The organism is Mycolicibacterium hodleri (genome assembly GCF_025822245.1).
GTDB lineage: Bacteria > Actinomycetota > Actinomycetes > Mycobacteriales > Mycobacteriaceae > Mycobacterium > Mycobacterium hodleri.
The window spans coordinates 113,711-170,687 of sequence record NZ_JACKTL010000033.1; the positions used below are offsets into that span (position 1 = coordinate 113,711).

General features: G+C 67.3%; 59 protein-coding genes (2 of these 59 cut by a window edge). 33 read left to right on the forward strand and 26 right to left on the reverse strand.

Annotated features, from left to right (window positions below):
- The 3 genes in view from H7J06_RS13030 to H7J06_RS13040 are tightly spaced (at most 52 nt apart) and all read right to left on the reverse strand, a layout consistent with a single transcriptional unit that may run on beyond the window.
- A protein-coding gene (locus H7J06_RS13030) for an FAD-binding oxidoreductase (RefSeq protein WP_264039306.1) crosses the window boundary here: on the reverse strand, positions 1-151 show its 5' portion. It extends 1,259 nt beyond the left edge of the window; only the first 151 of its 1,410 coding nucleotides appear in the window; its start codon is at positions 149-151; its stop codon lies off the left edge, out of view.
- Positions 152-203: 52 nt separating this feature from the next.
- Positions 204-1,475, reverse strand: a complete 1,272-nt coding sequence (locus tag H7J06_RS13035) for a threonine/serine exporter family protein (RefSeq protein ID WP_264039307.1) — start codon at positions 1,473-1,475, stop codon at positions 204-206.
- A gap of 36 nt (positions 1,476-1,511) precedes the next feature.
- Positions 1,512-3,935 carry a S15 peptidase family protein gene (locus H7J06_RS13040; RefSeq protein WP_264039308.1) on the reverse strand — a complete coding sequence of 808 codons (2,424 nt, stop codon included), beginning with the start codon at positions 3,933-3,935 and terminating at the stop codon, positions 1,512-1,514.
- A 279-nt stretch (positions 3,936-4,214) separates the two neighbouring features.
- Here H7J06_RS13040 and H7J06_RS13045 point away from each other — a divergent pair, with 279 nt between their 5' ends.
- Positions 4,215-5,066, forward strand: a complete 852-nt coding sequence (locus H7J06_RS13045) for an oxidoreductase (RefSeq protein ID WP_264039309.1) — start codon at positions 4,215-4,217, stop codon at positions 5,064-5,066.
- 74 nt (positions 5,067-5,140) lie between these two features.
- Positions 5,141-5,773, forward strand: a complete 633-nt coding sequence (locus H7J06_RS13050) for a DJ-1/PfpI family protein (protein ID WP_264039310.1) — start codon at positions 5,141-5,143, stop codon at positions 5,771-5,773.
- Positions 5,774-5,790: 17 nt separating this feature from the next.
- Here H7J06_RS13050 and H7J06_RS13055 read toward each other — a convergent pair whose 3' ends face one another.
- From H7J06_RS13055 to H7J06_RS13065, 3 genes are read right to left on the reverse strand one after another with little or no spacing between them, the layout of a single operon-like run.
- Positions 5,791-7,131, reverse strand: a complete 1,341-nt coding sequence (locus tag H7J06_RS13055; RefSeq protein ID WP_264039312.1) for an FAD-binding oxidoreductase — start codon at positions 7,129-7,131, stop codon at positions 5,791-5,793.
- A gap of 33 nt (positions 7,132-7,164) precedes the next feature.
- On the reverse strand, positions 7,165-7,548 hold the full coding sequence (locus H7J06_RS13060) for a DUF4267 domain-containing protein (protein ID WP_264039313.1): 384 nt from the start codon (positions 7,546-7,548) through the stop codon (positions 7,165-7,167).
- Positions 7,549-7,568: 20 nt separating this feature from the next.
- Positions 7,569-7,886, reverse strand: a complete 318-nt coding sequence (locus H7J06_RS13065; protein WP_264039314.1) for an NIPSNAP family protein — start codon at positions 7,884-7,886, stop codon at positions 7,569-7,571.
- A gap of 118 nt (positions 7,887-8,004) precedes the next feature.
- Between H7J06_RS13065 and H7J06_RS13070 the strand changes: the two genes are divergently transcribed.
- From H7J06_RS13070 to H7J06_RS13130, 13 genes are all read left to right on the forward strand, one after another.
- Entirely contained in the window at positions 8,005-8,568 is a 564-nt protein-coding gene (locus tag H7J06_RS13070) for a TetR/AcrR family transcriptional regulator (RefSeq protein WP_264039315.1), read from the forward strand.
- A gap of 73 nt (positions 8,569-8,641) precedes the next feature.
- Positions 8,642-9,451: a DUF1906 domain-containing protein gene (locus H7J06_RS13075; RefSeq protein ID WP_264039316.1), complete on the forward strand. Its 810-nt coding sequence runs from the start codon at positions 8,642-8,644 to the stop codon at positions 9,449-9,451.
- A gap of 72 nt (positions 9,452-9,523) precedes the next feature.
- Complete coding sequence (locus H7J06_RS13080) at positions 9,524-10,189, forward strand: helix-turn-helix domain-containing protein (protein WP_264039317.1); 666 nt, start codon at positions 9,524-9,526, stop codon at positions 10,187-10,189.
- The gene (locus H7J06_RS13085; RefSeq protein ID WP_264039318.1) at positions 10,186-10,734 is read left to right on the forward strand and encodes a HutD family protein; all 549 of its coding nucleotides are present in this window, start codon (positions 10,186-10,188) and stop codon (positions 10,732-10,734) included. Before H7J06_RS13080 ends, H7J06_RS13085 begins: the two co-directional genes overlap by 4 nt.
- A gap of 189 nt (positions 10,735-10,923) precedes the next feature.
- The gene (locus tag H7J06_RS13090; RefSeq protein ID WP_264039319.1) at positions 10,924-12,114 is read left to right on the forward strand and encodes an NAD(P)/FAD-dependent oxidoreductase; all 1,191 of its coding nucleotides are present in this window, start codon (positions 10,924-10,926) and stop codon (positions 12,112-12,114) included.
- Positions 12,111-13,502, forward strand: a complete 1,392-nt coding sequence (gene glnT, locus H7J06_RS13095) for a type III glutamate--ammonia ligase (RefSeq protein WP_264039320.1) — start codon at positions 12,111-12,113, stop codon at positions 13,500-13,502. The genes H7J06_RS13090 and glnT overlap by 4 nt, the downstream gene beginning before the upstream one ends.
- Positions 13,503-13,530: 28 nt before the next feature.
- A complete protein-coding gene (locus H7J06_RS13100) occupies positions 13,531-14,430 on the forward strand; it encodes a class II glutamine amidotransferase (protein ID WP_264039322.1) in 900 nt (299 codons plus the stop codon).
- On the forward strand, positions 14,415-15,125 hold the full coding sequence (locus tag H7J06_RS13105; RefSeq protein WP_264039323.1) for a GltB/FmdC/FwdC-like GXGXG domain-containing protein: 711 nt from the start codon (positions 14,415-14,417) through the stop codon (positions 15,123-15,125). Before H7J06_RS13100 ends, H7J06_RS13105 begins: the two co-directional genes overlap by 16 nt.
- Positions 15,126-15,137: 12 nt before the next feature.
- Positions 15,138-16,460 (forward strand): FMN-binding glutamate synthase family protein, encoded by a 1,323-nt coding sequence (locus tag H7J06_RS13110; RefSeq protein WP_264039324.1) that lies wholly within the window; start codon positions 15,138-15,140, stop codon positions 16,458-16,460.
- Positions 16,461-16,463: 3 nt separating this feature from the next.
- Positions 16,464-17,690, forward strand: a complete 1,227-nt coding sequence (locus H7J06_RS13115) for an allantoate amidohydrolase (RefSeq protein WP_264039325.1) — start codon at positions 16,464-16,466, stop codon at positions 17,688-17,690.
- 163 nt (positions 17,691-17,853) lie between these two features.
- Positions 17,854-18,411: a hypothetical protein gene (locus H7J06_RS13120; protein WP_264039326.1), complete on the forward strand. Its 558-nt coding sequence runs from the start codon at positions 17,854-17,856 to the stop codon at positions 18,409-18,411.
- Positions 18,412-18,495: 84 nt separating this feature from the next.
- A complete protein-coding gene (locus H7J06_RS13125; RefSeq protein WP_264039327.1) occupies positions 18,496-19,440 on the forward strand; it encodes an NADP-dependent oxidoreductase in 945 nt (314 codons plus the stop codon).
- 101 nt (positions 19,441-19,541) lie between these two features.
- Entirely contained in the window at positions 19,542-20,051 is a 510-nt protein-coding gene (locus H7J06_RS13130; protein WP_264039328.1) for a MarR family winged helix-turn-helix transcriptional regulator, read from the forward strand.
- On the opposite strand, the gene H7J06_RS13135 is transcribed toward H7J06_RS13130, so the two are convergent.
- Positions 20,035-20,487 (reverse strand): PTH2-like family protein, encoded by a 453-nt coding sequence (locus tag H7J06_RS13135; RefSeq protein WP_264039329.1) that lies wholly within the window; start codon positions 20,485-20,487, stop codon positions 20,035-20,037. The genes H7J06_RS13130 and H7J06_RS13135 overlap by 17 nt on opposite strands.
- A 79-nt stretch (positions 20,488-20,566) precedes the next feature.
- Here H7J06_RS13135 and H7J06_RS13140 point away from each other — a divergent pair, with 79 nt between their 5' ends.
- On the forward strand, positions 20,567-21,025 hold the full coding sequence (locus H7J06_RS13140; RefSeq protein WP_264039331.1) for an Lrp/AsnC family transcriptional regulator: 459 nt from the start codon (positions 20,567-20,569) through the stop codon (positions 21,023-21,025).
- 113 nt (positions 21,026-21,138) lie between these two features.
- Positions 21,139-22,050, forward strand: coding sequence for a serine hydrolase (locus H7J06_RS13145; protein WP_264039332.1), 912 nt, complete (start codon positions 21,139-21,141; stop codon positions 22,048-22,050).
- 34 nt (positions 22,051-22,084) lie between these two features.
- On the opposite strand, the gene H7J06_RS13150 is transcribed toward H7J06_RS13145, so the two are convergent.
- Both H7J06_RS13150 and H7J06_RS13155 read right to left on the reverse strand, forming a co-directional pair.
- Complete coding sequence (locus tag H7J06_RS13150) at positions 22,085-22,462, reverse strand: DUF732 domain-containing protein (protein ID WP_264039333.1); 378 nt, start codon at positions 22,460-22,462, stop codon at positions 22,085-22,087.
- 12 nt (positions 22,463-22,474) lie between these two features.
- A complete protein-coding gene (locus tag H7J06_RS13155; RefSeq protein ID WP_264039334.1) occupies positions 22,475-22,984 on the reverse strand; it encodes a hypothetical protein in 510 nt (169 codons plus the stop codon).
- Positions 22,985-23,334: 350 nt separating this feature from the next.
- On the opposite strand from H7J06_RS13155, the gene H7J06_RS13160 reads away from it, so the two are divergent.
- Positions 23,335-25,245 (forward strand): ArnT family glycosyltransferase, encoded by a 1,911-nt coding sequence (locus H7J06_RS13160; RefSeq protein WP_264039739.1) that lies wholly within the window; start codon positions 23,335-23,337, stop codon positions 25,243-25,245.
- Between the two features lie 53 nt (positions 25,246-25,298).
- Here H7J06_RS13160 and H7J06_RS13165 read toward each other — a convergent pair whose 3' ends face one another.
- From H7J06_RS13165 to H7J06_RS13210, 10 genes are all read right to left on the reverse strand, one after another.
- The gene (locus H7J06_RS13165) at positions 25,299-26,150 is read right to left on the reverse strand and encodes a response regulator transcription factor (RefSeq protein WP_264039335.1); all 852 of its coding nucleotides are present in this window, start codon (positions 26,148-26,150) and stop codon (positions 25,299-25,301) included.
- 86 nt (positions 26,151-26,236) lie between these two features.
- The gene (locus tag H7J06_RS13170; protein WP_264039336.1) at positions 26,237-27,682 is read right to left on the reverse strand and encodes a CotH kinase family protein; all 1,446 of its coding nucleotides are present in this window, start codon (positions 27,680-27,682) and stop codon (positions 26,237-26,239) included.
- Positions 27,682-28,359 (reverse strand): DUF4956 domain-containing protein, encoded by a 678-nt coding sequence (locus H7J06_RS13175; RefSeq protein WP_264039337.1) that lies wholly within the window; start codon positions 28,357-28,359, stop codon positions 27,682-27,684. The genes H7J06_RS13170 and H7J06_RS13175 overlap by 1 nt, the downstream gene beginning before the upstream one ends.
- A 47-nt stretch (positions 28,360-28,406) precedes the next feature.
- Positions 28,407-29,279, reverse strand: coding sequence for a polyphosphate polymerase domain-containing protein (locus H7J06_RS13180; RefSeq protein ID WP_264039339.1), 873 nt, complete (start codon positions 29,277-29,279; stop codon positions 28,407-28,409).
- Between the two features lie 102 nt (positions 29,280-29,381).
- A complete protein-coding gene (locus H7J06_RS13185) occupies positions 29,382-29,606 on the reverse strand; it encodes a hypothetical protein (protein WP_264039340.1) in 225 nt (74 codons plus the stop codon).
- Positions 29,603-30,187, reverse strand: a complete 585-nt coding sequence (locus tag H7J06_RS13190) for an MspA family porin (RefSeq protein WP_264039341.1) — start codon at positions 30,185-30,187, stop codon at positions 29,603-29,605. The genes H7J06_RS13185 and H7J06_RS13190 overlap by 4 nt, the downstream gene beginning before the upstream one ends.
- 145 nt (positions 30,188-30,332) lie before the next feature.
- Positions 30,333-31,931: a sensor histidine kinase gene (locus H7J06_RS13195; RefSeq protein WP_264039342.1), complete on the reverse strand. Its 1,599-nt coding sequence runs from the start codon at positions 31,929-31,931 to the stop codon at positions 30,333-30,335.
- On the reverse strand, positions 31,912-32,613 hold the full coding sequence (locus H7J06_RS13200; protein WP_264039741.1) for a response regulator transcription factor: 702 nt from the start codon (positions 32,611-32,613) through the stop codon (positions 31,912-31,914). Before H7J06_RS13200 ends, H7J06_RS13195 begins: the two co-directional genes overlap by 20 nt.
- A gap of 930 nt (positions 32,614-33,543) precedes the next feature.
- Positions 33,544-34,956, reverse strand: coding sequence for a glycoside hydrolase family 27 protein (locus H7J06_RS13205; RefSeq protein WP_264039343.1), 1,413 nt, complete (start codon positions 34,954-34,956; stop codon positions 33,544-33,546).
- Positions 34,953-35,828 carry a lysophospholipid acyltransferase family protein gene (locus H7J06_RS13210; RefSeq protein ID WP_264039344.1) on the reverse strand — a complete coding sequence of 292 codons (876 nt, stop codon included), beginning with the start codon at positions 35,826-35,828 and terminating at the stop codon, positions 34,953-34,955. The genes H7J06_RS13205 and H7J06_RS13210 overlap by 4 nt, the downstream gene beginning before the upstream one ends.
- A 132-nt stretch (positions 35,829-35,960) precedes the next feature.
- Between H7J06_RS13210 and H7J06_RS13215 the strand changes: the two genes are divergently transcribed.
- From H7J06_RS13215 to H7J06_RS13255, 9 genes are all read left to right on the forward strand, one after another.
- Entirely contained in the window at positions 35,961-36,527 is a 567-nt protein-coding gene (locus H7J06_RS13215; protein ID WP_264039345.1) for a TetR/AcrR family transcriptional regulator, read from the forward strand.
- A gap of 577 nt (positions 36,528-37,104) precedes the next feature.
- Positions 37,105-38,355, forward strand: a complete 1,251-nt coding sequence (locus H7J06_RS13220) for a bifunctional glycosyltransferase family 2/GtrA family protein (RefSeq protein WP_264039346.1) — start codon at positions 37,105-37,107, stop codon at positions 38,353-38,355.
- 61 nt (positions 38,356-38,416) lie between these two features.
- Positions 38,417-40,384: an ArnT family glycosyltransferase gene (locus tag H7J06_RS13225; protein WP_264039348.1), complete on the forward strand. Its 1,968-nt coding sequence runs from the start codon at positions 38,417-38,419 to the stop codon at positions 40,382-40,384.
- Between the two features lie 361 nt (positions 40,385-40,745).
- On the forward strand, positions 40,746-42,647 hold the full coding sequence (locus H7J06_RS13230; RefSeq protein ID WP_264039349.1) for a cellulase family glycosylhydrolase: 1,902 nt from the start codon (positions 40,746-40,748) through the stop codon (positions 42,645-42,647).
- Between the two features lie 132 nt (positions 42,648-42,779).
- Positions 42,780-44,240 (forward strand): APC family permease, encoded by a 1,461-nt coding sequence (locus H7J06_RS13235; RefSeq protein WP_264039350.1) that lies wholly within the window; start codon positions 42,780-42,782, stop codon positions 44,238-44,240.
- A 2-nt stretch (positions 44,241-44,242) separates the two neighbouring features.
- Positions 44,243-45,271 (forward strand): carbohydrate kinase family protein, encoded by a 1,029-nt coding sequence (locus H7J06_RS13240; protein ID WP_264039351.1) that lies wholly within the window; start codon positions 44,243-44,245, stop codon positions 45,269-45,271.
- Between the two features lie 31 nt (positions 45,272-45,302).
- On the forward strand, positions 45,303-46,559 hold the full coding sequence (locus H7J06_RS13245) for an aminotransferase class III-fold pyridoxal phosphate-dependent enzyme (RefSeq protein ID WP_264039352.1): 1,257 nt from the start codon (positions 45,303-45,305) through the stop codon (positions 46,557-46,559).
- Positions 46,556-47,194 carry a class II aldolase/adducin family protein gene (locus tag H7J06_RS13250; protein ID WP_264039353.1) on the forward strand — a complete coding sequence of 213 codons (639 nt, stop codon included), beginning with the start codon at positions 46,556-46,558 and terminating at the stop codon, positions 47,192-47,194. Before H7J06_RS13245 ends, H7J06_RS13250 begins: the two co-directional genes overlap by 4 nt.
- Positions 47,195-47,268: 74 nt before the next feature.
- Positions 47,269-47,892, forward strand: a complete 624-nt coding sequence (locus tag H7J06_RS13255) for a TetR/AcrR family transcriptional regulator (protein ID WP_264039354.1) — start codon at positions 47,269-47,271, stop codon at positions 47,890-47,892.
- Positions 47,893-47,906: 14 nt separating this feature from the next.
- Here the strand turns inward: H7J06_RS13255 and H7J06_RS13260 are convergent, their stop codons facing one another.
- On the reverse strand, positions 47,907-48,341 hold the full coding sequence (locus H7J06_RS13260) for a Rid family hydrolase (protein WP_264039356.1): 435 nt from the start codon (positions 48,339-48,341) through the stop codon (positions 47,907-47,909).
- Between the two features lie 98 nt (positions 48,342-48,439).
- Here H7J06_RS13260 and H7J06_RS13265 point away from each other — a divergent pair, with 98 nt between their 5' ends.
- The 3 genes from H7J06_RS13265 (at position 48,440) to H7J06_RS13275 (ending at position 50,073) form a co-directional block, all read left to right on the forward strand.
- Complete coding sequence (locus H7J06_RS13265; RefSeq protein WP_264039357.1) at positions 48,440-48,928, forward strand: MarR family winged helix-turn-helix transcriptional regulator; 489 nt, start codon at positions 48,440-48,442, stop codon at positions 48,926-48,928.
- A gap of 83 nt (positions 48,929-49,011) precedes the next feature.
- The gene (locus tag H7J06_RS13270) at positions 49,012-49,680 is read left to right on the forward strand and encodes an NADPH-dependent F420 reductase (RefSeq protein ID WP_264039358.1); all 669 of its coding nucleotides are present in this window, start codon (positions 49,012-49,014) and stop codon (positions 49,678-49,680) included.
- A 27-nt stretch (positions 49,681-49,707) separates the two neighbouring features.
- Positions 49,708-50,073, forward strand: a complete 366-nt coding sequence (locus H7J06_RS13275) for a hypothetical protein (protein ID WP_264039359.1) — start codon at positions 49,708-49,710, stop codon at positions 50,071-50,073.
- On the opposite strand, the gene H7J06_RS13280 is transcribed toward H7J06_RS13275, so the two are convergent.
- The 4 genes from H7J06_RS13280 to H7J06_RS13295 all read right to left on the reverse strand — a co-directional run bounded on the left by H7J06_RS13280 (position 50,074) and on the right by H7J06_RS13295 (position 53,242).
- Entirely contained in the window at positions 50,074-50,727 is a 654-nt protein-coding gene (locus H7J06_RS13280; protein WP_264039360.1) for a class I SAM-dependent methyltransferase, read from the reverse strand.
- Between the two features lie 23 nt (positions 50,728-50,750).
- Positions 50,751-51,824, reverse strand: a complete 1,074-nt coding sequence (locus tag H7J06_RS13285) for a coiled-coil domain-containing protein (protein WP_264039742.1) — start codon at positions 51,822-51,824, stop codon at positions 50,751-50,753.
- A gap of 118 nt (positions 51,825-51,942) precedes the next feature.
- The gene (locus H7J06_RS13290) at positions 51,943-52,719 is read right to left on the reverse strand and encodes an SDR family NAD(P)-dependent oxidoreductase (RefSeq protein WP_264039361.1); all 777 of its coding nucleotides are present in this window, start codon (positions 52,717-52,719) and stop codon (positions 51,943-51,945) included.
- A 46-nt stretch (positions 52,720-52,765) separates the two neighbouring features.
- Complete coding sequence (locus tag H7J06_RS13295) at positions 52,766-53,242, reverse strand: DUF1772 domain-containing protein (RefSeq protein ID WP_264039363.1); 477 nt, start codon at positions 53,240-53,242, stop codon at positions 52,766-52,768.
- A gap of 153 nt (positions 53,243-53,395) precedes the next feature.
- Here H7J06_RS13295 and H7J06_RS13300 point away from each other — a divergent pair, with 153 nt between their 5' ends.
- The gene (locus H7J06_RS13300; RefSeq protein WP_264039364.1) at positions 53,396-53,854 is read left to right on the forward strand and encodes a cupin domain-containing protein; all 459 of its coding nucleotides are present in this window, start codon (positions 53,396-53,398) and stop codon (positions 53,852-53,854) included.
- A gap of 204 nt (positions 53,855-54,058) precedes the next feature.
- Here H7J06_RS13300 and H7J06_RS13305 read toward each other — a convergent pair whose 3' ends face one another.
- Complete coding sequence (locus tag H7J06_RS13305; RefSeq protein ID WP_264039365.1) at positions 54,059-54,991, reverse strand: aldo/keto reductase; 933 nt, start codon at positions 54,989-54,991, stop codon at positions 54,059-54,061.
- A gap of 83 nt (positions 54,992-55,074) precedes the next feature.
- Here H7J06_RS13305 and H7J06_RS13310 point away from each other — a divergent pair, with 83 nt between their 5' ends.
- A complete protein-coding gene (locus H7J06_RS13310) occupies positions 55,075-55,629 on the forward strand; it encodes a TetR/AcrR family transcriptional regulator (protein ID WP_264039366.1) in 555 nt (184 codons plus the stop codon).
- Between the two features lie 51 nt (positions 55,630-55,680).
- On the opposite strand, the gene H7J06_RS13315 is transcribed toward H7J06_RS13310, so the two are convergent.
- Positions 55,681-56,289, reverse strand: coding sequence for a TetR/AcrR family transcriptional regulator (locus H7J06_RS13315; protein ID WP_264039367.1), 609 nt, complete (start codon positions 56,287-56,289; stop codon positions 55,681-55,683).
- A 71-nt stretch (positions 56,290-56,360) separates the two neighbouring features.
- Here H7J06_RS13315 and H7J06_RS13320 point away from each other — a divergent pair, with 71 nt between their 5' ends.
- A protein-coding gene (locus H7J06_RS13320; RefSeq protein WP_264039368.1) for an FAD-dependent monooxygenase crosses the window boundary here: on the forward strand, positions 56,361-56,977 show its 5' portion. 487 nt of this gene lie beyond the right edge of the window; only the first 617 of its 1,104 coding nucleotides appear in the window; the start codon lies at positions 56,361-56,363; its stop codon lies off the right edge, out of view.

A 56,977-nucleotide genomic window follows, 5' to 3' on the forward strand; every position in this document is an offset into this window, starting at 1 on the left:
GCTCGCCGGCCGGAGCGCCAGCCGCCTGATCGCGGCTGAGACTGCGAATCACGTCCGGGTCGGCGACGACCCGGCCTCGTGGCAACGCGGCCACGAGGTCACCGACAACGGTCTCGGCGGCGGTCAGGAGTGGCTGGGCCGGTGGCGTCATGCGGTGACCTCCAAAGCCTCGGGGCGCTACCCGAACGAGGTTAGTCCCGCGGTCAGCGCGGCAGGCTCCGGCCCGGTCGCCCGCGCCCGCGCAGCGGGTACCCGCGTCGCACCCGGTCGAGCGCACCGCCGAACGACCGCGCGGTCGCCGCACCGACCAGCAAGCCGACCGCGATAGCGCACACCACCGTCACCACCCCAAACGCGTTGGCTCCGCCACCGTTGGGATTGGTGACCAGCGTCGTGGTGGACAGCAGACCGAGGCTGCCGGGGACCAGCAGCCAGAAAGCCGGCAGGAAGACCACCAGCCGCGGCAGGTTCGGCCGCACCGCCTCGACGAGTGAGGCTCCCAGCGTGGCGGCGACCGCGCCGAGGAAGCTGCCCAACGGCGCACCGCCGACGTGCTGCCCGAAACTCTGCGCGGCGAAGGCCAACACCAAGACCACCGTGATCCACGGCAGCAGTCGCACCGGTGGGCTCTCCAGCACTCCGATCCCGACGCTGATGAGGATGAGCCCCAACGGCGCGGCCCACCAGCCGAGCGCGTCGACGCGGAGATTGGTCAACTCCTCCGCCGGCACGGTGACCACGTGGCTGGCCGCGACGATGCCCAGGGTGAACAGGAGCAGCTGCACCAACCCGAAGGTCAACCGGGACGCCCCGGCCACCATGTCCCCCGCAGCCAGCTCCGACATCGCGGTGACGATCAACGCCCCGGGCAGCAGCACCGCCAACGGCGGCAGAAGGGTCCGAAGCGGGCCGTCCAGCAGGTCGGCGTTGGCAGCCGCGAAGACTCCGCACGCCAGGAGGAAGGCCGCCAGCGTCGGGAGGAGCGTGGCGATCAGGCTGAATCTCTGCCCGAGCCGGAAGAGGACGACCACCACGACCGCCCCCACCGCGGCGAAGACGACGTTGGGACCACCGGGCTGCAGGATCAGGGCGATGCCGGTGGCGATCCCGATCCAGCCGAGGTTGGCCATCCACTGCGGATAGCGGGGCGGACGCTGGCGCAGCTCGAGCAGTTCCGTGGTGGCCCCGGTGACCGTGAGGGCGGACTGCGACAACCGATGACGGATGGACCGCACCTCGGCGGACTGGTCGAGACGAAGTCCGCCCTGGACCGACTCGAACGTGGCGGGCAGACCGCTGGCCAGGTTGAGGAAGACGCCGGTCGGCGAGGCCGCGATCTGGACGTCGGGGAAGCCCAGTGCGGTGCTCACCTCGGCGAGCTCGTCCTCCACGTCGCTGACCGGCTGCCCGGTCGCCACCATCGCGGCGCCGAGATATGCCAGCAGGGTGCGGACGGCGTCGTCGTCTTCGGACACGGAGTCACTCTGTCAGGTGAGGGCAGGCCTGACCGACTACGTCAGCACCGACGCCGGCGCCGCGGTCACCGCCACCGCGTCGGTGATGGTTGGCAACGACACCCGCAGGTTGGACACGGTCAGCGCGCCGAAGGCCCCGAAGTTCTCGTAGTTGGCCGTCGACGCGACGAGTTGCAGGGTGAGCGTCTGGCCCGGCTTCAGCGTCTGTGCAACCTGCTCCATCGGGATGCTGATGGTGTGCGTCTGGCCGTCGAGGGTCACCGGAATCGGCGTCGCCTGGTTCCCGAGGACTGCGCCGGTCGAATCGTCGACCAGTTGGGCGAAGACGTGCCTGCTGGTGCCGATCCCGGAGTAGGTCAGGCTCAGCTGCGGCGCCCCCACCACGTACGTCGTCGTCGCGGCGGCCGGGATGGACAAGTTGTAGGCGTTGAGCGCGGCGGTCGCTCCGATGGGCAGGACGCCGAGCAACGGGCCGGAACCGAAGAGCAGCGGCACCAGTGGCAGCACGCCGGGCTGGCCGCTGGCCGCGACGATCGGCACGCCTGGCGCCGACGGGTAGGTGTTCGACGTGTAGTACTGCCCGTGCTGGTCCACCCACTCGAACTTGGGTCCGGTCGACACGTCCTGACCCTTCACGTAGCGCGCCAACCAGTTCAACGTCGCGTCGGTGACCACCTGACCGTCGGTGGGGTCGAAGAGGTCGTTGGTGCAGAGACCGTGCCCGCCGCAGAAGTACAGCACCTTGGTCGGAACGCCCTGCGTCGCCAACGCCGCCGCGTTGTCCTGCGCCTCCTGCAGCGAGAACAAGGTGTCGACGGTGCCCTGAATGATCAGCGCCGGTGCGGTCACACCGCCGAGCAGGGCGGCGGGTCCGCGCTGGGCGAGCAGGGCCTGCTGAGCGTCGGTGAGCACCCCGGTCAGGTCGCCTTGGATGGCGGCGGGGTAGATCTCGGGGTTGGGGCGAGCACCGGTCAGCAGGAGCGCGGCGGTGAGCAGCGTGCCCCAGCCGCTCTTGAACGCGTCGCTCTTGTACAGCGAGGTGTTCAGGGTGTTCCAGGAAATGCTGGGCACGATCGCGTCGACCCGGTGGTCGGTGGCCGCGGTGACCCACTGGATGCCGCCGCCGTATGACGCTCCGACCATTCCCATTCGCGGATCGCCGGGTGAATCCAGTTGCGCCTCAGGCTGAGTCGCCAGCCAGCTGATGATGGCCGACACGTCCTTGGCCTCGTAGTCGGCGGAGTCCAGCTCGAGCACCCCGCCGGAGCGGTACTCGCCGCGCGGATCCCACGTGACCACGTTGTATCCGGCGTGGCGCAGCGTGCCGACGCCCACGGCACCGAGCGCGTCGGTCAGGGTTCCGTCCAACGGGGTGACCTCGAGGCTCGTCGACCCGGGCATCCCGAGCCCGGGGCCCTCCAGGATGGTCGGCGCGACGCCCTTGGCCGGCAACCCGGCCGCCGGCATGAAGTGCACGTAGATCTGGGTGCCGTCGAACGACGTGATCATCACGTCGCGTGACACCGGTGCGCCGGGGGCGCCGGGCTGCACCGGGTAGCCGATGAACGGATGGATGATGTCGCCGACGATCGGGATCATGTGGATGGCGGCGACGATCGGCGTCACGAACGCCGGCCCGATCACGGGGATCTGCTGCAGCCACGCCAGCGGTGCTGTCTGGATCACCGCAACCGGCGGTGCGTCCGCGGTCACGGCGGCGGCCAGTTTCGGGGTGGCGACGTGGGACGCGGAGGACGGCTCCACGGGCGTCGCCGGAACCAACGTCTCCTTGCGCGCCGCCGCGGCCACCGTCCACGAGACCGGCGAGTCCGGGGGCGCGGCCGGCGACCCGCCGGTATCGGAGGTGGTCAGGTCGACGACGGCGGCCGCCACCGCTGTGACGGCGTCGTGTGTGACCGCAGTCGGGGTCGAGGGCGGCGCGGGTGTGGCCGGCTCCGAGACCGTGGTCTTCGGTGCCTCGACCGGGTCGGCGCCCGGGCTGTCCTTGGCCGGTTGTGTGTCCTTGGCCGACTCCGTGTCCTTGGCCGACTCCGTCTTCTTGGTCGACTCCTCCTTGGCCGACTCCGTGGCCTTGGCCGGCGTCGCCGCAGTGCTCGACGAGGTCTCGGCATCGGGCTTCGCCGACGTCGCGGCGGAGCCATCGGGCGTCGGCCGGGAGCCGCGGTGCGGCTTGCTCGTGATCGTGACCGTCCCCGCGGGCTTTGCGGTCACGACCTTCGCCGGTGTGCTGTCGTGTTCCGAACTGACCGCCTGACCAGGCGACGAGTCCGACCCTGACTTCGGCGACATGCCCGACGACGACGTCGACGACGAATCCGCCGAGTTGGACTGCCCGGTCGTGTCTGCCGAGGCGACGCCGCAGCCCAAGCCGATGGCCGCGCCGATTCCCAATGCCGCGGCCAGGCCGCCAATCCGACCTACGTGTGCTGATGCCCCCATGCGCCGACTGAACCCCGATCGCGACCGATGCCAATGAGAAGTACGTGCCGCACGGGACGCTAGCCGTCTACGCCCGTTGGCGAAGCGGCTTCCACGAAGAAAGCCCCTCCATCTGAATTGGGCTCGTGGCGAACCGCTTTGCCCACCTCGGATCGACGGCCGACCTACAGCGCACCTCGCCCTTTTGGGCCATACCGCCTAACTTGACACTGCATCGAATACATTTGACACTATGTCAACAACTTTTGCAGCGCCCTCGACCGCCCTTGGAGGCAATTCGTGACGACGTTCTTCATCACCGGGGTGAGCAGCGGCCTGGGCCGCGCCATCGCGGCAGGAGCCCTCGATGCCGGTCACGACGTGGTGGGCACGGTGCGACGTCCCGAGGACGCCGCGGCGTTCGAATCCCTGTCGCCGGGACGCGCTCGGGCGCGACTACTCGACGTGACCGACGACGCCGCGGTCGAGCGCACCGTGGCCGACGTCGAGTCGACCGTGGGACCGATCGACGTCGTGATCGCGAATGCGGGCTACGGCGTCGAGGGCACCTTCGAGGAGACGCCACTGTCCGAGCTCCGGGCGCAGTTCGCCACCAACGTCTTCGGTGTCGCCGCGACGTTGCGGGCCGCGCTGCCCCACCTCCGGAAGCGGCGTGCCGGGCACCTGATGGCGGTGACGTCGATGGGAGGCCTCATGGCGGTTCCCGGGATGTCCGCTTACTGCGCAAGCAAATTCGCGGTGGAGGGCATGCTGGAGAGCATCCGCAAGGAGGTCGCGTCGTTCGGCATCCACGTCACGGCGATCGAACCCGGGTCGTTCCGCACCGATTGGGCCGGCCGCTCGATGACGCGCGCCGAGCGCACCATCGCCGACTACGACGAGCTGTTCGAACCCATTCGGGCCGCCCGCGTGAAGGCCAGCGGCAATCAGCTGGGGGATCCGGCCAAGGCCGCCGACGCCATCCTGGCGATCCTGGCGGAGAACGAACCACCCGCGCATCTGGTGCTGGGCTCGGACGCGCTGCGGCTGATCGGCGACGCGCGGGCAGCAGTTGACGCAGACATCCGCCAATGGGAATCAGTCTCTCGCAGCACAGATTTCGCCGACGGCGCCCAACTGTCCTCGACGTGACCGGACTTCGCTAGGCTGCAGACGGCACCAGTCAAGGCCGTCGCGTCGGACGGCGAACCCTACGAGGAGCCCCCATGCAGATTGCCATCGTGCTCTATCCCGGGTTCACCGCGCTCGACGTCGTCGGACCCTACGAGGTACTCGGTCGGCTTCCGGGCGCCGAGGTCGTCTTCGTCGCGGAGCACCCCGGCCTCGTGGTCAACGACCTCGGCAGTCTGTCGATCAGCGCCGTCGCCGGCCTAGACGCGGTCACCAAACCCGACATCGTCGTCATCGGCGGCGGACCAGGCCAGGTTCACCAGATGGAGGACGGCACGTTGCACGACTGGCTGCGTGCCGTCGACCAGACGACGACGTGGACCATGTCGGTCTGCACCGGTTCGCTCATCCTCGCCGCAGCGGGGCTGCTCAAGGGCCGCCGCGCGACCACCCATTGGCTTGCGCTGGAGCAGCTGAGGGAATTCGGCGCGACCCCGACGGCGGAACGCGTCGTCGTCGACGGCAAGTACCTCATCGGCGCCGGCGTCTCCGCGGGAATCGACGCCGCTCTCACGCTGGCCGGCCGCATCGCCGGCGACGACGTGGCCCAGGCAGTTCAACTGATCATCGAGTACGACCCTCGGCCTCCGTACTCGTCGGGCTCGGCCGCGACGGCGCCGGAGTCGGTGGTCCGCGACGTGAAGGAAATGCTCGGGGGTCGACGCTAGAAGCGTTCGAGCGGCCCTCACCTGCGCCTGGTGGAGGCGAGGATTCGCGAGGGCGCGATGCGCCGATCGGGGTCGACGGCGGCGGCAACGTCCGCGAGACGACTCAGGTCCGGCTGCGTCAGTCCGCCGGAGTCGGCGGCGCGCCCGTCGGCGAACGGCGCCGACGAGCGACCGGTGTCGGCCGGGCCGGCGACGTCGCGCAGATGGGCCAACCCCTCCTCGATGTCGTTACGCGTGCCGGGGTCGGTGGCGTTGCCCACCGCGTGTAGCAGCAGCGGGCCCGGTACCGCGGTCATCGCTCCGTCACGGGTGGCTGCGGTGTTGTCCAGGTTGCGCAGTTCGACCATCGCCAACGGCGAGTCGGTGCCGGCCGCGATGCTCAGCATGTCTCCCGCCAGGGCGACGCCGCCCTGCCCTAGCCACCTGCCCATGCCGAGTGCGGCAACGGGATTGGGCGGGTCGAGGTGGATCTGCGCGAGCCGCGCCGCGTCGGCGGGCGCCCAGCTGCTGTCCACCACGGGTTGCGGGGCCGCACGCAAGGCGTCCAGCAGTGGACCCGCCGCCTCCGCGCCCTCCGGCGATGCGAAGGACAGGTGCACGACCGGCACCCCGCGCAGCGCCGGCGGGAACGCGGGTGCATTCGGTGGCGTGTGCAGCACGCTGAGACTGGTCGACAGTGCGGCTCCGATCTGGGCCATGGCATCGGCCCACGCGTCGGCGACCGCTGCGAGCGCGTCGATGCCCCACAGCTGGTACCCGGCCCAGAGCTCCTGGGGCTCAACCAGTTCCACGGTGAGGGCGGTGGCCACGCCAACCCCGCCGCCACCGCGGTACGCCCACAGTGCTTCCCGGTCGACGACGTCGGCGGCATCCTCGGTCGCCCGCCTCGCCTGCCCGTTGCCGTCGACGTAGTCGACCGCCAGCAGCGCCGCACTCGCCATCCCGTGGGGGCGGGTCAGATATCCCACTCCACCACCGAACGTGTAGCCGGCGACGCCGACCGTGGGTGAGGACCCGGCCAGCCCCAGTAGCCCGTCGCGGTCGGCCACCGCGTTCACCGCCGACCACGTCGCGCCGGCACCCACGCGGGCCACTCGCTCGTCGACGTCCACCAAGTTCAGGCCGCACGTGTCCACCAGCAGTTGATCCGCGCCGATCGACGCTCCGGCGCCGTGGCCGCTGGCCTGAACCGCAACGAGCAGATCGCGCTGCGCGGCCCACCGGACGGCGTCGGCGACGTCGTCGGCGCTGCGGGGGTGCGCCACCATGGCTGGCCGCTGCACCACCGTGTTGTTGTGTGGAGTGGTGGCCGCCCGGTAGGCCGCACTGTCCGGAGGGGACACGAGGTCGTCTCGCATGTAGGTGCTTCCGTTCTGTTCGGGAGGTTCGAGTCAGGACACGAGGAGGAGCGCCGTGGTGACGAGCATGACCGCGGCGGTGGCGCCGTGGATGCCGTACGCGGTCGACTTGGCCCCTCCGCTACGGAGCACGATGACGGCGTCGCCGACTGGAATGATGGTTGCCGCCAGGATGATCCAGCCGACGAGGTGGGTGGCGCCCGCGATCATCAGGATGATCACGAACAGCCCAGAGGCGATGTCGCGGACGCCCTTGACGCTGAGGTACGCGCGGGCACCCGGTTGGGCGACGTCGACGGGCACGCCGTATCCGGCGGCCGCCACGCGCGGCGCGACGAGGAAGCGCGCGCCGAGAAAAATGATCGCGGCGGCGATGAGGCCGGCCAGTACGTAGCCGATGGTAACCGTGATTGTCATGGTGAACCTTCCTAGGGTGATCAGTGAACGGGTGAAAACGATGTCGGCTCAAGCAGAGTCGTCTGAACGTCGACGATGTCCTCGACGTCGAAGCCCGCCATGTCGGTGGCGAACTCCGGGCTGGCCATGATCTGCCGGGTGACGTCCTCGGGGTCGGCGCCCTGTGGATAGCCGACCAGCGCGACGAGCCGATCACTCTCGCCGCCGAATTCGGTCCACACCCCGTGCGTGGTCACCCCGAAACTGGCGAACGTGGCGAGGTGGCGAGCCCAGTGGATCGTCGCGTACCGGCGGAGGGCAGCGGGTGATCGCAGCGTGTAGGTCCTGAGCTGAAGCATCGTGGCCTCCTGGTGGGTGGTCCCCGAGGGCACGTCTCTCAGGTGTTAGCAACGCTAACGCTGCGTCGAGAATGTGTCAATAGCACCGCTAGCACTTCTAGCCGTGATAGTGTGAGCCGTGGCCATCGAGGATCGTCGAGAGCGGGAGCGAGCCGCTCGCCGACGCTTGATCGTCGCCACGGCTCGCCGGCTGGCCGAAGCCGAGGGCTGGGACGCCGTGACCACCCGCCGCCTGTCCGCCGAGATCGAATACAGCCAGCCAGTTCTGTACAAGCACTTCGCCGGCATGGAGCAGATCGCCGACGCCGTCGCACTCGACGGTTTCGGCGAACTCGGCGACGCTCTACGAGCGGCCAAGTCCGGCACCGGCGACGCGCTCGCAGTGGCGCGCGCCTATCTCGACTTCGCACGGGATCACTCGGCGGTATACGACGCAATGTTCTTGCGGGCGACCACGTTGCCGTTCGCCACCGACGACACTCCGTCGCAATTGGACGCCGCGTTCGCGGCGCTGAGCGAGGCCGTCGGCGATGCCGCGGGCGAGCGCGACGCCGACACGTTGACCGAGGTGTTCTGGGCCGCGTTGCACGGCCTGGTCATCCTCAGCCGCACGGGACGGCTGCGCCCCGGCCACGAGTCGGCGCGACTGGAACTACTGGTCGACCAGTTCACCCGAGCCTGACGGCGCGTTGGCGGTCCGACACGGCCGGCATTCGTTACAGCTTCATCATCCGTCACATTGATAACATCGCCCCATGCTGGACTCGCCGGGGGCTGCCGGTCCTCGGCCACCGCGTACGGTGTCCCGTCGGGACGCACTGCGCTACGCCACCGCGGCGTCGGCGCTGGCCGGGCTGGGTGCAGCCGCGGCGGGTGCCGGCGCACCCTCGGCGACGGCGGCCGCCCCCACGCTGATCGACTTCGCCATGCGCCAGATTCCCGCCCAGGACATCCGTGCCGCCGGGCACGCCGGGGTGATCAACTACGTCTCGACATCACGGCCCGGGTCGTCCTTCGGAGCAAAGCCGATCACCTTGCCCTACGCCAGGTCGCTGAATGCCGCCGGACTGGTAATCGTCAGCAATTACCAGTACGGCAAGCCGGGCGGGACTGCGCCGTCGGACTTCACGCGCGGATACGCCGGGGGGATCTCCGACGCTCGGACCGCCTGGCAACTGCATACCGCGGCAGGGGGCGGCCAGAGCGCACCCATCTTCTTCAGCGTCGACGACGACATCAACCGCGACACCTGGAACACGGTGGCGTTGCCGTGGTTTCGTGGCATCAACGCCGTGCTCGGGGTGCAGCGCACCGGCATCTACGCCGGCATCAATCCCTGCCAGTGGGCGGCGGCCGACGGCGTCATCGGGAACTCGCGATCTCCCGGCCACGTGTGGGCCTGGCAAACCCGGTCCTGGTCCGGTGGTCAGATCTACCCCGCCGCCGTTCTCTACCAGCGCATCGTGAGTACCGCGACGAACCCGGGTCCGGTGGTCGGCGGGCTGGAAGTCGACGTCAACGACGTCATGGCCCAGGATTGCGGCCAGTGGAACCTGCACCCCTGAGGCCGGCTCAGGCGCCTCGGTGACGAACCGCGCCGCGACGGCGCCCGAAGCCGTCCCTTATAGACTTTGCCGATGACGAGCACCGAATCGGTCGACGAGCACCGCGACACCGGGGACCCCGCCCCGGTGGCGCGTGAGGTTCCGCGTGACACACCGACCGGCGTGGACCTCGAGAAGGTCATCGCGAAAAGGGTTCGTGCGCTTCGCCGTTCGACCGGACTCTCGGTAGGCGACATGGCCACCAAGGTCGGCATCTCCAAGGCCATGCTGTCCAAGATCGAGAATGCCCAGACGTCGTGCAGCCTCAACACCCTCGCCCGGCTGGCCTCCGGTCTCGACGTTCCGGTCACGTCGTTGTTCCGTGGTGCCGACACCGAGCGCGAAGCCGTATTCGTGGAATCCGGCCACGGCGCGGTGATCGTCGGGCGCGGAACACGCGTCGGACATCACTACGAACTGCTGGGTGCCCTTCGGGGACAACACAAACGGCTCGAGCCGGTCCTGGTGACCCTGACCAACGCGAGCGAGGTCTTTCCACTCTTCCAGCACGCAGGCACCGAGATGCTGTACATGCTCGAGGGCGTGATGGTCTACGGACACGGCGAGTCCGAGTACACGCTGCGGCCGGGCGATTCCCTGTTGCTGGACGGCGAGGGGTTGCACGGCCCGCACGAGCTCGTCCGCCTACCCATCAGGTTCCTGGCCATCACGGCCTATCCCGACGACTCGGACTCTTGACCGACGGGAGCAGCCGAACGGTCCTCATCCGGCGATCGGATCGGCTGCGCATTCCCTGGAAGAACGGCGCCGGCGCCACGGAGGTGATCGCCACCGGCGAGGGACAGCCTCCGGCGTGGCGGATCAGCGTCGCCGACCTGAGCACCGGACGTACGACGTTCTCCTCGTTCCCGGGTCTGCACCGGGTGTTCACGGTCGTCGGGGACCACGGCGTCACTCTCTCCTGGGTCGGGCGCACCGTCGAGCTCGACCCCCTCGAGCCCTGCCCGTTCGACGGCGAGCTGGCGCCCGACTGCGTGGCGAGCGGGCCGACGAGCGCGTTCAACGTCATGGTCGACGCCTCCGCGGCGACCGTGCACGTCGAGCCGCTCCACCTCGCTCACTCCGCGGTGTTCACCGACCCCGACGCAACCACGGTCGTCTACGTCCACCGGGGCAGCCTCGCCTCCGGCGACCACGCCGCCGGCACCGGGGACTGTCTCGTCGGGAGTCCGTCGAGGTCACCGGGACCGCATCCATCCTGGTGGCCACGATCCACCCGCTGACGGGCAGCCGACACGGGTAATGCGGTTAAACCCGCAATAGCACCGAGAAACACCATCGATCGATTGAGGCGGGGATCGTCAAGATGCGCCTCGCGTCGTCTAATGCTAGATTACGGTGACTCCTACAAGGAAACAGACGGATGGGCGTAAACCGCTGTCTGGACCAGACGACACCACGAGGACCATCACGTGCCGGACACCACCAGCTTCCTGATCGTCGGGGGCGGTCTCGAGGGACTCGCCATCGCCTACTCGCTTGCCGAACGCGGTGAGACCGACGTCCTGGTACTCGAGCGCGACACCTTGTGCTCGGGCATGACCGCGAAGTCCAGCGGGGTGGTGCGCTGCCACTACGGGACACCCTCACTGGCGGCGATGTCGTGGTACGGAATCGACGTGTTCACCCGCGCCACCGAGCTGTTCGGCGACGACATGTCATTTCGCCAGTGCGGCTACGTGGTCGGCGTCGGAGAGAACAACGTCAAGCCCCTCGAGGCCACCATCGCGATGATGCAGGGACTGGGCATCGCCACCGACTTCATCGACCACGACACCATGGCCGACCTGTGGCCGGGGCTGCATCTCGAAGACTTCGCCCTCTTTGCCTACGAGCCGCTCGGTGGACGCGGCGAGGCGTACATGACGGGCATGGCCTTCGCCGCGACGGCACGCAAGATGGGCGTCACCATCCGCCAGGGGACGTTGGTCACCGAACTGCTGACCAATGACCACGGCTCGGTGTACGGCGTGACCGTGGCCGACGGATCGCAGATCCACGCCGACCACGTCATCCTCGCCAACGGACCGTGGGCACCCACCCTCGCCGCCGGTGTCGGAGTCGACCTGGACGTGAAGGCGCAACGGGCCCAACTGGTGCTGGTGGACCAGGGCGTCCCCACCCCCGAAGTGCCCGTGCTGTCGGATCTCGCCGGACTGCAGTACATCTGCCGCGAGCCCAACGGTGAACTGCTGGTAGGCAATTCCGACCATCAGGCCCCGGAATTCGTCGACCCGGACAAGTACGTGAACCGAGCCGACGAATCGGCGATCGAGAAGAACGTCGTCAAGCTCGGCCATCGGCTGCCCGACATGCCCGACCCGCGCATCACCAGCTCGTACGTCGGCGCCTACGACGTCACCCCCGACTACAACCCGATCATCGGGCCGTCGCCCGTGGACGGGTTGTTCCTCGCGACCGGATTCTCCGGTCACGGATTCAAGATCTCGCCAGCGGTGGGCAAGCTCGTCGCCGACCTGTTGGTCGACGGCGAGACCTCGTTGCCCAACGTCAACGCCGACGACTTCCGGTACTCGCGATTCGCCGAAGGCGACTTGCTGTTCAGCCTCCATCCCTACGAGGGCGCAGGAGAAATGCGATGACCCACACCGACGTCGACCTCGACGATATCGAGACACATTCCCCGACAACGGCATTGGAGCCACCAGCCGAGAAGCACGGCCGGGCGCCCACCCTGTCGGAGGTGGCGCGCGCCAGCGGCACCACCTTCATCCTGGCCCTCTTCGTGACCCTGTCCGGCAAGCCGTGCGCCAAGCTCGTCCCGATCCAGGCGGTCGAGCAACTCGAAACCGACGGCGTCGGGTTCGCCGGATACGCGGCGGGCCACATGGGCCAGGAACCCAAGGACTCCGACCTGGTGGCGATGGCCGACGTCACGTCCTTCACCCCGATCTCGTTCATCAAGCCGGGTCTGGCGATCGTGCACTGCGATCCGCACGTCGACGGCAGGCCATGGCCGTTCGCACCGAGAATCATCCTGCGAGAGCAGTTACGCAAGGCCGCGGAGCTGGGGTACTCGGTCAACGTCGGCGCCGAGATCGAGTACTTCTTGGTCAACCGCGTCAACGGGGAACTCGTCACCGCAGACCGCAGTGACACCAGCGCCACTCCCTGTTACGACGCGCGAGACGTCACCCGCATGTACGACCACCTCACCGAGATCTCCGCAGCGATGAACACACTCGGGTGGGGCAACTACGCCAACGACCACGAAGACGGCAACGGACAGTTCGAGCAGAACTTCGACTACGCCGACGCCATGACCACCGCCGACCGCGTCATCACGTTGAGGTATCTGCTGTCTGTCGTCGCCGAGAAGCGCGGCATGCAGGCAACCTTCATGCCGAAGCCCTTCACCACCCGCACCGGCAGCGGTCTGCACATGCATCTGTCCCTCTGGAACGACGCGGGCGCGGTCTTCCCGGATTCCGACGACGAGTTGGGGCTCGGTTTGTCCCGGACCGCCTACGCATTCGTGGCCGGGATCCTCGAGCACGCCTGCGCACTCCAGGGGTTGATCGCACCAACGGTAAACTCCTACAAGCGAACCGGTGCGACGGCGACGACAAGTGGGGCGACGTGGTCGCCGCGGTACGCCACCTACGGGGGCAACGACCGCACGCACTACCTCCGGGTACCGGACCACAATCGCGTCGAACTGCGCGGCGGTGACGGATCGGCGAACCCGTACCTCGCCGCCGCCGGCGCCATTGCCGCCGGACTCGACGGGGTACGCCGCGACCTGCATCCCGGCAAGCCCGGAACGGGCGACTCCCCCAGCGAGATGCTGCCCATGACGCTGTTGCACGCGATGGACGCCTTCGAGGCCGACTCGGTGTTGACCGAGGCCCTCGACGTCGCCGGCCCGGGTGTGGCCACGTACTTCGCCACATGCAAGCGTGCGGAGTTCTTCGACTGGCACAACACGGTTTCCTCCTGGGAGATCGACCGCTACCTCACCTCTTTCTGATCACCACAACTCTTCGAGGAGGCATTCCATGTGTGGAATCGTCGGTCTTCATCTGCGTGACGCCACGCTCCATCCCCAACTGGGGGCCCTGCTGTCCGGGATGCTGGACGCGATGTGCGACCGGGGCCCAGACTCGGCCGGCATGGCCGTCTACGGTGACCCGACGTGGTCACCGGAGGGTGAGGCCACCGTCTCGCTCCTCGACTCCCCCATTCCTGCAACCGAACTCGCCGAACAGCTCGGCCTCGCACTCTCCGCGCCGGTTACCGGTCACGACCTCGACCCGACCATCGTGGTCCACGCCCCCGTGGCGACCGACGTGCTGACCGCCGCGGTGCGTTCCACCGTGCCGACCGCCCGCATCATCGGATTCGGTGAGCACCTGACCGTCCTCAAGGGGATGGGCAACCCGACCGATTTGGCGAATCGCTTCGGCCTGCGCTCGGCCAGCGGATGGCAGGGCGTCGCCCACACCCGGATGGCCACCGAATCGGCCGTCACGGCGGGGGGTTCGCATCCGTTCGCCGTCGGCCCGGATCAGTGCCTGGTGCACAACGGGTCGTTCTCCAATCACATGTCGATCAAGCACGACCTCGAACGCGCCGGCGTCACCTTCGACAGCGAGAACGACACCGAGGTGGGTGCGCGGTACGTCGCCAAGCAGCTCGCCGAGGGCGTCGACCTGGAGAAGGCCCTTCTGATGCTCAACGAGACCTTCGACGGCTTCTACACCCTGCTGGTGTCCACCAGCGACTCCTTCGCGGTGGTCCGCGACGCCATCGCCTGCAAGCCGGCGATCATCGCCGAAACCGACCGCTGGGTGGCCATGGCGTCGGAGTACCGCGCCCTGGCGCAGCTCCCCGGCATCGACACCGCCCGCATCTTCGAACCCGAGCCAGAAGAGGTCTACGTATGGCACCGCCAGTGAGCACCACCACCCCGACGGCGAACGGAGTGATCGACCTCCGGACGTCGAGCACCCGCGAGGTCAACGAGTTGCTCAGCTCGCCGGGCGCGCCCACCCGGCTCACCATCACCCATCCCGAGGGCGCGCACGCGCTGGCATGTGGGCTCGACGCCGACCTCGACGTCACCATCGACGGTCACGTCGGCTACTACTGCGCCGGCATGAACCAGAAGGCCACCGTGACCGTCACCGGCAACGCCGGGGTAGGCGTCGCGGAGAACATGATGTCGGGACGGGTGCACGTCAAGGGCGACGCCTCGCAGTCGGCGGGCGCCACCGCACACGGTGGCATTCTGATCGTCGACGGCAATGCCGCTGCGCGCTGCGGCATTTCGATGAAGGGCGTCGACGTCGTCGTCGGTGGCAACGTCGGCCACATGAGTGCCTTCATGGGCCAGGCTGGCAGGCTCGTCGTCTGCGGAAACGCCGGTGAGGCACTGGGCGACTCGATCTACGAGGCGCGGCTGTACGTCCGTGGCACCGTGGCGTCGCTCGGCGCGGACTGCGTCAAGAAGGACATGCGCGAGGAACATCTCGCCGAGCTGGCGCAGCTGCTCGAGGCTGCCGGCATGACGCACGACCCCGGCGAGTTCACCCGCTACGGCTCCGCCCGCCAGCTCTACAACTTCCACGTCGACAACGCCAGCGCGTACTAGGAGAGCCAGGTCATGACGACACCCACACCCCCGACGCAGCTGCGCGAGTCCGCCACCTTCGACCGCGGCGTGATCGCCGAGATTCAGCGCGCCGCAGAGACCGGCATCTACGACATCCGCGGATGGGGCGCCAAGCGCGCGCTCCCGCACTTCGACGACCTCTTGTTCCTCGGCGCATCGGTGTCGCGCTATCCGCTAGAGGGCTACCGCGAGAAGTGTGACACCGACGTCGTGCTCGGCGACACGCATGCGAAATTCCCCTTGCACCTGGACATCCCGATCACCATCGCGGGGATGAGCTTCGGCGCGTTGTCCGGCCAGGCGAAGGAAGCCCTCGGCCGCGGGGCCAGCGAGGTCGGCACCTCCACCACCACCGGTGACGGCGGAATGACCGCCGAGGAGCGGGGTCAGTCCAAGAATCTGGTCTACCAGTACCTGCCGTCGCGCTACGGTATGAACCCGGTCGACCTTCGCAAGGCCGACGCCATCGAGATCGTCCTCGGACAGGGCGCCAAGCCCGGCGGTGGCGGAATGCTGCTGGGGCAGAAGATCACCGAGCGGGTGGCGGGGATGCGGACCCTGCCCATGGGAGTCGACCAGCGCAGCGCCTGCCGCCATCCCGACTGGACCGGCCCTGACGACCTCGCCATCAAGATCCTCGAGTTGCGCGAAATCACCAACTGGGAGAAGCCGATCTACGTCAAGGTCGGCGCCACCCGGACCTACTACGACGTCAAGCTCGCGGTGAAGGCCGGCGCCGACGTCGTCGTCGTCGACGGCATGCAGGGCGGCACCGCGGCCACCCAGGAGGTGTTCATCGAACACGTCGGCATTCCGACGCTGGCCGCCATCCCGCAGGCCGTGCAGGCCTTGCAGGACATGGGTGTGCACCGATCAGTGCAGTTGGTCGTCTCGGGCGGTATTCGCAGCGGCGCCGACGTCGCCAAGGCCATGGCGCTCGGTGCTGACGCCGTCGCCATCGGAACCGCGGCACTGATTGCGCTGGGCGACAACAGCCCTCGCTTTGCGAAGGAGTACGGCGAGCTTGGCTCGGCGCCTGGCTTCTACGACGACTTCCAGGCCGGCCGCGACCCGGCCGGCATCACCACCCAGGACCCAGAGCTCGCCAAGAACCTCGACCCCGTCGAAGGCGGGCGGCGCCTGGCCAACTACCTGCGCGTGCTGACGATGGAGGCACAGACGCTCGCACGAGCCTGCGGCAAATCGCACCTGCGCAACCTCGAACCCGAGGACTTGGTCGCCCTCACCGTCGAAGCGTCGGCGATGGCACGGGTGCCCCTCGCCGGCACCAACTGGATTCCCGGCCGGTACTGACGAGTGAGCTCCTTCGACGGCCTGTGGGGCGCCCTTCTCGACGTGGGCCTGCATCGGTCGACGCGCGGATATCGCCGATTTGCCTGGGGTGACGCTGATCTGACACTGCGTGAGTGGTTTCGGTCGAACGCCACGAGCCGCGGCATGGACGTCGAGGAGGACCGCAACGGCAACCTGTGGGCATGGTGGATGCCCGTCGGCTGGAGCGGCGACCCCACGGGTGCGTTCGTCACCGGTTCGCATTTGGACTCGGTGCCCGACGGTGGCGCGTTCGACGGACCGCTGGGTGTCGTGTCGGGCTTCGCTGCGGTCGACCTCCTTCGCGAGCGTGGTGTGAAACCGACGATTCCCGTTGCGGTGGCGGCTTTCTCGGACGAAGAGGGCGCGCGGTTCGGTGTCGCCTGCGTCGGGAGCCAGTTGAGCACCGGGGCGCTGACGCCGGATCGAGCCCTCGGGCTCCGGGACGCCGACGGGGTGACTCTGGCCGAGGCGATGACGAAGGCGGGTCGCGCACCGCAACACGTCGGCGCCGACACCACACTCACCGACAGGGTCGGGGTGTATGTGGAGTTGCACGTCGAGCAGGGTCGAGCCTTGGACCTCGTCGACCGACCGCTGGCCGTCGCGTCGTCGATCTGGCCACACGGACGGTGGGAGTTCACCTTCACCGGCGAGGCCAACCACGCCGGCGCGACGCGATTGGTGGACCGTCGAGACCCGATGCTGCCCTTCGCGTCGTCGGTGCACAGCGCCCGTTCGGCGGCGGCGCTGCACGACGCGGTCGCCACGTTCGGCAAGGTCCGGGTACTTCCCAACGGTGCCAACGCGATTCCGTCGACGGTCAAGGCCTGGCTCGACGCACGCGCCGCCGACGAGCAGACCCTGGCCGCACTCGTCGCACACGTCGAGTCCGAGGCCCGCAAGCACTGCGCGACCGACCGCGTCGACCTCGAGGTGCTCGTCGAATCCGTCACGCCCGTCGTCGACTTCCCGTCGGGGCCCCGGGAGCGGCTGGTGCGGTCCCTGGCTCACCTCGGGGACATCCCCACCTTGCCCACGGCAGCGGGTCACGACGCGGGCATCCTCTCGGCCAAGGTGCCGACGGCGATGATGTTCGTTCGCAACCCGACCGGAATCTCGCACTCTCCCGACGAACACGCCGAACCGGACGACTGCCACGTCGGCGTTCGTGCCCTCGCCGACGTCATGGCCGACTGGGTGGTCGGCTGACCCGCCGCACCGGCGGACGTCACCATCGCATTGGGGGTTGACACTACCGCCGCGGTCAGGACAGCGTCATTGCCGACTCATTCCTGCCTTGAGAAGCTGGCGTCGACGGCTGAGCGGCCCTCGCCAGCCCGACGACGACGGTCACCGACGGCAGGAGCACGACATGGGTACGGCAGTTCGCGACGATCTGGTTCTCTCACACGCGGTCGCGACCGCGGACGTGGAGGCGCCCTTCGATCACGTCGACGTCGCACAGTGGCTGAAAACGCTTCCGACACACGAATATCAGCGGTGCGCGCCGGGTGACCACAAGGCCGCCGGCTACACCGTCGACGACGACGGGACGCCGATGTCGATCAACGTCGAGATGATCGGTACGGGGCTGGTGATCCAGCAGTACCGCTTCGAGGTCGCCGAGCGCCACTACTGCAAGATGGTGTCGTCGTCAGACGTTCTGACCCCGTCCGGGTGGACCACCACCCAGGTCATCTGGGAGCTGCGGATGGAGCAGCTCGACGGGGATTGCTGCCGCTACACCAACACGGTGACGTCGCATCCCACCGAGCACTTCTTGGAATTCGTCGCCGAGCACGGCCAGACGTTCGATGAGGCGGCGGCGGCCCGGCAAGAGGCCTCGGGACGGCATTGCGAGGTGGAAACGCCCCGGTACGCGGAGAGCATCGCCCGATGGGCCTTCTCGCGCGCCGCCGAGTCCGCCTGACGCGCGGGGAATTGCTTCGACATCGAAGGAGTTACATCCTCCGTAACTGCTTCACATTCGAAGCACCTGACGACGGAGGACATCATGAAGGCTGTGCGATACCACCGCTACGGCGGCAGCGACGTGCTCGCATACGAGGACGCTCCCAGGCCGGTTCCCGGCCCAGGACAGGTCCTGGTCGAGGTGGCCGCCACCTCGTTCAACCCGGTCGACGCCGGCATCCGCGGCGGGTACCTCGCGGAGGTGTACACGATCAGCTTCCCCCACACCCCCGGGGTGGACGTGGCCGGAACCATCGCCGAGCTCGGCGAGGGCGTGGCGGGATGGAGCGTCGGCGACGCGGTCGTCGCCTTCCTGCCGCTGGATGCCGACGGAGCCGCCGCGGAGTACGCGATCGCCCCGGCCGACTCACTCGCTGCCGCACCGACGTCGGTTCCGCTGGCCGATGCCGCTGCGCTGCCGGAGGCCGGGTTGACGGCCTGGCAGTCCCTGTTCGAGATCGCCGGGCTCGTGACGGGTCAGTCGGTATTGGTCAACGGCGCCTCGGGTGCGGTGGGCGGCTACGCCGTCCAGTTGGCCAAGCAGGCGGGCGCCGTGGTCACCGCCACCGCCAAGCAGGGCGACTCCGACCGGCTGCGCGGCTACGGCGCCGACCGCATCGTGGACTACGTCGACTACACGCAGTCACCCCTCGCCGTCGACGGCGCACCCTTCGACGTGGTGCTCAACCTGATCCCCACCACCGACGAGCAGACGGAAGCACTCATCGGCCTCGTCGTCGACGGCGGCTTCCACGTCGGCACCATGGTCTTCGGGCCGAAAGATCCTGAGCGCGGGGTCCGTTCACAGCGGGTGTTCGTGCGCAGCGACGCCGCGCAATTGGCTGGGCTGGTGCGCCGCGTCGACGACGGGCAGCTGCGCGTCGAGGTCGTCCACCGTCGCCCGCTCGCCGACGCGGCGGCCGTGCATGCCGACTCCGACGCCGGCCGCCTGCACGGCAAGACCATCCTCGTCCCCGTCGACCGCTGACGCCCCCCTCGTCGCTCACCGGCCCGTGTGGCCGGTGAGCACGACGGTCGTGCCGCTGCGCAACGCCGGGAACTTCGACGTCGAAGCACTAAACTCGCCGCATGCCCGACTCCCTCAACCCCGCCCAGCTCCGGGCCTATTTCGCCCTGACGGAGGTGACCAGCCTGCTGCAGTACGCCGTGCGACAACAGCTGCAGGCCGAGGGCGGGCTGAGTTACGTGCAGTTCGAGATCCTGGCCAAGCTCGCGCACTCGGACCGCGCGCTGACGATGACCGAGCTGGCCGACGGCGTCGTGTACAGCCGCTCGGGACTGACCCATCAGGCCGGGCTGCTGGAGAAGGACGGCCTCATCTCCCGTTCGACGTCTCCCGACGATCAACGAGCAACCGTCGTCGACGTCACCGACGCGGGCCGCGCCAAGGTGGCCAAGGTGTTGCCGGGCCACATCGGCGTCGTGCGCGAACTGCTGTTCGACTCCCTCGAGGAACGCGACGTCGACGCCCTGGGGGACATGATGGTCACCGCCCGCGACCACTTGCGCTCTCGGCCGCCCCGGTCGGCGGCGCCACGCAGCCGCTCCCGCGCTCGCGTCCTCAGCGATGAAGCTTGAGTCCGTCGACGATCGCGTCGACGACCTTGCGTTCGGCCCGCACCGCCAGCCCGGCGACGTCCAACTCGGCGCGGCGGACCGCTGCCACCGCGGCGCGGTTCGCCTCGTCGTGACCGGTGTCGAACAGCGCCGTGGTGAAGATGGCGGGAGTCACCCCGCGGTCGACCGCCCGGTTGAGGGTACGGATCAGACGAGCCTTGTCTGCGCCGAACACCATCACGGGCTGACCGAACATCGGTGTGTAGCCGGTCCCGTCGGCATCCTCGTAGCCCAACCCGATCGACTCGACCGCGGTCGCCGCGATGCCGCTGGCCAAGAACGCCGTCACGTTGAGCTTCTGCCACGTCGGGAGAGCGTCGTCGAGGATGACCGCGATCTTGGTGTGCAAACGCGTAGTTTCGTACACGGTACCCGTGGACGTCGATAGTTCGCTCATGGCGACGACGATAGGTAAGTTGCGGGCCACGAACCAGAGTTGCCGAACTTAATTCGGTAACGGGTGCGACGATGGCGGCGTGGACGAATTGGATGCGGCGATCGTGGCCGCGCTGCAGGCAGATGGTCGGCGCAGCAACCGCGACCTCGCCGCGGAACTGGGCGTGTCCCCGTCGACCACGCTGGAGCGCGTCCGCGGATTGCGCCAGAGCGGCGTCTTGGCGGGGGTGCACTTCGTGGTCGACCCCGCGCGACTGGGGCGGCCCGTGCAGGCAATGATCACCGTCCGACTGCGCCCCCAGTCCCGCGAGGTGGTACTGGGTTTCCGGAACTTCGTGACCACGTTGCCGGAGACCATCCAGGTGTTCGTCACCACCGGCGCGGAGGACGTGCTCGTCCACGTCGCGGTGCCGTCGACCCAGGCGCTGCGCGACTTCGTGCTCGACTCGCTGACGAAACGGCGGGAAGTCGCCGGCGTGCGGACGGAGGTGGTCTTCGACCACGAACGAAAGCACGTCATCCCCCCAGCGAGCGGCTAGCTCCCACAACGCCTTCGGTGAGCGGAGTCCGAAGTCGGCGTCGGCCGATTAGGGTGGGGTGACCGGTGGTTGCAGCGTTGCCTCCATGGTCACGATCTTCTCGGAGGGGACACATGCGTCAACGGCTGGCAACACGAGCGATGACGCGAACGGCGATCGTCTGCCTGGCGGTACTGCTCGTCAACGGGTGTGAGGCACAGGTGTGGGGTTCACCGCCGGCCACGCAGGTCACGCCGGAGGCACCCCCTCCGGCGGCGCCAGAGACCCCGTCCGTCGAAGCGGTGGCGCCGCTCGAGGGACTGGACGTCCGCATCCGTCAGGCCACCGCCGACGCGACGTCGTCCGGGGCCGACATCGAGACCGTCGTAATGGATCGTGACACCGGCCAAGTCTTCTCCAACGGAAACAACGCACCCTTCCCCATCGCGTCGGTGGTGAAGCTGTTCATCGCCGACGACCTTTTACTCCAAGTGGCGGAGGGCAAGACGCAACTGTCGGATGCCGACCGTAAGTCACTCGACGTCATGCTGCGCTCCTCCGACGACACTGCGGCCCAGAACTTCTGGGACCGCGACGGTCGAAATGCCATCATCGGACGCGTCGTCGCCCGGTACGGATTGACCAGCACGACGGCGCCGTACAACGGCCATTGGGACGTCACGCAAAGCACCGCAGCCGATCTCGTCCGCTACTACTCCAAGCTCCTGGACGGTACCGGCGGGCTGCCACCCGAACAGGCCGCCATCATCCTGAGCGACCTCGCGCAATCGACGCCAACGGGAACCGACGGCTATCCGCAGCGGTTCGGCATCCCCGAAGGGCTCTACGCCGAGACGGTTGCGGTCAAGCAGGGCTGGTTCTGTTGCTGGAGTGGCTCGAACCAGCTGCACGTGTCCACCGGTGCGATCGGCCCCGACCGCCGCTACCTGATGGCCATCAGCTCCCTGGACCCCACCAGCGCCGCCGCCGCCCGCGCGAACATCACTCAGGCCGTCAAGACGATGTTCCCGGGCGGAAAGATCTAGCCCGCAACTGGATTCGATCGTCGGGCGGCGAGCTCTAGGATCCTGCCCCGAGCAGGTTCAGCCAGTCGTCGCCCGGCAGGGTCGACATCATCGTCGGGCAGTAGATGGAGACGGAGAGCCCGGTCAAGATCCTGGACATCCGTGGGGAGGTGCCGTCTCGGGCGGCGAGTGCGGAGGCGATCGACGCCATGGTCTCACCGGGTTGCTGGATCGCCGCGCAGATCGAGGTCCCCAGGGAGGGTGAGGCGGACGCCCCGGTGGTCGACGCTCCGGCGGTACCGACGGTGTTGAGGACGGGGTCCGTCCCGGTGTCGGCGTGCGCCGACGTCGGCGCGGCCGCCGACATCGCGACGGCCGCGAGTGCGATGAGGAAGCCCATCGTCAGCTTGCGATCTCCAGTGAAACAGGACATTTCGACCCTCGCTCAGGTGCCGGGCGTGGCAAGGGCGCCGGGCAAGGCACCGGTGACGGATGACAGCGAGTTGGCGCCTGGCGTCGCCATTCCCAGCATGCTCGCGGCGTTACTCAGAACCGTGAAGTCACCATTTGCCAAGGATGTCATGAAGTTTGGGCACTGGGTCTGGATCGCCAGCCCTGCTACCCCGCCGGCGAGCTGCGATCCCAGCCCGCCGTGGCCGCTCGCGGTCGTCGCCGTGCTGACGACCTGGCTGCCCGGTTGTACCAGCATGGGGCACAACGACGTGGCGAACTGCGCGATGAGCTGGCTAATCGCTCCGTTGTTGCCGATTCCGAAGTCGCCGAGCAGCGACGCGTCCCCCGCATCGGCGCTCGCCGGCGCAGGAATCGCGACGGCCACCCCGATCGTGGCCGTCGCCGATACGACGAGTCGTACCGCGATGGCGGACCATCGTCGGCGATTTCGGGGGGTCGCCACTCCGATTGGAAGGGCGAGTGTCAGGGTCTCGGTAGTCATGGGTGCGCCGTTCCGATCGTCCAATGGGGTGCGCCGCGGGTGAAGAATTGGTGGCACGCGGATAACGTTCTGCCACTCTGGTCACGTTTGAAACACGAATCGGTCACCGTCTGAAACCTATGGGTGTTGCATGAACCAAACGTCGGACTCGGGACGGTATGAGCCGGGCCTCGCCGCTCGAGCATCCACAGCCAGCACAAATATTCGGCCTAGAGGATGCACATGTGCACGTTGCATGATCCTTTGGCACCAAGGCTCCAACCGTCGCCCGAGCGAAGCACCCGACCACGAAGGACGCGATGACCACCGCAGCACCCGCTACGGAGAACTATGACGATGCCGTCGGCACGATGGTCGGCGTTCCGACATCACCCCCGCGTTGGACCAGGCCTGCGTTGGCCGTGCTGTTGATCGGCACCGCGACGTTCTGGACGATCGGACTCAGCCAAAATGGCTGGGGCAACACGTTCTACGCGGCAGCCGTCCAGGCGGGCACGCAAAGCTGGAAGGCATTCCTGTTCGGATCGTCCGATGCGGCGAACACGATCACGGTGGACAAACCGCCCGCGTCACTGTGGGTGATGGAAGTCAGCGCGCGGCTGTTCGGCGTCAACTCCTGGGCGATTCTGCTCCCTCAGGTAGTGCTCGGCGTCGCGTCGGTGGCAATCGTATATGCCGCCGTGCGTAGGACTTTCGGACCAGCGGCGGGCTTGATCGCCGGCGCGCTGCTCGCGCTGACGCCGGTCGCCACGTTGATGTTCCGCTACGACAACCCCGACGCGCTGCTCGTCTTCGTGATGGTGGCCGCGGTGTGGGCACTGCTGCGTGGGATCGAGAGCGGTCGCACCCGATGGGTCGTCCTGTGCGGCGCCCTCATCGGCGTCGGCTTTCTCACCAAACAGCTGCAGGTCGTGCTGATCATGCCGGGGCTCGCGGTCGCGTATCTGCTCGCCGCGCCGCCGCGGTTTCGAACACGGCTGCTCCAACTGTTGGCCGGGTTGGCGGCGTCGGTGGTGGCCGCCGGTTGGTGGGTGGCACTGGTCGAACTGTGGCCACGGGGCGATCGCCCCTACATCGGCGGTTCCTCCAACGACAGCTTCCTGCAGCTGACGCTCGGCTACAACGGTCTGGGCCGCATCCTCGGTGGCGGAGCTGGCGGCGGGGGCGGACTACCAATTCCCCCAGCTGGCGGCGGACCGGGGGGTCCCGGCGGACCGGGCGGTCCCGGCGGCCCACCAATGTTCGGCTCCGCCGGCATCACCCGTATGTTCGACACCGCGTCCGCCACCCAGGTCTCCTGGCTCCTGCCCGCCGCCCTGGTGCTCCTCGTCGCCGGTCTGGTGCTGTGCGGCCGCGCCGCGCGCACTGATCCCACCCGGGCGTCCTACCTCGCTTGGGGCGGCTGGCTCCTGGTCACCGGCCTGGTGTTCAGCAACATGGCGGGGATCTTCCACGACTACTACACCGTGGCCCTTGCGCCCGGCGTGGCAGCCGTGGTGGGCATCGGCTCGGTGCACCTGTGGCATCATCGTGACAAGCTTTGGGTGACAGCGCTCCTGGCCGTCGTGGCGGCCATGACGACCGGCTGGGCATGGGTGTTGTTAGGCAGGTCACCCGACTTCGTCCCCGCCCTGCGCTGGATCGTCGTGGCACTCGGAGCGGTGGCGACGGTCGGCCTCGTAGTCGCCGCCGTCCGGCCCGGGCCGACCCCTGCGATGGGCAACCTGAAGGCGTGGGCGACAGTCGTGGCCGTGACCGCCGCTCTCGCCGGTCCGGTGGCGTACTGCATCCAAACAGTGGGCACTGCGCACACCGGTCCCATCATCGTGGCGGGCCCGTCGACGAACGGGGGATTGCCCGAGCCCCCTGGCGGCGGTGGCCACCTGCCCGGGCAGGACAAGCCGTCCGAGCAGGTGACTGAATTGCTCTCCGCCGACGCCGAGAAGTACACCTGGGTTGCCGCGGCGATCGGGTCGATGGAGGCATCGGGATATCAGCTGGCGACCGGCGACTCGGTGATGCCCATTGGTGGCTTCGCCGGTGCGGACCCGGCGCCGACGTTGCGGCAATTCCAGGAGTACGTCGGCGATGAGCGCATCCATTACTTCCTGGAGTCACCCCACCCGGGAATGCCCGACTTCCGCACGGAGTCGGGTGCGGAATCGGAATCTGCGCAGATAGGTGACTGGGTCAAGCAGCATTACACCTCGACGACGGTGGACGGCGTCATGCTGTACGACCTGACGGTCGCCGCACGCTGACATTCAGTTGGTCGGGGGTTCACCCGTCCGCCCACCCGAGCCGTCGTCCTGCCTCACGAGTCCCATCGTTGCCCGGCAACGCCGTTGACACCTTCTGGGATGCCGACCGACGGGACCACGACCGAGGACGGCGCGATCGGGGTGATGTCTCCGCGTGACGGCTTCAGGATGTACCCGGTCCGGCGCAGGGTGTGAATCATCGGGTCCCGGCCGTCGTCGACTCGTCGGCGTAGGTAGGACACGTAGAGCCGTACCTGCGAGGATTGTCCCGTGTAGTCGTAGTGCCAGACCCGGCCGAGGATCTCCCGGATGCCAAGAGCCCGGCAGGGGTTGCGGACGAAGAACCGCATGAGCGCAAATTCGGTCGGCGTCAACACGATTCGGTCACCACCACGCCACACGCGCTGATGTTCCTCGTCGAGGACGAGGTCACCGACTGACGCCACGGGACGAACGGACTCGTGGTCTACGCCATTGTTGCGCAGCGTCCTCCGGACCCGCGACATCGCGTCCTCGATGCTGAATGGCTTGACCAACCAGTCACGGGGGTCCGTGTCCACCGTGGGCCGCGAGGACTTCTGGTGCAGAAGAATCGTCAGCATCGTCGGATGAGACTCGCGCAGTCGATCGAGCAGCAGCCGGCCGTCCATGTCGGGCACCCGAAGATCGAGGATCGCCAGATCGGGCCTAGAGCACCGCGCCGCCGACAGGGCGGAGGCACCGTCACATGCGGTAGTCGTGTGAATCCCGCTCGCGTTGAGTGCAATCGACAACATCTCCGCCACGACGCGTTCGGCGTCGACGACGAGCACTCTGGGTTGTCGACCGTCGAGGTGGTTTCGTGACACGACCTCCAGCGCACTGCCCGCCGACTGACGCCATGCGCCAGCATCGCAGGAGGTCATGGGAAACAGGATCGTCGGTCGCCGTGGGGCAACGCTGTCAATGTCGTATCCGTTGCATGTGAGTGCACCCCGAGCTGGGTCGGCCGTCATCCCGACCTCGCCGCGTCGAGGTTTTCCATGCGCTGTGTGATCCACGTGCCGAGGGTTCTGGCTGCCGCCGAGAGTTGTTCCTCGTCAAGGCCATCGGTGATGGGGACCCTGGATGCGATGTCGTCGAGCAGGGCTTTCGCCCTTCCGTCTGCGTACATCTGGTCATACAGCTCCCAGTACGCCCCGTGATAGGTCGGCGCCCATGTGGCTGAGTCCAGGAAGCGGGTCTTGAGCGGGTTGCCGAAGTTCGGCGCCCCGCCGGGGGCACCGGGCATCTCGGCGTCCGGTGGAGGTCCCATCTGAACGTCCTCGTCCGGCTTCGTCGCCGCGCCACCGGTCATCGCCAGGTTCAGATCCCAGGAGACGACGGAGATCTTCTTCGTCGACAGGTCGTACCACAGGTAGTAATTCTGTCCTGGTCCGCCCATGTCATCGCCGTTGGCCAGCAGGTTCTGGGTTGCTAGATATCGCGCAAGTGAGGTGGTGTCCACCCAGTCCGAGACGTGGGCGTCGAACTCCTCGTCATTGGCACCATCCAGCCACGCCAGGAAGTTGATGATCGGCTGCAGGTTGCCGTCGTCGATGGCGTTGATCTGTGTGAATTGACCAGCGTACTTCGATTGGTCGGCTCCCCGGTACTCCATGCGGGAGTTGGCATCCGCCTTGTACAGGTACCCGTCGCCGTCGAACGACGAGTTTGCGTACATCTCGTCGGGGTGTTCGAGCAGGAGCCGCGTCGTCGTCCTGCCGTTGATCGTGTAGGTCGCGTATGCATAGCGCTGACTGGGTTGTCCGGTGTCCGCCGTCAGGGACAGCGCCAGCGCCTCGTTGAGCACCGGCGTTCCCGGTCGCACCGACAACTCGGTGAGTCCCTGATAGCCACGGCCCTCGGCGTTTTCGTCGAGACTGATCAACAACGGCAATGTCGTGGGGTCCTCGGCCGACGCCGTGGACATCCCCGTCATGGCACCCGGTGGACCCCCGGCACCGCCGGACTCGGGTGCACCAGGGGGACGCCGGCCGTCACCGCGCAGCCCCATCAGGGTCGAGTTCCCCTTGAGACGCACCGCCGCGTCACTGATCTGCGTGCCGTCGATGACCAGGTCCGCGGTCACCCACTTCTTGTCACCGTCCTTCTCGTACGCCGAGATCATCCGCTTGTACTGGGCATCGGAGACGTCGATGACGAGAGTGTGCGGCACGGTGCCGTCGAAGAGGTCGACCGTCCCAGCGATGTTGTCGGTGATCTCGGACTGCATGATCGTCACGTCGCTGGTGATGTACGGCCGGATGCGGTACGAGCCCACCGCAGCCGTCAGTGCGATGGCCACGACGGCGAGCACCGCCAGCACCCTCCAGTGCTGCCGCAGTCGTACGGGCACTCGGTGGGCATGCCGCCTTTTCGGTGGCTCGTGGCTCACGGGCAGGTTGGGGTCGTGCATCAGATGTCGGTCTGGTCGTATCCGGTCAGCACTGTCACTCGCTGGCCGGTGTTGACGGCGCTGAGCGCGGCGATCAGCTCGCCGCTCTCGTGTCCCTTCTTCAACTGAGTGGTGTAGTAGAGCTCGTTGAGCGCGCCCGAACGTGCAGACTCCGTCGACACCAGCTCGAATTCCGAGCAGAACTCGATGAGCACGTCCTCGACACGTGCCGCGTACTCGGGTTCCGGCGGCACCTGCACCTTGACCACCTGGCGTTGAACGTCGAGCTTGAACCAGTTGAATCGGTACATGATCAACAGCACCAGGCAGATGACCACAGTGGCGGCGACGGCCAGCACATAGAAGCGGGTGCCGGTGGTCATGCCGACCGCCATGGCCAGGAAGATGAAACCGACGTCGCGAGTCTCCTTGATGGCGTTGCGGAATCGGATGACCGAAAGGGCGCCGACGAGGGCGAACGCGCGGGCGATGTTCGATCCCACGACGAGCATGATCACGGAGATCACCATGCACACCATGACCAAGGTCTGCACGTAGGACTGGCTGTAGGAGACGTTCTTGTGCGTGTATCGGTAGACCCATCCGATGGTCGACGCCAGTAAGAAGGACAGCATCAACGACGCCGTCACGTCGAATACGGTGAACGTTCCGCTGAGGTCTTGCAGGTCGATGGTCATTGGCGACCGTCCCTTCGATGTGTGCAAAGTGTCTTGGTGGTCATGTATTACGTTGTCGTGAAATCGTTTTCGTCGGTCAGCGTCATGAGTTCCGGTGCTCCGTCGCGTGACCGAGGGGCCATGCCGAACGCTTGTACCGACTGGCAGTACTTGGAGACCCGGATCACCGACATGTCGGTGCGGGCCGCAAGATCGGTCACCCAGTAGGGCACTCGTTCGTTGGCCTTGATCTCGACCACGGCCAGCTTGGGCGGGATGATGAATCGATTCGTGGCGCCGGAGGCGAAGTGGAAGTCTCGATCACGGCCGTGCACCTGATGATCGATCGTCACCCGCAAACCCACGTCGGCATCGCGGCCTACGAACGCCTCGCGCAGATATCCCGTCGTCACGATGGGGCGCAGGTCGAGGTTGCCGACCAGCGTGGTCACCTCGTCGACGAAACCCTTCTGAGACGGATGGCACTCCAATGGTTCTCGCGCATCCAACCATCGATGTGCTTGTACGTACGGCAATTCGATTCGACGTTTTTGCGTCACGCGGTTCACGCGTTGTTTGATCTCGACCTGGACGGGGGTCTGCTCGCCGCAGTCCGCCGGCTGTCCGTAAAGGCGCATGCGCAATTTGCGACGAAACCGCAGGCCCTCGATCTTCTCCCAGTAGAACCGGAGGTCCGCCGTGTCGTAGTACAACGAGGTCACCGGGTATCCACCCCGCGGCGAGAACGGATCCGATGCCATCCGCGCCACGAGTTCGGCACGCAAGTCGGCGACCCTGAACTCGTCGAGGAAGTACTTGATCTCGTATCGGTTGAACGAGTGCAGGCGGCTTGCCGTTTGTTGGTAGCCGGTCGGCTCCGTTGGCACGTCGTCGTGCGGGCGGTCTGGCGGTGAGGCCCTCCGGGCCAGCCACCTCTTCATATCCTTCAATGCTGCAATACCTTTCATCGGAGTTCACGTGTTGTTCAGTGACGAAACCAGGTGCGACTGTGGAAGTCGTATGAGACGGGTAACCGATCGGTATCAGGGCACCGGGACGGCGGGCGGCGCTTCCTCGACGGGTCGGTTCGTGGATACCGTCAGCGGTGGCCAGGAAAGCTCTGTCGGCGGCCATGATTCGATCGAACTGCTGCCGGGGCCGTCATCGTCGTCGTCATCGTCATCGTCGGCATGGGCCACCCAGGCGGCGCCGATCGCGATGGCGGTGGCTGCCAGTAGGGCGGCGACCGTTCGCCATGCCGCCCTCACAACGGGAGCACCTCGCCATAAACGTTCAGGGCGTCGTCCGAGGTGTCCGAGCTGGTGACCGCGGAGGCAAAGAGTCGCGCAGTGACCGCACCGCCACACTGGTCGACTTGCACGTGAGCGTCGAGAATCGAGATGGTGGCGACGGATCCCTTCAGGGTCTTCGCTCCAAACCCGACGGCCTTGATGCCGCCCGACTTGAGCGTCGTACCAATGTTGGGACCCACGCCCACTTCGTTGTCGTCGGTGTCGAACAGGTCGGTGTCGAGGCTGAACCCTAGATCCAGCCCGTCGTCGAGGTTGACCTGGCACCCGAGCTGTGCGCCCACCACCAGCTGGCCAGTGTTGATCGGGTGCTCGCCGACGCCGTCGACGGTGAGCGTGACCCTGCCGCTGAGGTAGCCCTCCTTCGACAAGAGTGCGTTGGCCATGTTCGGCACCGCGTCGTATCGCGCGTCGGTCAGGGACAGCGTCACCTGCCAGCCGTCGATCGTCGTCACCTGGCGCACGACGTCCGGCACCTTGACGGCTTCGGCGTGAGCCGCCGCGGTCGAATTGGCCAGCATGGCGACGATCACCGCCACAACGCCAGATACCTTGCAAATGAACAACTTACTCAACACCCCATGCTTGGCGAGTTCACGCGTCGGCTGTCGTCGCCAACACATTCGGTCCCGCGCAGCATGCCCGGCCAACATGGGCCGTTGCTGTGCAAAGAGTATCGAGGCGCTATCGCTCGCCGGCTGCGGCGACAGGCACGAAGCCCACGTGTGAACGAGCCGCCACGACGTCGGTGGCCGAACCCGACTCGGGCAGCGTCACGGTGAAACAGGTGCCGCTCGCACTGCTGTCGACCCCGATGGCGCCGTGGTGTGCGATCACCACGGCCCGGGTGATTGCGAGGCCGAGTCCGGTGCTGCCGGCGGCCCGGGATCTGGATCCGTCGCCCCTCGCGAAGCGCTCGAAAACGTTGGGCAGGAGGTCTTCTGGGATTCCCGGCCCGTCGTCGAGGATGGCGAGTGTGACCGTGCGGTCGACGTTCGCCGCCACCGAGGTAATGATCTTGGTGCCCGCCGGTGTGTGTACCCGCGCGTTGGACAGAAGGTTGGCCATGGCCTGGAAGAGTCGCGAGCGATCCCCGATCACGCTGACCGTGTCAGGCGGAATGTCCAAGACCCATCGGTGGTCCGGTCCCGCGATGTGGGCGTCGTGTACGGCGTTGATCAACAGGTCCGAGAGGTCGACCCGCTCGCACTCTACGGGCCTGCCGGTGTCGAGTCTTGCCAGCAACAACATGTCTTCGACGAGTTCGTTCATGCGTCGAGACTCGTCGCGAACCCTGCGGAGCGCGTGTGCGAGGTCCGATCGGTTGCGGAGGTTTCCTTGCTCGTCGGTGTCGCCGACGAGGCGCTCCGCGAACTCGGTATACCCCTGGATCGAGGCCAGCGGGGTCCGCAATTCGTGACTCGCGTCTGCCACGAATTGGCGGACCCGCGTCTCGCTGGTGTGCCGCGCCGTAAGGCCCTCTGCCACCCGGTCGACCATCGTGTTGAAGGCCGTGCCGAGCCGTCCTATTTCGGTGTGTGCCGTGGCGGGATCCACGGGCTCCAGGGGTGTCGGTAGGCGTACCTCCCCGCGATCCAACTGCAGACGGGCGACGCGCTGCGCGGCCAACGACATGCGGGACAGAGGATCCAACTGGCGGCGGATGATCACCATCACCGCGGCGACGGTCGCAAGAAGCGCCACCAGCGACGACACGGCGATGATCCATGCCGCCGACGCCAGTGTCGCTTCCACGTCGGCCATGGGGAGCCCGGAGACCACCACCACGTTGGTCTCATCGATTGGAATCGCGGTCAGGCGGTAGTCGCCGACACCGTCGAGCGCGACGCTGACCATGCCCTTCGTCGGTACCTGAGCGAGTTGGTCGACCGCCGTCGAACTCAGCGCGATCCGATTGCCGGTGGGCGTGATGACCGCCGCCTCGGCCACGGTGCCAGCCGACCTCACCGCCCCGACCGTGCCAGACGACTGCCCCGGCCCGTCGAGGAACAACGGGCCAGGTCCCGAGAAGCGGACGAACGGCAGTTTGCCCATCTCGTAGAACATCGTGGACCGTGACTGCGCCTCGAGCACCTGCGCGTCCAGTTGACCCATGAGGTAGCTCCTCATCGCCAGCAGGGTTCCCGCGCCCACTGCGACGCACAGGCACACGCCGAGACCCGTCACGACCGTGACGAGGCGGATGCGCAGGGGCCAGGTGCGCGGGGTGAACAGTCGGACGACCCGCGCGCGATCGGGGGTGCTACTGAGGTTTGATGACATATCCGACGCCTCGGACGGTGTGGATCATCGGGGTCCGATCCGCGTCGACCTTCTTGCGCAGATACGAGATGTAGAGTTCCACGACGTTCGAACGACCGTCGAAGTCGTATTCCCACACGTGGTGCAAGATTTGGGCCTTGGTGAGAACACGTCGCGGGTTGTGCATGAGCACCCGCAACACCGAGAACTCCGTGGCGGTGAGGTAGAGCTGCTCGCCGGCGCGGGTCACCTCGTGGCTGTCCTCGTCCAAGACCAGGTCGCCGACGACCAGTTGACTGGACCCGTCGACCACACCACGTCCGGACCGCTTCACCAAGGCTCGGAGCCGAAGGATCATTTCCTCCACGCTGAAGGGCTTGGTCACGTAGTCGTCTCCCCCGGCGGCCAGTCCGGCAATGCGATCCTCCATCGAATCCTTCGCCGTGAGGAGCAGCACGGGCAGCTCTGGCCGGATGCGGTGCAGTTCGTGCAACACGTCCAGCCCGCTCATGTCGGGCAGCATGAGATCCAAGACCACCACGTCCGGGCACCCGGCGGCGGCGTGGCGGATTGCCGCCGCGCCGTCGGCCGCCGTGGCCACGTTCCACCCTTCGTATCGCAGGACCATCGACACCAGATCGCTGAGCGCCGGTTCGTCGTCGACGACCAGCACTTGGATCGGGGAACCGTCGGGGTGGGTGATGCGGTCGGCGCCAGCCAATGCAGGCGATCGATGGACTACGTCACCGGTGTTGTGCACCTAGCAATTCTGTAGCAGCTCTCTAGCGATGCCCTGTGCAGAGTCTATGCACCAGCTATGCCTATCCGCGGCCGCCGGACTCCCCGGTCGGACCGCCGGGCGCGCGATTCGCCCGGCCGGACGGTACATCTCGGTGACGTCATCTGCCCGAACACATTTCGTTACCTGGCCGAACGGCCGCTCGACACAGCCCAAGCACAGAACCTTGCTACGACACCCATAACCCTTCCTGGGGTACCTCGATCCCATGACCGGCAGATCCGTGGCACCGTCGAATGCGTTGGCGCGCCATGACGCCGACAATGCCTACGACAGAAGGGAATTCATGACCTTGTCATCACGCTTCCGAAGGCACCGTCGGGTGACCGCTGCGGTGCTGTGCGCCGGATCGGTCGCTCTGGGGCCACTCTTCGCGACGGGGATCGCCGACGCGACGCCGCCACCGCCGCCGTGCGCTGCTCCACCGGGACAGCCGTGCCCCCCACCGCCACCTCCCCCGCCGCCCCCTCCGCGGTAGCCCACGACCGTACGACTGAAAGGACACTCCCCGAATGACGATGACCTTCAAGAACTCCCACCGAGCGGCACTCGGCTCGGCGGTAGTCGCGCTCGCCCTGATGGGCTCGTCGGCGGGCTTGGCCGCTGGCGTCGCGTCAGCGGCACCCCCGCCCCCGCCCTGTATGCCGGGAACGCCATGCGGCCCGGGTGGCCCAGGTCCAGGCCCAGGGATCGGCGGACCCGGTCCAGGACCGGGTCTACCGCCGGCTCCGCCTCCACCGGGGCCGGGACCCAGCGTGCCCTGCGTGCCGCTGTTGCCCTGCTGATTCCCGCCCTGCACGGTTAGGTGGCCTGGGGCGCGTTTCGCGCCCCAGGTCACGCCACGTCAGCCCTACTCACGAACACGCGTACCAGCCGAACCGCGTGGGACGGCAACGATTTGGCGACGATGGCACCGACGGTCGTAGTGCTGCCACCCGACCACAGGTCGCGTAAGGCGTAGCAGGGAGCCGACGGCAGACCTGCCGCGGCGGCCGTGGTCGTGACATCCGCCGGAGCGCTCGACGGATTGAACAGGGCCACGGCCACCGTGGAATCGGCGAGCCGCTTGGCCCAGACCCTCCCGTCGCGGCCGACCTGACGAGCCTTGGCCATCATCGGATCCTGGTCGACGGCGATGACCTCGCGGTTGGTGAGAATCTCGCGCGTGACCGGTGACATCGTGCGCAGATCGTTGCCCGCCAACAGCGGCGCGCCCAGCATCGCCCACAGCGAGAAGTGGCTGCGCTGCTCGTCGTCGGTCAAGCTGGGCCCTGCGTCGGCGATCTGCTTCACGGTTTGTTCCGGCATGGCCAACATCGGTTCGACCATGGCGCGTTGGGCGGCGGTCAGCGTCTGTGTCCGTTCGCTGTGGCGCAACAGTTCTCGGAAGTGGAGGAAGAACTGACTCCACGTCACGCCGACCACCAGCATGTCCGGGTCACTGCGATAGTCGCCTTTGGCAGTGGCGGCGGCTGCGGTGGCGAACTGTTCGGGTACGCCGTTGAACACCGCCAGCGCCAGTGGGTCCACTCCGTCCGGAACTGGAAAGGACAAGTGCCACAACGGAACGAGATCGCCAGACGTACGTACCATGTCGGCAATGCCGGACCAGTCGAAGCGCACGCCCGCGGTGGGGTCCCGAGAGCTGTTTGGGTTGATGCTGTACACGATGCGCCTGCCACTGTGCCGCAGCGCCGACCCCATCGTGCCGAAGACCTCGACCTGCTGGTCGTGACTGGCATCCGTACCGCACCAGTCGTACTTGAGGAAGTCCACGCCCCACGCTGCGAACGTGGCCGCGTCTTGGGCTTCGTGTCCGAGGCTGGCGGTGCCGACACCCTGACCGCAGGTCTGGTTGAAGGGACTCGAGTACAGGCCGAACCGCAATCCCCGTGCGTGCACGTAGTCGACCAGTGGTTTGAGCCCGAAGGGGAAGCGCAGCGGGTCGGGGACCAATTCACCGTCCGAATTACGTTCGTGCGCAGACCATCCCGCGTCCACGTTGACGTATTCGTATCCGACGCCCTTCATACCGCTGGACACCATTGCGTCGGCGGTCTCCCTGATCGACTTGTCGTCGACCTCGATTCCCGAGTTCCACGAGTTCCACCCCATCGGGGGCGGCAGCTCAGCTGGGGCGGCAATCGTGACACCGGTCGGATCCGAGCAGCCGCACACGACGGCGGCCACCCCTACCGTGCAGAGCACGCGACGCAACATCGTGACCTCCCGACGATCGACGTTCACGACGTCGCGGATGGCGGCCGTAATGCGTGGCGCCAAGCCAGCGGGTTGAGGTGCCGGAAGGGGTCTTCGGAACGAACGTCCTGCAACTCGCGCAGGACGTTCTCCAACGCCGTCTGCGTACGTGCCTTGACGGTAGCCACCCAGTCGTCGTCCGTCACCCCGGCTGGCTGCCCGGTGTCGATCGGTTGGCCGAAGCGCAGATACATCCGCTGCGGGCTGGGGATCGGGGTTGGACCGACTCCGCGCATCAAAGGCATTGCCATGTCCGTCCTTCCGGTCATCGTCTGGCTCAGCTTCTCGGTGAGTCGACCCAGCACGCTGTCTCGCTCCACGATGCTGCGGTAGATGTCGTCGCCGCCCACGTGGCCGACAGGGACGATCGGGTAGTCGTTGGCAATCGCCACCCGCGCAAAGCCAGCTCGGCCCTCCCACTTGAGCTGGTATTCCTCGCCCCTGAACTTTCCCAGCTCGCGTCCGCCCCCGGGAAACACGAGCACCGTCTCGTTGTTCTCCATGAGTTTGGTGGCATTCTCGGGTGTTCCGACGACCCCGCCACAGGCGGCCAACACGTCGCCGATGGGCCCGGGCATGGACCCCATGCCCCGTTCGGTCAGCGGCCGTACCCGGGTACCGGTGATGCGCCGGACCGACAGGCAGGTCAGCCACGCCTCGGCCATCCCGGTCTGGGTGTGGTTGCCCACCAGGATGAATCGCCCGTCGCGAGGCAGGTTTTCGGTGCCGTCAACGTACGGGCGTGCGAGGTCGACAGCCGGCCACATGCCGTCGGCGGTGGCTTCGACGAGTCGGCGGAGCGCCCGAACGCGTCTGGGCTGCTCGATGATCTGTTCGGTTTTGGCTGCGGCGTTCGTCATGTGGGCGTTCCTTCGTCGGCTGGCAAGGGGCCACCGTGAGACATCCGCGCGACCGACGGCCTGCGATGTCTGCGACGGGGTCACTGCCGCCAAAGTACCAAACGAACCGTTTCGTTTGGTTATGATCTTCCTGTGAGAAGCTCCGCTGAACTGCGCGACGTGATCCTCGACGCCGCACGCACCGAGTTCGCCCGATACGGCCTGGCCGGCGCGCGGATCGACCGAATCGCCAGTGCCGCGCACGCCAGCAAGGAGCGGCTCTATGCGCACTTCGGCGACAAAGAAACGCTGTTCCGGCAGGTGGTCGTCGCCGACAGCGCGAAGTTCTTCAGCGCGGTCGCCGTCCGAGCGGATGCCGTCGCCGAATTCGCCGGCGACCTCTACGACCTGGCACTCGACAACCCGGAGTCGTTTCGGATGATCACCTGGGCACGACTGGAGGGCATCGCGCTCGAAGAGCCCCAGCTCGACGGTCGAAGCGTGCGCGAACGCGACACCGCCGCCATCGTGGCCGCCCAGCAGGCCGGCCACGTCGACCCGCGATGGGACCCTTCGGAACTGCTGACATTGATGTTCGGCATCGGAATGGCTCGGGCAACGTGGCCGCGAGACGAGGCTGGCAGTGCCGACGCCCATGCGCCGAGCCGTGCCGCAGCAGTCGAGGCCGCCGCCCGAATTCTGGCGCCGCGACCGGGTTAGTCGACGGGGCGCGCAAACCTGGTTTACGCGCCCCGTCGGTCCGCGAAGACGTTTAGAAGCCGGGGCCAGGCAGGAACGGCGCGCCCAAGCCGAACCCGGGACCGGGTCCCATCATTGGAGCCGGCGGCGGGGGCGGACCCCCACATGGCAGGAACGGCAGGCACAGTCCGGGTCCGGGTGGCCGTGGTGGTGGGAAGGGGAACGCGTTGGCGGTCCCGGCGCCCAATCCGACGGCAGCGAACGCCATACCGCCGCACACGGCGACCGTACCGGCAGCCATGCGGACCTGAGTTCTACGAATCACTACGAATCTCCTTCGTCGACGTACGTCACGGGCAGTGCGGACTTCGACGCTACGGCCGCGGCGTGGGCGGGCCGTGTCGACACCGTGGGAATCAGATGTGAGCCGACACCACGACCGTATAGGTTTGAAACATGTACCAGCTCAGAGTGATTCGTATAGATCCTTGATCTAGGGCTGGGGCGGGAGCCCACCATCGCCGGAGTCGGCGATCCTCATAGCAGTCGCAAAGGTTCGCCCCACGGTTCCCCCATGGGGGTACCCGACGATGGGGGCATGACTCAGCAGAGCGTGATGGACGTAGTGGCTCCCTCTACGGCGTTGGCCCGGCCGAACGCCGTCGCCGAGGCCCGAGACCGCGGGGTGCCTGTCGTCGACGTGGTGGTTCCGGTGTACAACGAGCAAGCTGCCCTCGACGCCTCCATCCGGCGCCTGCACCGCTATCTAGCGGATACCCTGCCGTTCACCGCACGAATTACCATCGCGGACAACGCGAGCATCGACGAAACACCGCGCATCGCCGCCGAACTCGCCGCCGAACTCGACGGTGTGCGGGTGGTTCGGTTGGAGCAGAAGGGCCGTGGGCGCGCCCTGCACACCGTGTGGTCCTCCTCGGACGCGCCGGTGCTTGCCTACATGGACGTCGACCTGTCCACCGACCTGGCCGCGCTGCAGCCCCTGCTGGCGCCACTGATCTCAGGGCATTCGGATCTCGCGATCGGCACCCGACTGGCCCGCAGCTCGCGCGTCGTCCGCGGCGCCAAGCGGGAGGTTATCTCGAGGTGCTACAACCTGATCCTGCGCTCGACGCTGTCCGCGAAGTTCTCCGATGCACAATGCGGATTCAAGGCGGTCCGCGCCGACGTGGCCGCCCGACTGCTGCCCCACGTCGAGGACACCGGCTGGTTCTTCGACACCGAGCTGCTGGTGTTGGCCGAGCGATCCGGTCTCCGCATCCACGAGGTGCCGGTGGACTGGGTCGACGACCCAGACAGTCGCGTCGACGTCGTCGCAACCGCCACGGCGGATCTGAAGGGCATCGCGCGCATGCTGAAGGGATTGGCAAGCGGGGCGATCCCCGTTCGGGAGATCACCGCACAGCTCGGTTCGGGCCGGGCTGCCGCTCCACGCAGTCTGATGCGCCAGGGCGTCCGCTTTGCCACCATCGGAGTGGCGTCGACGCTGGCGTACCTGGTGATCTTCTCACTGCTGCACGCCACGACTGGCGCCCAGGCCGCAAATCTGATCGCACTACTGATCACCGCCATCGGCAACACCGCAGCCAATCGCCGCTTCACCTTCGGCGTGCGGGGCAGCAGTGGCCTGCTGCGCCACCATGTCGAGGGGTTCGCCGTCTTTGCCCTTGCGTTGGCACTCACCAGCGGCTCGCTTCTCGGGATTCACAGCCTGGTGTCCCCCACGCCACACTGGCTGGAACTCGGAGTGCTGATCGCTGCGAACCTCACCGCGACCGCACTTCGCTTCACGCTGATGCGCGGCTGGGTGTTCCACCCCAACCGCGGCTGATCAACCCACCACGATCTGAGACCACCCTGGACCAGCGATCACGCTGGGCGAGAGGATCACGATGCCCGTACTAACGGACACCACGCAGCAACCCGCACAGACCAATCATCCTGAGCAGACTCCGGATCCGCGCTGGGCGCGACCCGCGCTGGCGGTCCTGCTCGTGGCCACCGCGACGTTCTGGTGCATCGGGCTGAGCCGGAACGGATGGGCGAACGCCTTTTACGCCGCCGCCGTCCAGGCTGGTACCAAGAGCTGGAAGGCCTTCCTCTTCGGCTCCTCCGATGCCGCCAACGCCATCACGGTCGACAAACCGCCGGCCTCACTGTGGCCGATGGAGATCTCCGCTCGCATCTTCGGAGTCAACTCCTGGTCGATCCAGCTGCCGCAGGTCCTGCTCGGCGTGGCGTCCGTCGCGCTGCTCTACGTCATCGTCAAGAAGCAGTTCGGACCCGCGGCGGGACTGATCGCGGGCGTCACCCTGGCGCTGACACCGGTGGCCACCTTGATGTTCCGCTACGACAATCCCGACGCGCTGCTGGTCTTCCTGATGGTCGCCTCGGTGTGGGCGGTGCTGCACGCCGTATCCGACGGCCGCACCCGGTGGCTGGTGTTGTGCGGCGTCCTGCTCGGCATGGGCTTTCTGACCAAGCAACTCCAGGTTCTCCTCGTCGTGCCGGGACTGGCGCTGACCTACCTGGTCGCCGGCCCTCCCCGGCTACGCGTCCGGCTCGCACAACTCGTCGCCGGCCTTGGTGCCATGCTCGCCGCAGCGGGCTGGTGGGTGCTGCTGGTCGAACTGTGGCCCACCGACAGCCGCCCCTACATTGGCGGGTCGGAGAACAACAGCTTCCTCGACCTGACCTTTGGTTACAACGGGCTCGGCCGGCTAGTGGGCGGAGAGGGCAATTCGCCAGGCGGTGGCTCCATGCCCGCCATGCCCGGTGGGGGTGCCAGTCCGTTCGGTCACGCCGGCATCGCCCGGATGTTCACCGGCGAGTCGGGAGCTCAGATCTCCTGGCTGTTGCCCGCCGCCCTCATCGCACTGGTCGTCGGCCTCGTCGTCACCCGACGCCTCCCCCGCACCGACCGGGACCGCGCACAGTATCTGGCGTGGGGTGGCTGGTTGATCGGCACGGCGGGTGTATTCAGCGCAATGTCGGGGTTGTTCCACGATTACTACACCGTCGCACTGGCACCGGCAGTGGCCGCGCTCGTCGGAATCGGTGCGGCGGACCTGTGGCGCCGCCGCGGAAACACCTGGGCGGTCGTCGTCCTCGCCGGGACCACTGCGGTGACGGGTGGATGGGCCTGGGTCTTGCTCAGTCGCACACCGGACTTCGTCGGCTGGCTGCGCTGGGTCGTGCTGGCGACGGCAGCCGGCGCCGCCGCGGCCTTGGCGATCACCGCGTCGCCATCCCTGCAGCGCCCGCGGATTCGGCGCGTCGCCGCCGCCGTGGCGATCGCCATGGCTCTCGTCGGTCCATTGTCGTACTCGATCCAGACGGTCAGTACCGCCCACACCGGTGGCGTCGTGACGGCGGGCCCCCAGATCCCCGGTACGGGCATGGCAGCGATGGGTTCGCCCCGCGGCTCCGACTCGGGGCATGCGGCCACGGCGCCGCGCCAATCCGACAAGGACGTCTCGGCTGCGATGGTCGCCACGCTCTCAGTCGACGGCGGGAGCTACACCTGGATCGCCGCCACACCGGGTTCCACCGAAGCCGGCTACTACCAACTGGCGACCGATCTGCCGGTGATGGCACTCGGCGGGTTCGGATCCTCTGACCCCGCTCCCACACTGAAGCAGTTCCAGGACTATGTCGCCGACGGCCGCGTGCACTACTACGTCGAGTCGACGGGCCTCGGTCTACCCAAGGGCGAGAACGATTCCGGCACGCCGCTCGTCCCACCCGGAGCGAACGGCTCGACGGAGGCCGAGCACATCAAGGACTGGGTCGAGAAGAACTTCACTCCGATCACCGTCGACGGCGTCACGCTCTACGACCTGACCGCACCGCCGGAGTGAACACCCGCCGGGCAGCCGAGTTTGCTGGCATTCCACATACCCGCACGGCGGCAATCGGATCGCGAAACTCGCATGCTCGTCGATCTGCCTCAAGCTGCCGATTCACGATCACAAGTGGCTGTGGATCGTCGGAGCGGTATTCGTAGCCATATTCCGCCAATTCGGTCCCCAACACCGAATTGTCACCTCAACGCCGATCATCTCAGGCATCCTTCACGGACGCCGCCAAGGGGTCGACGACACAGCAAACCGATAGACAATCCATAACGAATCCACGCCGTCGTGTTTGCTGAACCGTGCGTTAATTATCGGACTGCCATTGCTCAATGGCGCGATGCGGTTCGGACACGGGGGAGCAAGAATGACAGGTTCGATTGGCGGGTGGAGTGGCAGGGTCGCCACCCGGGGGATCATCGCCGCAGTTCCCACCGCGATGGTCCTCGCGTATTCCGGCAACCTCTTCGTTCAGATACCGCCCCGCTCGGCGAGTTACTCCTACGTCGAGACCGCAGAGATCGTCGACGCGCCGTCGACCGTTGGGATCGCCGACTCGAACCTGTACGGCATGACCGATGCCGAAATCTCGACGGAACTCGACCGTTTGCAGTCGTTGGGGGTGACCAGCATTCGAGTATTCGTCCCCTGGGGTCTCGTCGAGTACGCCGACGACACCTACAACTGGTCCTACCTCGACGGCATCATCAACGCCGCCGAGGAACGCGACATGGGCGTCATGATGGAGGTCAACGCGACGCCGAGCTGGGCGGCCGCTGATCCTGAATCCGCCAACTACCCAGCGGGTTCGGCCACTCCCGACGTGGAGAAGTTCACCGACTTCATGGGGACGTTGGCCACCCGGTACGGCGACACCGTGTCGGCGTATGAGATTTGGAACGAACCCAACTACGCCAGCTTCTCCAACCCGATTGACCCGGCCGCGTACGCGGAACTTCTCAAATCGGTGTATCCGGTGCTCAAGGAGATTGACCCCACTGCCACGGTCGTCGCGGGAGCCCTTGGCACGGTGCAGGACTCCTCGGTGACGATGAGCGCGGTCACGTTCGTCCAGCAGATGCTCGAGGCGGGCGCCGGCGACTACTTCGACGCGATTTCGGTTCATCCCTACCAAGACACATTGCCGTTCTCGGACGGATACGACTGCAATTGCGGTGGGCAACTGACCCCGTTGCAGGAGATCGACGCGATCAAGGCACTCATCGGAACCGACAAGACCGTGTGGATCACCGAGTACGGCCTGTCCACCGTGAACGGTGCAGACGACGAAGCCAAACAGGCCCAGTACATTCAAGACCTGCTCGACTACTGGCAGACCTACTCTCAAGCCGGGCCGATCTTCATCTACACGGGCAGTGACACCGCCACCGGCAGTTCGGACCCAGAGGCGAACTACGGTTTGTTCTACGAGAACGGGGATCTGAAGCAGGCGGCCGAGATGCTTGCCGCGTGGATCGCCGAGCACACGACCGTCACCACGCCGACGGACCCGGGATCGACGACTCAGCCCACGCTGCAAGAAACCCTCCAGAGCATCGTGAACGCGGTCTCCGAGACCATCCGTCAGGCAGTGCAAAGCATTTCGGTATTTGCCCAAGCCATCGTCACGGCAATCACCAACGTGGTGACCAATTTGACGAACGCCCTTGCCTCGATTGGCGGCGCCGCGACGGTATCCGCCGCGGAGGTCACGACGTCGACGACAACCGCCACGGCGACCGCCACGGAAACGAGTGCCAGCACCAAAGCGGAAACCCCGGAACCACGAGCGGAGTCTGCCACGTCGTCGACCAAGGATGACGCCGCGCAGACTGCGGTCGCGGTCACGGCAGCCACGGCCGACGCCGTCGCCTCCTCGAGCAAGGTGGTGGACGCTGCCGTCGACTCGTCGACGACCGTCACCCCGGCAGCATCCGGTACCGCGGCTTCTGCACCCGTCGACGCGGAGGCCACGCCCAAGGCGCCCACGCAGGGTTCTGTTTCCGAGACGGGCACCACCCGCACCGACGACTCACCGCGCTCGGCGACCTCGGCCGGGCCGAAGACCAGCGAGGCCGCCACGGACCACCCGGCCAGGCGTCGCCCGCCGACGCATCCCACCAGACCGACTGTCGACCAGTCGGAGGTTGCGAAGACCATACAGTCGAAGACCGACGTCGCCACACGGTGGAAGGACCGGCACCTGGCGGGGGTCACGTCGCCCTCCTCGTCGTCGTCGGACGGCGGAGCTTCGGGTGGCGGCGACTAACCTCGCCCCGGTTTCCATCGCGTTAAACAATCCTCCAGGGGTTGTTTTATTTCGGACGCCCGCATACTTTCGTCTAAAGTACGCACCCGGACCGGGCAGCACCAGCCCTCGACATCTCCTGGAGATACGTCAATGTCATCACGCACACCGGATGTCGCCGTTGGTGAACCGACACCGCAATCCAATTCCGGCCCCACACAATTCAAGGCCAATCTCGGAACCGGAAGGGTTGCACTCCTCGTCATCGCGTGCGCCGCACCGCTGGGGTCGGTCATCGGAAACACACCCATCGGGTTTACCCTCGGCAACGGTGCGGGCCTTCCCATCGTCTTCCTGGTGGCCGGACTGGTGCTCGGTTGCTTCGCGGTGGGATACGTCGCCATCAACCGGGCCGTCCCCGGCGGCGGCGGCTTCGCGCGGTACGTCCACGCCGGTTTTGGACCCGGCGCCGGCCTCGGCGCAGCGTATGCCACCACCCTGGCCTACGGCGCGGGAACCATCGGAATTACCGCTGCTGCAGGCTATTTCGCCGACGTCATCGCTCAAGCACACGGGCTCGACCTGCCCTGGTGGATCTACTCCGTCATCGCACTGCTGATCGTCGGCACACTCGGCCGCCATGCCGCGGACCTGAGCGCGACCGTACTGCTGGTCATGATCGTCGCCGAGTTCGCCATGCTCGTCGTCCTCGACATCCTGATCCTCGCGCACAACGGCCTGTCGGCGTTGCCGCTGGACATCTTCACGCCGGGTCACGTGTTCTCGGGCAGCATCGGCCCGGCTCTGATGATTGCCTTCACGTCGTTCATCGGCATCGAATCCGCCGTCATCTACGCCAACGAGGCGCGCAATCCGGGGAAGACCGTGCCCAGGGCGATCTACCTGTGCGTCGGTGCCATCTCGGTGTTCTACTTCTTCACCATCTGGCTCATCGTGGGTTCGGTCGGTGTGAACCAGATCGTGCCGAGAGCCCAAGAGGCGCAGGGTGATCTGCTGTTCGTGCTCTCCGGCGAGCAGGGCGGGAGCCTGCTCACGGCACTCATGCAGATCTTCTTCCTCACCAGTGTGCTGGCGTCGCTGGTGGCGCTGCACAACGCGACGACGCGCTACCTCCAGACGATGGGCACGCAACACACGATGCCACGGTTCCTTGGTGCCCTTCACCCGCGCTACCAGGGACCCGCGCGCGCCAGTGAGGCCCTGTCGATCTTGACGGCAATCGTCGTCGTCGTCTTCGTCGTGGTCGGCGCCGACCCCTACCTCGGTGTCTACACGAGCCTCGGCGGGTTGTTCACCGTCGGCATCGTCGCGATGCAAGGCGCGGTAGCCGTCACGGTGGTGGTCTTCTTCCGTCGACGCCGGGACAAGCGCGTGTGGAAGACGTTGGTGGGTCCGTCCATTGGCGCGCTCGGCCTGTTGACGGCCACCGGTTTGATCATCGCCAACTACTCGCTGCTCACCGGCACCGAGGACACGATTCCGAACCTTCTGCCCTGGCTGATTCCGCTCGCCTTCGTCGTCGGATTCGTCGTCCATCGCCTCCGCCGCGACGTCGTCGTGGACTTCGATCCGGTGTCGGCGGCTCGGGAGTGACGGTGTCGTTCGGCGCACGGTTGGCGACCGTCGCGGTACTCGGGCCGCACATCGTGGACGTCCTCGGGCGGCCGGTGATCGAGATACCCGCTGGCCAGGGCAGCACGAGGCTGGACGAGATCCGCATTACGGTCGCCGGTACCGGCGGCGGCGCGGCCGTGGACCTGGCGAAGCTTGGGTGCTCGGTCGCCTCGTTCGCCGCCGTGGGCGACGACCTGCTGGGACGACTCCTGGACTCGCAGTTGCAAACCCATGGCGTGGACACCACGGGTCTGGTGTGGCGTCGCGACGCGGTGACTTCGGCGACCATCCTGCCGATCCGGCCCAACGGTGACCGCCCGGCCCTGCACGTTCCGGGTGCCACGCCCACCCTGCGGGCCTCCGACCTCGACGGTGCGGCGCTGCTTGCCGCCGATGCGGTTCTCTTCGGCGGCCCCGAAACGATGCCGCACCTCCTCGAACCGGACGGCGTCGCCCTCGTCGAGGCGGTGCACGACGCGGGCAAGCCGGTCTTCGTCGACCTCCTGCATCCGGCAACGGCCACGACGCTCGCCCTACTCACTCCCCTCCTGCCGCTGATCGACTGGTTCCTGCCCAACGAGGAGCAACTGCGTGGCCTGACCGGGATCGACGACCTCGTCGACGCGGCTGGGGCGCTGCTCGCCCGCGGGGTGGGTGCCGTGGCCGTCACGGTCGGCGATCAGGGTGCTCTGGTGCTACGCCCCGCCGTCGAACCCGTGAGAGTGCCGGCGCTGCCGACGACCGTCGTCGACACCACCGGCTGCGGTGACTCGTTCAACGCAGGCCTGATCACCGGGCTGCTGAGTGGCTGCACCGCCGAGGACGCAGCGCTCCTCGGGTGCGCCTGTGGCGCGTTGGTCGCGTCCGGGCTCGGCTCAGACGCCGGAATCACCGATCTCGCCGGAGTCCTCGCGTTGATCAACGCGTCGCATCCCGATACCGCCGACCGCATCGGCCGCACCGTCGACGATCACGTCACGCGCCGCACGAACGACGTCGTGGACGCCTGACGCCCGCGCATCACTCGAGAAGGAGAACATCATGACCACTGACTTGGGCGTGACCACCGACCGACGCCAGCGCAGCGTCGATGCCGAATTGCGCAGGCGCGCAGCAGCAGTCGTGCCAAACGGCATGTACGGCCATCTCAACATGGCTGCACTACCGGCGATTCCGCAGTTCGTCGCCCGCGCGCGCGGCGCACGTCTGTGGGACGTCGACGACAACGAGTACGTGGACCTCATGTGCAGCTGGGGCCCGGTCATCCTTGGCCATCACGACCCGGTCGTCGAGGAAGCCGCCGAGCGGCAGCGTCGGCTGGGCGACTGCCTCAACGGACCCGCCCCGGTCATGGTCGAGCTCGCCGAGGCCATGGTGGAGACGATCAGCGGTGCTGACTGGGCGATGTTCGCCAAGAACGGGACGGATGCAACCACCATGTGTTGCACCATCGCTCGCGCCGAGACCAAGCGGCCGCTGATCCTCGTCGCCACCGGGGCCTACCACGGAGCCGCCCCCTGGTGCACTCCGTTCCCGGCCGGCGTCACCGCCGCCGACCGCGCGAACCTCCTGCAGTACGACTACAACGACATCGCCTCGGTCCGCGCCGCGGTTGGAGAGCACGCCGACGACGTCGCCGCCATCATCGCCAGCCCCTTTCGGCACGACGCCGGGTTCGACCAGGAACTCGTCGACCCGACCTTTGCGCGCGAGCTCCGGGCGTACTGCGACGAGATCGGTGCGGCGTTGATCTTGGACGACGTGCGCGCCGGCTTCCGCCTGCACCACGGCGGAAGTTGGGAGCCGTTCGGCGTGGAGCCCGATTTGACGCCCTGGAGCAAGTCCATCGCCAACGGCCACGCCCTGGCGGCCGTCACCGGGACCGACCGCTACCGCGAGGCAGCCGGCAGCATCTTCGTGACCGGTTCGTTCTGGATGGGTGCCGTGGCGATGGCCGCGGGTCAGGCGACCATTCAGGAGCTCGGCCGACGCGACGCCGTGACCCGGATGCGTGACCTCGGCCGGCAGCTGCGCACGGGGGTGGCCGAGAGCGCCGCTGCGTGGGGATTCGACATCCGCTACACCGGGCCCGATCAGATGCCAAATCTGTTGTTCGCCAACGATACCGACTACGAGTTGGCGGTCGCGTTCAGTGCCGAGGCGCAAGCCCGTGGGGTCTACGTGCATCCGAAGCACAATTGGTTCGTCTCGGCCGCGATGACGTCAGACGATCTCGACATGGCGCTCACCGGGCTCGACGGTGCGTTCGCCGCGCTGCGCACCCGGTACCCGCGGTGACCCCGCTGGAGTCGCTTCGCGGCGACGTCGCGGCCAGCTGTCGCGAGCTGGCCGGGCATGGTCTGGCGTTGGCGGGAGCCGGGAACGTCAGCGTGCGCAGTGATCGGCACGTGCTCATCACCCGCGCCGGCTTGCGCTTCGAAGCCGCTGCGCCCGAGGACATCACGATTCTCAGCCTGGACGGCGACGTTCTCGACGGTGCACGGCCGTCGTCGGAGACGCGTCTGCACCTGGGCATCTACGAACGGTCGTCGGCGCAGGCGGTCGTGCACACCCACGGGAGGAGTTCGGTGGCGGTGGGTCTCGTGTGTGATCGGATGCCCTTGGTGCACTACAACCTCCTGCGATTGGGCGGTCGCATTCCCACCGTGCCGTACCACCTCTTCGGGTCTGACGAACTTGCCGGGGCAGTGGGTGCCGCCATCGCCGAGGGGTTCGGCACGGTGCTGATGCGCAACCACGGAGCGGTGAGCAGCGCGCGTTCCGTCGAGGAGGCCGTCGAGCACGCCGCCTTGCTGGAATGGCTGTGCGACGTATATCTGGCGGCGCGCACCCTCGGCACACCCGAGTTGCTCACCGACGACGACCTCGTCGCCGTGGCAGCACAATCCGCCCGCTTGTCCTACGGGCACTAGCGCAGTGCGTCCTCCGTCTAGTGGTGTCGACCGGGGCTTAGACTCGGTGCGCAGCAGCTACTCGAGGGGACCCGATGCCGAAGATCGTCGATCACGACGAACGTCGTGAAGAGATCTTGAGTGCCGCCATCCGCGTCATCGACAGCGTGGGGCTCGACAACACGACCACCCGAGCCATCGCCCTCGAGTCGGGATATTCCAACGGCGTCCTGAGCCACTACTTCCAGGACAAGGACGACATCCTGCGGTCGATCCTCGTCACCACCCACCGCCAGTTCATGGATCGGGTCGCGAACGGCATGCGCGGGAAGGACGAGTTCGGTCGGCTGTGGGCGATGCTGATGCACAACCTTCCGCTCGACGGCGAGCGCCACCTCGAGACGCTGATGGAGATCACCTTCTGGCCGCGGGCGCTCTCCAACCCTGCGCTGCGGCAGTTTCAAGCCGTGGCGGCCAGCGAATTGCTCACGCAGCTTCGTGGCCTGATCGCCGACGTGCGGGCGGCGGGCGGCCTCGACAGCGATCTGACCGACGCCGACATCGCCGAGTTGCTCATCGCCGTGATCGACGGACTGTCGGTGCACGCCGAGCTGTTCCCCACGCGGCTGCCGTCGGCTCGCCAAAAGAGGTTGATGCGCGCGCAGTTGACCTCGATCGGGTTTCGCGTCGACGAGAAGGCTACGGCCGCTTCGAAGTAGCGCGTCTCCGCGGTTCAGTCCGACTGACCGACCAGGGCGGTCACGCGGATCTCGACGCGCATGCCCGGAGCGCCAAGGGCGGCGACGCCGATCTGGGTCCAAATCGGCGCCCGGTCACCCATCCGCTTGCGGAACTGCTCGACCATCACTCGGGTGTGATCGTCACCGATCGTGTCCTCAGCGGTTGGAATGTGGTAGCTGTCGACGGCGATGACGTCGGTCCAGCTCGCGCCGACGGTGGCCAGCGTGCGCTCGACGTTCTCGAACGCCTGCACGATCTCCTCGTCGAGGGATTCGGGGAAGCTGACGGGAAAGCTGAGTTCGCGACCCCAGCCGCCTTGCCCGGAGATCTCGACTCGGTCGCCCACGCGGACCGCCTGCCGGTAGTGCAGCAGCTCGAGCATCGTGTCGCCGTACCCGGGAGTGCTGGTGAAGATGGCGCTACTCATGGTGAACCGTCCTTGTTCCTTGACTTCATGGATGAAGTCAAACTAGCACGGACTCACTTCATGCGTGAAGTGACTGCTTGGGTCGTTACGATGTCGGCATGGCGGCGGGCAGATCGGGAAACGGGGCGACCGGCCCTGAGTGGCTCGACCCGGACGAGAAGGACGCCTGGACCGGGCTGGTCTCACTCATCCTGCTGCTGCCCAGCCGACTCGAGGCGCCGTTGCAAGAGGCGGCCGGGCTGACCCTCTTCGAGTACCTCACGCTGAGTCACATGTCCGAGGCTCCAGAACGCCGCATCCGGATGAGCGAACTGGCCTACCTCGCCAACGGGTCCCTCTCGCGGCTCTCCAACGTGGTGAAGCGCTTCGAACAGCGGGGCTGGGTCGCCCGCGCGCCCGATCCCGACGACGGACGCTATACCGTCGCCTCGCTGACCGAGGCCGGGTACGCGGTGGTCGTGGCCGCGGCCCCGGTGCACGTACGCGCCGTTCGCGAGGTCTTCCTGGACCACGTGAGCGCCTCCGACGGACGGGCACTGGCCCGGGTCGCCGCCAAACTCCGCGTGCGTCCGTCCGACCTGGCCTGAGCCGCCGATCGGCCCGTCGCGGAATGGACACCGCAGACCCACTGTTGCCTCCAGAAGGTCCGGCACCACCACACGGAGGCAGCATGAAGATTGGCATCATCGGCGCGGGGCAGATCGGCGGGACGCTGACGCGGCGGCTACGCGAACTCGGACACGAGGTGCGGGTGTCGAACTCGCGGTCCCCCGAGACGCTCTCCGACCTCGAGAACGAGACCGGTGCGACGGCTGTGTGGGCGAAGGACGCCGCAGCCGACGCCGACCTCGTCATCGTGAGCATTCCGCAGAAGAACGTTCCCGATCTGGCCAAGGGCATCGTCGACGCGCGCAAGCCGGGCGCCCCGGTGATCGAGACCAACAACTACTACCCGCAGCAACGCGACGGCGAAATCGCGGCCATCGAAGACGGTCAGGTCGAAAGCGCTTGGGTCGCAGACCAAATCGGCGCGCCGGTGTACAAGGTGTTCAACGGCATTTGGTGGAAGCACCTACTCGAGAGCGGCAAGCCCAGCGGCACGCCGAGCCGCATCGCGCTGCCGATCGCCGGAGAGGACGGGCCCGGCCGGGCCCTGGTACACGACGTCGTCGACCACCTCGGGTTCGAACCGGTCGACGCCGGACCAATCTCCGAATCCTGGCGTCAGCAGCCGGGAACACCGGTGTACGGCAAGGACTTCGACGCAGACCGGACTCGTCAGGCGCTCGCCGAGGCGACGTCGGAGCGGACGTCGGAGTGGACCGCGCGCACCTCCTGACGCCGCCGGATCACTAGAGTCGGCAGCATGGCACAGCAGAGTAAACCAGGCTTCTCGGACAACGTCTTCGTCCGTACCGTCAACGCATTGGCGGTACGGGCGATGAACTTGCCCGTCGTGGGGGGTCTCGTCCGTCGTGGGCTCGTCGAGATTCGCTACGTGGGACGGAAATCCGGCAAGACATTCGAAATCCCGGTCGGCTATCGCCGCTCCGGCGATTCGGTCACCATCCCGGTCGGGATGCCCGACAAGAAGAGCTGGTGGCGCAACTTCCTCGGCACGGGCGGGCCGGTCACCCTGGTCGGGCTGGACGGGCGGGATCGCACCGGCCACGCGGTGGCGATCCGACACGAGCGCGGTGCCGTGTCGGTGCGGGTGCAGCTGGACGAGTGATCAGCCCGGCTTGACCCAACGCCACTGACGGGTGGAGCACTCCTGGGCGTCGGGCAGCCGATCCCGCACCGCCGCGACCACTCCCGGCCACCACTGCTCGTCGTAGTCGTCGCCGGACAGCCAGCCCCCCGGCGCCACCTTGGGCAGCCACCCGTCGATGTCGGCGAGCACGCTGTCGTACTCGTGACGGGCGTCGAGGTGCACCCAGGCCAACGACCCGTCGGCGAACAGCGCCGCAGCCCCCGGGGACGGGCTGACCACGAGGTGCACCTGGTCGGCGAATCCGCACGCGATGACGTTGCGATGCAACTGCCCGGCGAGGGTGCCGCCACCGTCGGCGACGGCGGCGGCATGGGAATCCTTGTCCGCGGTGCCCTCGCGACCACTACCCCGGCAATAGTCGACGCCGACCACGGTGAAGTCGCGACCCGACTCGCTCACCACCTCGGCCAACGAACACAGACTGCGGCCGAGGTAGCAGCCCACCTCGACGAACGTGCTGCCCTCGGCGAACGTCGTCACGGCCTCCTCTTGGAGATCGCGCCAGCCGAACCAGCCGTGGATCTGCGACCAGTGCGACACCGGCGCGACGGGCGAGCTCACGCCGTCGTGGTCGCCGGGAACGACGCGGGTTTCGGATGTCGAGGCGGGCACGGGAGCATTATCGCCAATCGCGCTCAGCTGCGTGGCGTCGTGGTGATGTGCACGTGGTCGTAGTGTCCGTAGCCCGACGCCTGCGGCCCGGCCGGTGTGCTGTAGGTGCCGCGCCAAATGACGTCTTGTATCCCGAAGCGGGCCGAGTTGCTCATCGCGAACGCGCGAATCTGGTCTCCGAGGGCGATCCCCTCAGGGCTTTCCGGGTTGGGAATCATGATGTCGATCGCCAGGCCGCTGGGATGCCACGGCTTCGAATCGGGCCGCACCCCGTCGATCTCGGCGATCTGGGGGAACTGGGCGCTTACGGCCCGGGCCGCCAGGATCGTGTTGGGCTGCAGGCCGGCCTCCGACGCAACACCGACGGGCAAGGACTCCGGAAGCTCTGCGATGGCGGCCTCGGGCGGCAGCGCGACGTCGCCCGGGGGCAGGCCGGGCATCGCGGCAATGGCCGGAACGGCGGCGTCGACCACCGCCTGTTGCTGCGGTGACAACGCCGCGTACTGCGCCTCCGCGGCAGTGATCTGGCGCAGCAGTTCCTTCCACTTCGCCTGCAGCTCTGCGCGCACGCGGGTGGCCGACTCCGCTGCGGAGCTCGCGTCGGCGGCCGATCTCCTCGACGCCTCGGCCGCGGCGGCCGCCCGCTCACGTGCTGCGTGAAAGGCAGCCACGTGATCGGCGATCCCCGCGGCCACCGTCCGCTGCAGCGAGAGCTGATCGATCAGCCCCTGCGGAGAGACTGCGGTCAGCACCGCCGCGAACTGGCCGTTGCTGCCGCTGGTGTAATTCATCGCCGCGATGCGGTCGAGTGCGGCCTGATGGGGCGCGAGCTCGAGGTTGGCGACCTCCAGGGCTTCCTGGTCGGCACGATGGCGGTCGACGGCCGCCGTCTGCTCGGCCAGTCTGGCGTCGGCGTCGCGCTGCGCGGCGGTGACGGCCTCACGACTCTGCACCGCCTGCTGGGACAGCTCGTCGAGCTTGGCCAACGCGTCGGCCGCCGGATCCGCCCTGCCCTCGCCCATGGCCATTCCCAGCACCAGGGCCGCCGTCACGAGTCCGCACGTTGCTCGCAGAAGGGTGTGGCGGACTCCGGTCACGCGGATTGTCACGATCCTTCGTTCGTGGACCGCTCCTGGCCCGGCTGTCGCCCCCGGGCAAGGCTACGAACTGGCGCCGACGGTGTCTACTCGGCGACGAGGTGGTCGCCGGCCGGCCTCACATGCGCCCGCCGGAGGCGTCGACGGTGGCTCCGGTGATGTAGGACGCGTCTGATGACAGCAGGAACGCTGCGATGGCGGCGATCTCGCTGGGTTCGGCTCGGCGACCCAACGCGTAGACCGCCTTCAGAATGTTCTCCGGCGCCACCCCACGCAACGACGGTGGGGTGTAGCTCGGCGCATGCCGGGCTGCCATGTCGGTCACGGTTCCGCCTGGCGCGATCGCGTTGATGGCGATGCCCCGTTCGGCCAATTCCGGTGCCAGGTTGAGCACCATCGCGGACACCGCGGCCTTGCTGGCGGCGTAGAGGGTGTGCTGGTAGACCGCAATGCGGGCGCTGACCGACGAGGTGAGCAGGATGCGTCCACCGGTACCCATCACCGCCGCAGCAGCCTGGGCCGCGAACAGCTGGCCGGCCACGTTGATGCCGAAGACCCTGGTGAAGTCGGCCGCGGTGATCGAGTCGAGGGCCCCGAAGTACTCGACGCCCGCGTTGCTTGCCAGCAGGTCCAGGCCACCGAACTCGGCGACGACGCGTCCCACCAGATCGTGGGTCTGCTCGGGGTTGGACACGTCCGCGCGGAAGGCAGCCGCACGGTGTCCCGCTTCGGTCAGTTCACCCACCAGAGCCTCGGCGGACTCGGCATCGGCGACGTAGTTGACGGCCACCTGGGCGCCGTCGGCGGCCAGTCGACGGGCGATGGCGGCGCCGATGCCCCGGCCACCTCCGGTGATCAGGGCGCGCTTGCCTGCGAGCCGTCCCGGTTCAGTCATCGTCGTTTCCTCTCGTCGGACGAAATGCATGGTCTTGATGGTGGTGTCACGCGACGAGAGACACACAGAGGGCGACGACGGCGAGCCCCTGCAGCCCTGCCCGAGCGCCGATGATCGAATCCCACTTTGCCTGAAGCGTGCGGCCGTTCGGAAGTCCCCGGCCGGCGTCGGCGGCCGCGGTCAGTTGCCGGTTGACCGGTGCGCTCACCCCCAGGTACAGCGCGAGCCAGACCAGCAGCGCAGCCAGCGCGATGCCGGCCGCGACGGCCTGTGTCCCGTGTCCGGCGACCACCGCGAGCACCGTACTCGTGGCCGTAGCCACGACGCCGAGCACTCCAGGCAGCGGCATCCGCCTGTCGCCGTAACGGTGCACGCTGCCCATGACGGCGACCATGGCGTCGTCGGAGACCGACGCGAGAGCGGGCCGCAGCACGATCGCACAGAACACGTCCGTTCCGTAGACCACTGCGGTGCCGAGCAGGGCAATCAGCGCGGCGGCCCGCGCGAAGTCGTCGACGTCCATGGTGATGGTCTCCTCGAGTCGTGAACTGCTAGCAACGCTAACCCCAAGATCGCCCGATGGTCAATAGCGTCGCTCGCACTTCTAGCTTCGATAGTTGTAGCTGACCCGTCCGCGGCAGTTGGTCGGCGTTCGGGAAGGTCTACCGTCGAGTGCATGACCGAGCCCGACGGCTTCCATCCCCACTTCCCGAACGACGCCGCAGAGCGTCCGCCCCGAAATCGAGTGCGCCACATCAAGTCAACCGAACTCGACGCGACCACCGCGCAGACGGACGGCATGCGACGCTTCGCGGCGCTGAGCGGATCCACCGTGGGCAGCGAGAAGCTGTGGATGGGGGAAACCATCGCGGCGCCGGGCACGGTCTCGGCCGACCACCATCACGGCGATTCCGAGACCATGATCTTCGTCCGCAGCGGGCATCCCGAGTTCGTGTTCCTGGATGGCGACGGTGAGGTTCGGATTCGCACCAACCCCGGCGACTACGTCTTCGTCCCGCCGCACTTGCCGCATCGCGAAGAGAACCCGGACCCAACCACTCCGGCAGAACTGGTGATCGCACGTAGCAGCCAGGAGGCGATCGTCGTGAACCTGCCCGCGTTGTACGCGCTCTGAGCCCAGCCCGGGAACGGCGCTCCCACTGCACGCCCGCATCGCACACCAATTTCATGCGCCGGAGGGGCGGTCTCACGTCACCTCGACGCACGCCGACCGTCGGCCCCGTGGACGAATCACGCTGCGTGGAAAGCCATACGGCCCACGTTCGACGCCGGGGACGACGTCCCTCGAGCCACAATTTGGGGCGTTACCTGAAGCCGTTCACTCGTCCGCGGTGCGGAACGCCTCGACGCCGTCTCGGCCGGCGAGGTCGGCGCCTGGCACGGCGTCGAGCTGGGCCAGGTGCTCGGCGCTCAACGAGAGCGTGCCGGCCGCCAGGTTGTCCTCGAGGTGGTCGACGGAGCGGGTGCCGGGGATGAGCAGGGTGTTTGGCGCGTGAGCCAGCAGCCAGGCCAGCCCGACCTGAGCCGGAGTCGCGCCGACGTCGGCTGCCACGCGTTGCACGACGGGATCGTCGGCCACCTTGGGGAAACCGGGGAACGCCGATCCGAGCGGAAAGAACGGCACCCAGGCGACGCCGTGGTTCAGGCACACCTGGAGGACGTCTTCGCGCCGCCGGTCGAGCAGGCTGTAGGCGTTCTGCACGCAGACGACGCCGGCCGGCAGCGCGCGCGTCAGGGTCGCGGCGTCCACGTTGCTGAGGCCGATTTCGCCGATCTTTCCCTCGTCGCGCAACGCGATCATCTCGGCGAGCTGGTCGTCGAGGTCCACGACCTGGTCGCCTTCTGCGATGACGCCGGGGCCGATGTCGGCGCGCCGCAGGTTCACCACCGGTACGTGCTCGATCGCCAACTGCTCGAGATCGCGCTCGACCGCCGCGCGCAGATCCTCCGGCTTCTGCGCCAGAGCCAACGGCGGTGTCCGCCCGGGTGTCGAGACGGCCCCGACCTTGCTGACGATGACGACCTCGCGCGGGTAGGAATTCAGCGCCAGCCGGATGCGGCGGTTGACTTCGCCGTCGTCGTAGAACGATGCAGTGTCGAGATGATTCACACCAAGCTCGGCCGCCCGGCGAAGCAGCTCGATCGCGCCCTCTGCCGGCCCTTGGCCCACGGACATGGCGCCGTAGCCAATCCTCGCGACGGCGTGCGCGCCGATCTGGCCCGGCCCTCCGGGTCGCCCGTCTTCAGGCATCGCTCCTCCTCGGGGGATAATGAACGCCAATACGGAGGCTCCTCCGCATTAGGCGACGGTAGCAGAAACGGAGGATCCTCCGCATGGCGGAATCGGGACGCTCCGATGCACGACGCAACCGCGAACGGCTCCTGCAGGTCGCGGCCGCGGCATACGCCGCCGGTGACGGCGTCCCCTCCCTGGAGGCGATTGCGCGCTCGGCCGGCGTGGGTATCGGCACCCTGTACCGCCACTTTCCTACGCGCGAGGCCCTCGTCGAGGCGGTCTACCGGGCCGAGCTCGCCGACGTCGTGGCCGCCGCCGCCGCATTGCTGCAACGGCACCCGCCGGCGGTCGCTCTGCGTCGATGGCTTGGCCGTTACGCCGACTTCGTCGCCGCCAAGACCGGAATGGCCGAGTCGTTACGGGCAATCGTCGACAACGGGACGGTGCAGGCGGGTGACACCCGGGCCAACCTCACCGGCGCAGTGGAGACATTGCTCCGTGCCGGCGCCGCCGACGGCAGCCTGCGCACCGACATACGCCCGGACGACGTGGTCTGCAGCATGGTGGGCATCGTGCTGGCTAGCTCGTCAACCGCTCAAGCGCGCCGAATGTTCGGCTTGCTCGTCGACGGCATCGTCACCAAGCGCGACTAAATGGATTCGGCGGAAACCGCTTTGACGATGCCGCGCGCCGAAGGCATCACCCTAGTCACCGCCGGCACGGAGCCCGACCAAGGGCAGGAACACCGCGTCCACGATCTCCTCGATGGCCTCGTCGGTCAGAGGGGCAAGCGTGAACAACACGTCGTGACGAAGCAGGTCGACGGGCAGCTGCGCGAGGCGGCCCGTGATCTGATCGGCCCGAATCTCCCCTCGGGCGATGGCGCGGGCGACGAGCTTGTCCATGGTGGCGCCACGCTCACCCTCGAGTACCGCGCGTAGTTCGGACAAGCTGATGCCGGTGTCGCGGTAGAAACCGCCGAGCCGGGTGACGACGGTGACGGCCAGGTGACCGCGTTGACTGTTTGCCTGCCGCAACAGATCGATCACGTCGGCACGAAGGCTTCCGTTGTCCGGCACCGTGATTGGAGTCTTAGTCATCGCGGCGACCAACGCGGCGTGCACCAGTTCCGGCTTCCCCGGCCAGCGCCGGTACAGCACCGCTCGACTGGTGCCCGCCCGAGCGGCGACGCCGTCGACGGTGAAGTCGTCGTAGCCGCGCTCGTCGAGTTCGTCCCAGGCCGCGGTCAACAACGCGTTCTCCAGCGCCGCGCCGCGACGACGCTGCGGAGCCGGGTCTGCGTTAAGAGACATTGCGTTTCCTAAGTTCTGTCGCTACGGTTCGTTAGATACACGGTGAATCCTATATCGGAGGAGGCTTTCTGATGCGCATTCTGGTTTGCGGCGCGGGCATGGCGGGATTGGCCGCAGGTATCACCTTGGGCAACACCGGGCACGACGTCACCATCGTCGAACGCGCGCAACATCTTCGGGTCAACGGCTCCCCGATCGACATTCGTGGTGAATCGCTGGCCGTGGCCAGAGAGATGGGCATCCTCGAAGGGATCCGCGCGCGAGAGGTCGACATGACGCAGCGAACGTGCTTCGTGGACGGCAACGGCACAAAGGTGGCCGACCTGCCGTTCGAGGCCATCAACGACTCGGCCGGCGACATCGAAATCCCGCGAGAAGACCTGGCGCACGTGCTGCGCAACGCGCTCGGACCGTCCGTGGCGTTGACGTTCGGCGAGTCGGTGGCCGACCTCCACGATGACGGTGGCGGCGTCGACGTCGTCTTGGCCTCCGGCGGGCGGGACCGCTATGACCTGGTGGTGGGCGCCGACGGCCTGCACTCTGCAACCCGCCGAATGGTTTTCGGACCCGAGCGTCAGTACGTGCGCCACCTCGGCTTCTACACCGCCCTGGCAAGTCTGCCTGGTTACCACCCGAGCGACGCCCCCAACCCGATCTACAACTACCCGGGGCACATGGCAGGGATCGT

Coding starts and splice junctions, on each gene's coding strand:
- H7J06_RS13040 (WP_264039308.1), bottom strand. CDS start 3,935: ATGGGGGCATCAGCACACGTAGGTCGGATTGGCGGCCTGGCCGCGGCA.
- H7J06_RS13050 (WP_264039310.1), top strand. CDS start 5,141: ATGCAGATTGCCATCGTGCTCTATCCCGGGTTCACCGCGCTCGACGTC.
- H7J06_RS13055 (WP_264039312.1), bottom strand. CDS start 7,131: ATGCGAGACGACCTCGTGTCCCCTCCGGACAGTGCGGCCTACCGGGCG.
- H7J06_RS13060 (WP_264039313.1), bottom strand. CDS start 7,548: ATGACAATCACGGTTACCATCGGCTACGTACTGGCCGGCCTCATCGCC.
- H7J06_RS13065 (WP_264039314.1), bottom strand. CDS start 7,886: ATGCTTCAGCTCAGGACCTACACGCTGCGATCACCCGCTGCCCTCCGC.
- H7J06_RS13075 (WP_264039316.1), top strand. CDS start 8,642: ATGCTGGACTCGCCGGGGGCTGCCGGTCCTCGGCCACCGCGTACGGTG.
- H7J06_RS13080 (WP_264039317.1), top strand. CDS start 9,524: ATGACGAGCACCGAATCGGTCGACGAGCACCGCGACACCGGGGACCCC.
- glnT (WP_264039320.1), top strand. CDS start 12,111: ATGACCCACACCGACGTCGACCTCGACGATATCGAGACACATTCCCCG.
- H7J06_RS13100 (WP_264039322.1), top strand. CDS start 13,531: ATGTGTGGAATCGTCGGTCTTCATCTGCGTGACGCCACGCTCCATCCC.
- H7J06_RS13105 (WP_264039323.1), top strand. CDS start 14,415: ATGGCACCGCCAGTGAGCACCACCACCCCGACGGCGAACGGAGTGATC.
- H7J06_RS13110 (WP_264039324.1), top strand. CDS start 15,138: ATGACGACACCCACACCCCCGACGCAGCTGCGCGAGTCCGCCACCTTC.
- H7J06_RS13120 (WP_264039326.1), top strand. CDS start 17,854: ATGGGTACGGCAGTTCGCGACGATCTGGTTCTCTCACACGCGGTCGCG.
- H7J06_RS13125 (WP_264039327.1), top strand. CDS start 18,496: ATGAAGGCTGTGCGATACCACCGCTACGGCGGCAGCGACGTGCTCGCA.
- H7J06_RS13130 (WP_264039328.1), top strand. CDS start 19,542: ATGCCCGACTCCCTCAACCCCGCCCAGCTCCGGGCCTATTTCGCCCTG.
- H7J06_RS13135 (WP_264039329.1), bottom strand. CDS start 20,487: ATGAGCGAACTATCGACGTCCACGGGTACCGTGTACGAAACTACGCGT.
- H7J06_RS13145 (WP_264039332.1), top strand. CDS start 21,139: ATGCGTCAACGGCTGGCAACACGAGCGATGACGCGAACGGCGATCGTC.
- H7J06_RS13150 (WP_264039333.1), bottom strand. CDS start 22,462: ATGTCCTGTTTCACTGGAGATCGCAAGCTGACGATGGGCTTCCTCATC.
- H7J06_RS13155 (WP_264039334.1), bottom strand. CDS start 22,984: ATGACTACCGAGACCCTGACACTCGCCCTTCCAATCGGAGTGGCGACC.
- H7J06_RS13160 (WP_264039739.1), top strand. CDS start 23,335: ATGGTCGGCGTTCCGACATCACCCCCGCGTTGGACCAGGCCTGCGTTG.
- H7J06_RS13165 (WP_264039335.1), bottom strand. CDS start 26,150: ATGACCTCCTGCGATGCTGGCGCATGGCGTCAGTCGGCGGGCAGTGCG.
- H7J06_RS13170 (WP_264039336.1), bottom strand. CDS start 27,682: ATGCACGACCCCAACCTGCCCGTGAGCCACGAGCCACCGAAAAGGCGG.
- H7J06_RS13175 (WP_264039337.1), bottom strand. CDS start 28,359: ATGACCATCGACCTGCAAGACCTCAGCGGAACGTTCACCGTATTCGAC.
- H7J06_RS13180 (WP_264039339.1), bottom strand. CDS start 29,279: ATGAAGAGGTGGCTGGCCCGGAGGGCCTCACCGCCAGACCGCCCGCAC.
- H7J06_RS13195 (WP_264039342.1), bottom strand. CDS start 31,931: ATGTCATCAAACCTCAGTAGCACCCCCGATCGCGCGCGGGTCGTCCGA.
- H7J06_RS13210 (WP_264039344.1), bottom strand. CDS start 35,828: ATGACGAACGCCGCAGCCAAAACCGAACAGATCATCGAGCAGCCCAGA.
- H7J06_RS13220 (WP_264039346.1), top strand. CDS start 37,105: ATGACTCAGCAGAGCGTGATGGACGTAGTGGCTCCCTCTACGGCGTTG.
- H7J06_RS13225 (WP_264039348.1), top strand. CDS start 38,417: ATGCCCGTACTAACGGACACCACGCAGCAACCCGCACAGACCAATCAT.
- H7J06_RS13230 (WP_264039349.1), top strand. CDS start 40,746: ATGACAGGTTCGATTGGCGGGTGGAGTGGCAGGGTCGCCACCCGGGGG.
- H7J06_RS13235 (WP_264039350.1), top strand. CDS start 42,780: ATGTCATCACGCACACCGGATGTCGCCGTTGGTGAACCGACACCGCAA.
- H7J06_RS13245 (WP_264039352.1), top strand. CDS start 45,303: ATGACCACTGACTTGGGCGTGACCACCGACCGACGCCAGCGCAGCGTC.
- H7J06_RS13255 (WP_264039354.1), top strand. CDS start 47,269: ATGCCGAAGATCGTCGATCACGACGAACGTCGTGAAGAGATCTTGAGT.
- H7J06_RS13260 (WP_264039356.1), bottom strand. CDS start 48,341: ATGAGTAGCGCCATCTTCACCAGCACTCCCGGGTACGGCGACACGATG.
- H7J06_RS13265 (WP_264039357.1), top strand. CDS start 48,440: ATGGCGGCGGGCAGATCGGGAAACGGGGCGACCGGCCCTGAGTGGCTC.
- H7J06_RS13270 (WP_264039358.1), top strand. CDS start 49,012: ATGAAGATTGGCATCATCGGCGCGGGGCAGATCGGCGGGACGCTGACG.
- H7J06_RS13275 (WP_264039359.1), top strand. CDS start 49,708: ATGGCACAGCAGAGTAAACCAGGCTTCTCGGACAACGTCTTCGTCCGT.
- H7J06_RS13290 (WP_264039361.1), bottom strand. CDS start 52,719: ATGACTGAACCGGGACGGCTCGCAGGCAAGCGCGCCCTGATCACCGGA.
- H7J06_RS13295 (WP_264039363.1), bottom strand. CDS start 53,242: ATGGACGTCGACGACTTCGCGCGGGCCGCCGCGCTGATTGCCCTGCTC.
- H7J06_RS13300 (WP_264039364.1), top strand. CDS start 53,396: ATGACCGAGCCCGACGGCTTCCATCCCCACTTCCCGAACGACGCCGCA.
- H7J06_RS13305 (WP_264039365.1), bottom strand. CDS start 54,991: ATGCCTGAAGACGGGCGACCCGGAGGGCCGGGCCAGATCGGCGCGCAC.
- H7J06_RS13310 (WP_264039366.1), top strand. CDS start 55,075: ATGGCGGAATCGGGACGCTCCGATGCACGACGCAACCGCGAACGGCTC.
- H7J06_RS13315 (WP_264039367.1), bottom strand. CDS start 56,289: ATGTCTCTTAACGCAGACCCGGCTCCGCAGCGTCGTCGCGGCGCGGCG.